Source organism: Streptomyces sp. NPDC054796, assembly GCF_053611545.1.
Map to the genome: position 1 here is coordinate 1 of NZ_JBSHAO010000058.1, position 53,054 is coordinate 53,054.

Sequence of the window (53,054 nt, forward strand, 5' to 3'; positions counted from 1 at the left end):
TGCCCCCCCCCGCCGCGCCCCGGGCCCCCCCTGGTGGGGGGGGCGGGGGGGGGTGGGGGGGGGGCCCGCGGGGCGGGCCCCCCCGCCCCTCCCCTTCGCGCTCCGAAGCGCCTATGGCAGCAGTTCCTCCAGGAACGCCTTGGTCCTGGCGGGCGGCTCGGCCATGGCGCACAGCCGGTCCATGACCGCCATGTAGTTCTCCACCTCTTCGCGCTTCTCCAGATAGAGCGAGGAGGTGAGCTGTTCCAGATAGACGACGTCCGGGAGATCGGGCTCCAGAAACCTCATTATGGTGACGGGCCCACCGGCGGCCGCGAGGCCGCCGATCCGGAACGGGGCGATCTGGACCGTGATGTTGCGCTGCTCGGCGGCCCACAGCAAGTGCCGGATCTGACCTTCCATCACGGCACTGCCGCCGAGCGGCCGTCGGAGCGCCGCCTCGTCGACCACGGCCCAGAGCCGGGGCGCGTGCGGCTGCTTGAGCATGTCCTGGCGCTCGACCCGCAGCCTGGCCCGCCGCTCGACCTCGCGGGCCGAGGCGCGCGGATGGCCCAGCCGCACGACCTCGTGCGCGTACTCCGGCGTCTGGAGGAGACCGGGGATGAACTGCACCTCGTACGTGCGGATCACCGAGGCCGCCTCTTCCAGGCCGATGAGGCGGTCGAACCAGGGCGACATGACGTCGCTGTACTTCTGCCACCAGCCCGGCGTGCTCGCCTGACGGGCCACGGAGAGGTACTCCTCGCGCTCCGCGGCGTCCGTGACGCCGTAGAGCGTGAGCAGGTCCTCGACGTCCCGCTCCTTGCAGCCCACCCGGCCCAGTTCCAAGCGGCTGATCTTGGCGTGCGAACCCCGGATCGCGTCCCCCGCGGCTTCCCGGGAGATGTTGCGCTGCTCGCGCAGCCGCCGCAACTGCGTGCCCAGCACGATGCGCAGGATCGTCGGCCCGCCGCGCGGCTGTTCGAGGATGCGCCTGACCGACTTCGCGCGTTCCGCCTCTGCTGACATCCCGCCTGTCCTTGCTCCCCTGAGTGACCGTTCGAGTGCTCAGTGTCCCACCACTCACCCACCCCGTACAGCCATGCAGGACGCACGTACCGATGCCATGTGTCGCTGCCATGTGCGACGTGGGTACGCGCGTCCCTGTGGCCTGGTCCGGTGGCCTGGTGGGACCGCGCGCCGACGCTCGCGCGGTCCCGTGAATCTCAGCCGTCAGAGTGGATTTCAGCCGTCGGAGGGGACCAGATCGTCGAAGTCCCCGTCCTTGGCTCCCTGGATGAACGCGGCCATTTCCGCGGCGGTGTAGATGAGCGCGGGACCCGAGGGGTGGCGGGAGTTGCGGACGGCGACGCCGCCGTCGCCGAGCCCCGCCAGCTCGACGCAGTTCCCGTTGGGGTTGCTGCGCGCGCTCTTCCGCCAGGTGACGTCCTGCAACCGGGTGGCCTCGATGCCGTTGTCGATGTGCATAAAGCGCCTCTCCATCAGTGCCGCGAACGGATCGCGGGAGTGCTGGAACCTGATGGCTGAACACCTTCCCACACCGGAGCGTTCTTACATCTGTAATTGCAGATGTACTTGCATCCGTAAGAACGTGTCCGCGAGAATGACCCGCGCAGAACGACTGACGTCAACTGAGCTCAAGATCACGAGAGTTGACGGTCATCACTCGCACTCTGGAGTCCCATTGACCTCACAAGGCTTTGAACGACCCGCTGTCGCAGGGCCGGTGGACGATCAGGCCGAGCCCGAGTGGGACGACCCCCTCACACGTCTGCTGCTCCTGCTGGAGATCGCCGACGAGCCGCCGTGGCTGCGCCAGATCGAGCGCTCGCCGCGGAGCGAGGAGGGCCGGCTCGGACACAGAGCGGGCTGACCCGGGCACAGCGCAGGCTGAGGGGTCCCGCTCCTGGGATCACCGTGCTCCACGGGGGTGGGTACGGACGGTCGAGGGCGCGGTCATGCCGGTGAGGGCGGCCGGGAGCGGGGCCGTGTGCAGGATGTCGAGCCGGGAGACCGCGCGGGTCAGCACCACGTACAGCCGGTGCGCGCCGCGCGGTTCGGCCGCGACGACGGCCGAGGGTTCGAGCAGGATCACGTGGTCGTACTCCAGGCCCTTCGCCGCGCTCGCGGGCAGCACCGTCACCCGCGCCTCGCCGCCGATCTCCTCCGCCGACGCGGTGCGGACACCCGCGCGCGTCAGCGCCGTGCGGGCCGCCTCCGCCTGTTCGTCGGCGGCGATGACGGCGACAGAGCCCTCGCGGGCCAGCGCCTCCCCTACCGCCTCGGCCGTCGCGCGCGCCAGGTCCGGGACCTCGCGTACGCGCAGTTCGCCGTCGCCGCGCAGTGAGCGCGCCGGCGGCACCGGCACGTCCAGCGAGTCCAGCAGCGCGTTGGCCGCCGCCACGATGGCGCGCGGCACCCGGAACCCCGTGGTCAGCGGCACGACCCGCGCCTCGGGCCGCCCCAGGTGCGCGAGCTGCTCCGGCCACCGCGCCGCGGCCCAGGGCGTGGTGCCCTGCGCGAGGTCGCCCAGCACGGTCAGCGAGCCGTACTCGCTGCGGCGGGCTATCACGCGGCACTCCATGGGGGAGAGGTCCTGCGCCTCGTCCACGACCACGTGCCCGTAGCTCTCCTCGGGGCGCCCGATCAGCCCGGCCACCTCGTCCAGCAGCACCAGATCGGCACGCGACCACCGCGCGCCGCGGAACGTGCGAGGGGCCCGCTCCCACAGCAGCGCCCGCTGCTCGGGTTCGGTGAGCAGGCCGTCGGCGCTACGGCTCAACTCCCCGGCGTTGCCCAGGAGTTGAGCCAGCACTTCCTCGGGGCGCGCCTTGGGCCACACCGCGTCCAGGAAGGCCGTGACGGCGCGGGCCCTGCCCATGCGGCGCAGCCACTCGGCGCCCGGCGGGCCCGCCCTGCGCTCCGCCCTGTCGCGCAGCAGCGCCACGACCCGGGCCCGCACCCGCTCCCTGCCCACCTCGTACGGCGGATCCTCGCGCCCGACCAGTTCGACGAGCCGTGCCAGCTCCCCGGCGTCGACGCGCCAGCGGTAGGAGCCGTCGGGCACGACGAGGGGTTCCTCCGGGGCCCGCACCCGTCCGTAGAGGGCGCGCCGGAGCACGGCCGCCATCCGGGGGTCGTGCTTGACGCGGGCCGCGGCCTCGCCGTCCTCGGTGACGGCGGGGTGCCGGGCGACGAGATCGCCGACCGTGCACTGCCGCACGCCGACCTCGCCGAGCGAGGGCAGCACCTGCGAGATGTAGCGCAGGAACGCCTCGTTGGGGCCGAGGACGAGCAGCCCGCCGCGCGCGATGCGCCGGGGGTGGGTGTAGAGGAGATAGGCGGCGCGGTGCAGTCCGACGGCGGTCTTGCCGGTGCCGGGTGCGCCCTGGACGCAGAAGGACTCGTCCAGGCCGCCGCGTACGAGGTCGTCCTGCTCCGGCTGGATGGTGGCGACGATGTCGCGCATCGGGCCGACGCGGGGGCGCTCGATCTCCCCGGCGACGATCGCGCTGGCGGGGGCTTCGCCTGTGCCTGTGCCGGTGCCTGTGCGGGTGCCGTCTCCGTCGTGTGCGGTGAGGTGTTCGTCCTCCAGGCCCGTGAGGTCCTCGGGCGCGCCCCGGCTGCCTGGCGCCCAGCCGAAGCGGCGGCGCACGGCGACACCTCGGGGCTGTGCGGCGGTTGCCTGGTAGAAGGCGCGCGAGACGGGGGCGCGCCAGTCGAGGACGAGGGGCGGCGCGGCCGGGTGCTCGGCGACGCGGCGGCGGCCGATGTAGTAGCGCTGCGCCTCGTGGGCGGCGTCCGTGCGGGTTCCCGGGCCGCTTTCGGGGCCGGTTTCCGGGTTGGTGTCCCGGTCGGAGAAGTCGAGGCGGCCGAAGAAGAGGGGCGCTTCGGGCTCCTCGCGCAGTTCCTTGGCCCAACTGCGCAGCGCGCGCCCGAGAGCCTCCGCGCTGGCCCCGTCACCGGAGACGCCCTCCTCCCGCACGACACCGGCGCCGCTCGTCACCCGCTCCTGCGCGTCGGCGACGGTCCGCGCCATGGCGTCCCGGCATACCCGTGCGTACGCGCGCTCCCTGGTCAGTTCGTCGGCGTCGGCCGCTCCGTCCCCGGCCGCTCCGTCCTCGGTCGGTGTGCCCCCGTCCCGCTCACCGTGCGGACGCATCGCCCGTGCCCTCTCCGTTCGGTGCTCCGTCCGGGTCCGGGAGGCCGGCGCGCAGCAGCGCGAAGGCGTGCTCGGCTGCCTCGATCGCGCCCTCGTACACCTCGTCGGCCGGGGTGCCGTCGGCGATGCGGCGCCAGTTGTCGAGCGCGAGGATGCGCTGGACCGCGACGATCTGGCCCGCCGCGAGCCGCGCCGTCAGGCCGGGCCCGGACTCGGGCTCCTCGGCGCCCCGCGCCGCTCCGCCTCCGCCTCCGCTTCCGCTTGCGTGCGCGGCCTCGTGCAGCGCCGTCGCGAGGGCGTGTTCGGAGCGCGAGGTGTACGCGTGCAGCCGCGCCACCAGGCTGGGTGTGCCGTAGAGGAGCCGGTGGAAGGCCAGCACGGCCTCGTGGTCGCACAGCCCCGTGACGGGGTCGCGTTCGGCGAGTCCGTGCAGGAAGTGCGCGTGCAGCGCGGCCAGCGGCGAGGTGTCAGGGGCGCGCCCGCGCACGACGCGGGCGGCCTCGTCCTCGTGGTCGCCGAAGCGGTAGAGGGCCATGTCCTCCTTCGCCGGGAAGTAGCGGAAGAGGGTCGGCTTCGAGACCTCGGCGGCCTCCGCGATCTCGGCCACGGAGACCTGGTCGAAGCCGCGTTCCAGGAAGAGGGCGATGGCCGCTTCCGAGATCGCCTCGTATGTGCGCTGTCGCTTGCGCTCCCGCAAGCCCTGCTGCTGCTCGGTCATGGGGCGAGCGTAACAGAAAATGTAACTCGGTTAAATTTATTACCGAGTATCCAAGGTTGGAGGGGGTGCCGGGCCGCGGTCCCGGGCCGTTTCCGTACGCGGGCGCACTGTTGACGCTGTACGCGCGTGCCCGGAGAATCCGAGAAGGCCCGCGCGTCCGCGCACACGGCGCGAGCGGCGGGCAGGATCGGTGGGGTGCCATGAGTGGTGGAGAGCCGGAGGCCGACTGCTCCGCCACCCCCGCGCCCAGCCTCACTTCCCCCTCCGCCCCCGCGCCCTCGGCGCGCGCCGGATGGCTGCTCACCTCCCGCCGCCACATCGATCTGCTGCGAGTGTGCAGCGCGAGGTAAGGCCCGCCTGGAGGGAAGCCCTTCGTGGCCCGTCCGGCTCGGCGCCCGTCCTTCGCGGGTCCGGGGCGCCGCTCAGGACGCCCGCCGCCCGGCCCCTCCGGGACCCCGCTGACGTGCCGTAGACCCGTCATGCCGCGACCCGTAGCGCACCATCGCCCGCTCGCCAGCCACGCCCGAGGGAGAGCCATGTCCGCGACCCTGTCCACGTCCGCGCCCACGTCCGCGTCCGCGTCCACGTCCATGACTGCCGAAACCGTGCCGTCGGAGGGAACCGGCGGCCGGGGAGTCTTCCGGGGGCGGATCGGGTGCCGCGACGGGAGCGGCTTCCACGCCGTGCCCCACCGCTACCGCCTCCACCTCGTGCCGTCCTGTCCGTCGTCCCTGCGCATAGCCGTCACGCGCCGGCTGATGGGGCTGCACGCGACGCTGCCCGTCACCGTGCTGCCCCCGGCGCCCGACGCCGGGCACGGCTACGCCTCGCTCGGCGGCCTGTACGAGGCCACCCGGCACCGCTACCAGGGCACCCTCTCGGCGCCCGTGCTCAGCGACGGGTGGACGGGCCGGATCGTCAGCAACCACGCCCCCGACATCGTCCGTGACCTGGCCGGACGCTTCGAGCGCGGCGCGGAGGCGCCCGAGCTGTACCCCGTCGAGCGGGCCCGTGGCATCGGCGCGTTCGAGGAACTGGCCGAGGAGCGCCCCGACGAGGCGCTGGTCGAGGCGGAGGACCGTCTCACGGCGGCGGGCGGCGACGGTGCCTTCCTGCTGGGCGGTGCGCTGACCGCCGCTGACGTGCAGTTGTGGGCGGTGGTCACCGTACGCCGCTACGGGCCGCGGGGCGCGGCGGGCCCTCGCGTGACGGAGCACGTGGCGCGGCTCGGCGCACTGCCCGCTTTCCGGGAGGCGGCGCGGGGCCTGGCGCACCTCGGGGACTGAGGTGCGGACGCCGCCTCGCGGCGCGGACTCCGGCCATCCGCCCGGAATGCTCCTTTTGCGGGATATTTCCGGTGCTGCTGTAGTGGGCGGGGAGGCGTGCTGGTCGCCTCACTCCACCTCACCGCAAAGGACCGGGCCATGGCCGACTTCCTCACCGACGTGCAGACCCTGCGGGACAAGGCCCGCGACGACATCATGAGCGGCCCGGTGACCTCCTCGTACGGAACCGACGTCGGGAAGGTCATCGAGCTGCTGAACGTCGCGCTCGCCACCGAGCTGATCTGCGTGCTGCGCTACCGGCAGCATCACTTCACCGCCTCGGGGCTGGACTCCGAGCCGGTGGCGGCGGAGTTCCTGGAGCACTCCAACGAGGAACAGGACCACGCCGACCAGCTCGCCGACCGCATCGTCCAGCTCGGCGGCGATCCCCTCTTCGACCCCTCGGCGCTCGCGGGCCGCGCCCACTCGGAGTACGTCACCGCCACCGACCTGAGCGAGATGGTGCGCGAGAACCTCGTCGCCGAACGGGTCGCCATCGCCTCGTACACCGAGATGATCAACTGGATCGGCTCGGCCGACCCCACCACGCGCCGGGTACTGGAAGGGATCCTCGCCAAGGAGGAGGAGCACGCCGACGACATGCTCACCTTCCTCGAACCCCAGCACTGAACACCCCGCAGCACCGAGCGCCCCGCGCGTGGGTCCGGCGCAGGGTCCGGCGCAGGGCCCGGTGCCGGTGCGCAGGGGACTCGTCCCGCACCTCTGGAGTTGTCTCCCATGACCATGCCGCCCTTCGGTTCCCCCGGGCCGTCCTCCGGTTCCGGCTCGTCCTCCTCCGACCCGTTCTCCGACCTCCTCAACAGGTTCTTCGGCATGTCCCCCGTCTCGTCGCCGCCCGCCGTGCAGCGGGTGCCGATCGGGCGGCTGCTGACGGACTCGGCGCGCGAGCTGATCGCGCGCGCCTCGGCCCGCGCCCAGGAGGACGGCAGCCCGGACCTGGACACCGAGCACCTGCTGTGGGCCTGCACCCAGGTCGAGCCCGCGCGGTCGCTGCTCGAACGCGCGGGCGCCGACGCCGACGCGCTCGCCGGTGCCGTGGCGGAGGCGCTGCCGGGGGAGAGCGGCACACCGTCGGCGGAGCCGGGGCTGACCCCGGCAGCCAAGCGGGTGCTGATCGCCGCGCACGCGCTCTCGCAGGCAGCGGGCGTCTCCTATATCGGCCCCGAGCACGTCCTCGCGGCCCTGCTGGACGACCGTGACTCCGGCGCGGGCCGCTTCCTGGCGGGCAACGGCCCCGACAACCGGCGGCTGGCCCGCGCTGTCGAGGGCGCCGCGCGCGGCGAGGGCACCGGGCCGGGCCCTGAACGCGGCGGACAGGGCGGCAGTTCGACGCCGACCCTGGACGAGTACGGGCGCGACATGACCGAGGAGGCGAGGGCCGGGAAGCTGGACGTGGTCGTCGGGCGCGGCGAAGAGGTCGAGCAGACGGTGGAGATCCTCTCCCGGCGCACGAAGAACAACCCCGTCCTCATCGGCGAACCCGGCGTCGGCAAGACCGCCATCGTCGAGGGCCTGGCCCAGCGCATCGTGGCCGGTGACGTGCCGCAGACCCTCAAGGACAAGCGCGTCGTCGCCCTCGACCTGACCGGTCTTGTGGCGGGCTCCAAGTACCGGGGCGAGTTCGAGGAGCGGCTGAAGAACGTCATCGACGAGGTCGGCCGGGCCTCCGACTCCATGATCCTGTTCATCGACGAACTGCACACCGTCGTGGGCGCGGGCTCCGGAGGGGAGGGCTCGATGGACGCGGGCAACATCCTCAAGCCCGCGCTCGCCCGCGGCGAACTGCACGTCATCGGCGCCACCACACTGGACGAGTACCGCAGGAACATCGAGAAGGACGCCGCGCTGGAGCGCCGCTTCCAGCCCGTCATGATCCCCGAGCCCTCCGTCGAGGAGACCGTCGAGATCCTGGACGGCCTGCGCGACTCCTACGAAGCACACCACCAGGTCCGCTTCACCGACGAGGCACTGCGCGCCGCGGCCGAGCTGTCCGACCGCTATCTCACCGACCGCTTCCTGCCCGACAAGGCCATCGACCTGATGGACACGGCGGGCGCGCGCGTGCGGCTGCGCTCGCTGGGGCGCTCGACGGAGGTCGTCTCGCGCGAGGACCGGCTGGCCAAGCTCAGGCGCGAGAAGGAACAGGCCGTCGCCGCCGAGGACTTCCGCCGCGCCGACGAGATCAAGCGCGAGACCGCCGAGGTGGAGGCGGAGCTGGCGGGGGTCGAGGAGCGGCGCGAGGGCGTCATGTCCGTCACCGCCGACGACATCGCCGAGGTGCTGTCCCGGCGCACCGGCATCCCCGTCGCACAGCTCACCGAGACCGAGCGGGAGAGGCTGCTGAAGCTGGAGAGCGCCCTGCACGAGCGCGTCGTCGGCCAGGAAGAGGCGGTCACCGCCGTGGCCGAGGCCGTGCGCCGCAACCGCGCGGGCATGGGCGACCGCAACCGGCCCGTCGGCTCCTTCCTCTTCCTTGGCCCTACGGGGGTGGGCAAGACCGAACTCGCCAAGGCGCTGGCCGAGCTGCTCTTCGGCGACGAGAACAGGCTGGTCCGCTTCGACATGAGCGAGTACCAGGAGAAGCACACCGTCTCGCGCCTCGTCGGAGCGCCGCCCGGCTATGTCGGCCATGAGGAGGCCGGGCAGTTGACGGAGCAGGTCAGGCGGCGGCCGTACAGCGTGCTCCTCTTCGACGAGGTGGAGAAGGCACACCCCGACGTCTTCAACTCGCTGCTCCAGGTGCTGGACGACGGGCGCCTCACCGACGCGCAGGGGCGCACCGTGGACTTCCGGAACACGGTCGTCATCATGACCAGCAACATCGGGGCCCAGCGCATCCTGGCCCACCAGGGCAGGACGGACGAGATCCGCGACCAGCTCATGGGGGACCTCGGCGGCCGTTTCCCGCCCGAGTTCCTCAACCGCATCGACGAGATCATCATCTTCCACGGACTCGGCGAGGACGACCTCGGCGGCGTCTTCGACCGGCTGCTGGAGCGCAGCGTGCGCAAGCTGCGGGCCCAGGACATCGGCCTGGAGGTCACCGAGGCGGCGAAGAAGCTGCTCATCGCGCACGGCCACCAGCCGGAGTACGGGGCACGCCCGCTGCGGCGCACGATCCAGACGGAGCTGGACAACCGCATCGCCTCGCTGCTGCTCGGCGAGGAGGTGGGGCCCGGCGACACGGTGGTCGCCGACGTCCAGGACGACTCCCTGGTCTGCTCGGTCCGCCACGGGGGCGGGCAGCCCGGCACGTCGGACTCCGGCACGTCGTCCGGACCCGGCACCTCCGGCCCGGACACCACTCCCGGCCCGGACGCCGCCCCCGGCACCGACACCAGGACGGAACCCCGCTCATGAAGGCTCTCCAGTACCCGAGCATCGGCGCGGCGCCCGCCGTCGTCACCGTGCCCGATCCCGAACCTGGCCCCGGGCAGGTGCTGTTGAAGGTCACGGCGGCCGGCGCCTGCCATTCGGACATCGCCGTCATGGGCTTCAGCGCAGAGCAGATCGCCTTCCCCCTCCCGCTCACCCTCGGGCACGAGGGCGCGGGAACCGTCGCCGCGCTCGGTCCTGGCGCCACGGGGGTGGAGGTCGGCCAGGCGGTCGTCGTCTACGGGCCCTGGGGCTGCGGGGTGTGCCGGATGTGCGCGCGGGGCGAGGAGAACTACTGCCTGCGCGCCCAGCAGGAGGGCATCTTCCCGCCGGGGCTGGGCGAACCGGGCGCCATGGCCGAGTACCTCCTCGTGGACGACCCCCGCCACCTCGTGCCCATCGGCGACCTGGACCCCGTGCGGACCGTGCCGCTGACCGACGCCGGGCTCACCCCGTACCACGCCATCAAGCTCTCGCTGCCCAAGCTGGTCGCCGGCAGCACGGCCGTCGTCATCGGCACCGGCGGCCTCGGGCACGTCGCCATCCAGTTGCTGCGCGCCATGACCGCGACCCGCGTCGTCGCCCTCGACATCAACGACGACAAACTCGCGCTCGCCCGCAGCGTCGGCGCACACGAGGTGCTGCTCTCCGACGAGCGCGCCGCAGGCCGCATCCGCGAGCTGACCGGCGGCGAAGGAGCCACCGTCGTCCTCGACTTCGTGGGGGCGCCCGCCACCCTCGCCCTCGCGGGCGGGAGCGTCGGTGTCGAGGGCGACGTCACCATCGTCGGCATCGGCGGCGGCACACTCCCCGTCGGCTTCGGTGTGCTGCCCTACGAGGTGACGGCGCGCTCCCCGTACTGGGGCAGCCGCTCCGAGCTGATCGAGGTGCTCGACCTGGCGCGGCAGGGGGCACTCGACGTCCACGTCGAGACCTTCTCCCTGGACGAGGCACCCCACGCCTACCGACTGCTGCACGACGGAAAGGTCAACGGCCGCGCAGTCGTGGTCCCTTGAGCTGTTGAACCGTTGAGCTGTCTCCTGGCGCGCACAGCACGCACACTGGAGGGAAAGCGGAGGAGCGAGACAAGGGAGAGTTGACCCAGATGACCGACCAGTCCGCAGTTCCCACCGCCAAGGGCCGTGTCGTCGTCGGCGTCGACGGGTCGGGCGCTTCCCTGCGCGCGCTCGACCGCGCCGCCGACGAGGCCGAACGGCGCGGCGCCGAGCTGGAGATCCTGTGCGGAGGGCTGTGGCCCCGACGCGCGGCCGTGCCCGTCACCCAGAGCGACACCGAACGCTTCCTCAAGGCCGCAGCCGAGATCGTCGACGAGGCGGTCCAGCGGGTGGCGGAACGCGCGCCCGGGCTCAGGGCCGTGCCGTCCACGCCGGTCGAGACCCCGGCAGCCGACGCGCTCGTGCGCGCCAGCCGCACCGCCGCGCTCACCGTCGTCGGCACCCGGGGCAGGGGCGGCTTCGCCGGGCTGCTGCTCGGCTCGGTCAGCCTCCGCGTCGCCGCGCACTGCGAGGGCCCGCTGATGGTCGTACGCGGCGACACCCCCGCCGAGACCGCGCCGCGCGGCACCACGCTGGTGGGGCTCGGCTCGGACGCTGACAAGGAGGCGCTGCGCTTCGGCTTCGAGGAGGCCACCCGCCGCGAGTCCACGCTGCGCGTCCTGCACGTGTGGCCCTCGCCCCGGATGCCCGGACGGCTCCAACTGCCGCCCAAGGAGGTCGAGGAGCAGCGCGCCGCGGCGCTCGCCGTGGTGCGTGAGGCGGTGGCGCCCTTCCGGGAGCGGTATCCGCAGGTGCGGGTGAAGGAGGAGGAGCAGACCGGGGCGCCCGCCGGGCCGCTCATCGAGGCCAGCCGCGCCGCCGACGTGCTCGTGCTCTCCACGCACGCCCGCCAGCGCCGCCGCCTCGGCCTCCAGCTCGGCCCCGCGGCGCACGCGGTGCTGCACCACGCGCACTGCCCGGTGGTGCTCGTCCCGGCACAGTGACCCGAGGCTGACCGTCCGGCCACGGGCGCGGCGCGGTGCGGCGCGGTGCGGTGCGTGCCGTCGGGCTGGGGAGGCAGGCCGTCTTGACAAGGTGACATGCCCGCAACAGGCAGTTCCTGGACTCACCCCACCACGCGGACCACGCGGACCATGAGGAAAGGGACCTCGGATGCGAAGGATGCGAAGAGCCTTACGCGGCGGCCTGCACCCCCTCCTGCCCCTGCTGCTGCTCGCCGCGCTCCCCGCGAGCCTCCTGGCCGCCCCGCCCGCCGCGGCGGGGCGCGCCCACGACCCGGCCGCGGAACGCCCGCACGGCCCCGTGCCGGTGGTCGGGCGCGACCTCGGCGAACTGCGCCGCGCGCTGGAGCGGGGTGAGGTCACCTCCGTCCAGCTCGTCGACGCCTATCTGCGGCGCGTCGACGCGTACGAGGACGCCTACGCGGACCAGCCCGGGATCAACGCCGTGATCTCCGTGGACCGGCGCGCGGCGCGGGCCGGTGCGGCGCGCCTGGACGCCGAGCGCGCCGCAGGACGGGTGCGCGGGCCGCTGCACGGAATCCCCCTCGTGCTCAAGGACAACTACGACACCGCCGACGCGCCGACCACCAGCGGCTCCGTCGCCCTGCGCGAACTGCGCCCGCGCCGCGACGCCACCCAGGTGCGCAGACTGCGCGAGGCGGGCGCGATCGTTCTCGCGAAGACGAACATGCACGAGTTCGCGATGAGCGTCACCACCCTCAGCTCGCTCGGCGGCCAGACCCGCAACCCGTACGACCAGACCCGCCACCCCGGCGGCTCCAGCGGCGGCACGGCAGCAGCCGTCGCCGCCGCCTTCGCGCCCGCCGGGATGGGCACGGACACCTGCGGCTCCATCCGCATCCCCGCCTCGCACAACAACCTCGTCGGACTGCGCCCCACCCTCGGCCTCTCCAGCCGCGCCGGGATCGCCCCGCTCGCGGGCACGCAGGACACCGCGGGCCCGATGACCGTCTCCGTACGGGACGCGGCGCTGCTCCTCGACGCCACCGCCGGGCACGACCCCAGGGACCCGGTCACCGAGGCCGCCAGGGGGAAGGTCCCGCGCAGCTATCTCGACGGCCTCTCCCGCGACGCACTGCGCGGCAAGCGCGTCGGCGTCTTCACCGACTACTTCGGCACGGAGGACGAGGCGGCGCCCACCAACGCCGTCGTACGCGAGGCCGTCGCCGACATGGCCAGGAGCGGGGCCACCCCCGTCGAGCTGGGCGCCCAGCCCGGCATCATGGAGGCGGCGGCCGGGGCCAACCGGGTCAGGGACGAGTTCGAGCGCGACCTCAACGCCTACCTCGCCGAGTCCGCCGACGGACACCCCCGCTCCCTCGCCCGCCTCGAACCCCCGCGCGACGAGATCACCCTCGCCGACATCGCCACCTCCGGCCAGGTCACCCCGAGCGTCCTGGAGACACTGCGCGCGTGGGTGCACAGCCCGCCCCTGCCCAACCCGGCGTACGAGGAGAAGCTGCGCCAGCGCGACGTGCTGCGCACCCTGCTGACGGAGCTGATGCGCGAGCACCGGCTCGACGCACTCGTCTACCCCTCCGTCAGCCAACCGCCCACCCCCGTCGGCACCACCCAGCCGTACGCCAACTGCCGCCTGTCCGGATACAGCGGCTTCCCCGCCCTCAGCGTCCCGGCCGGATTCACCGGGGAGGGGCTGCCCGTCGGCGTGGAACTGCTGGGCCGCCCCTTCGACGAGCCCGGGCTGCTGGCCATGGGCTACGCCTACGAGCAGGCCACCCGCCACCGCACCCCTCCGACGAGCACCCCGCCGCTGGTTGACTGAGCAGGACGCGGCGGCCGACTGAGGGAAAGATGGACCCCAGCGCCCCACATGACCCGGAGGTCGAGATGAGCAGCCCCGAGCAAACCCCCGACACCGACACCTACGACGTGATCGTGATCGGCGCGGGCCCCGTCGGCGAGAACGTCGCCGACCGCGCACACGCGGCGGGACTCAGCGCCGTGATCGTGGAACGGGAACTGGTCGGAGGAGAGTGCTCGTACTGGGCCTGCATGCCCAGCAAGGCCCTGCTGCGCCCGGTCGCCGCCGTCGCCGACGCGCGCCGCGTCGCGGGCGCGGCCCAGGCCGCCACGGGGAAGCTCGACGCGGCGGCCGTGCTGAAGCGGCGCGACGGCTTCGCGTCGGACTGGAAGGACGACGGGCAGGTCGGCTGGCTGGAGTCGGCCGGCATCGACCTGGTACGCGGCCACGGACGGCTTGACGGACCACGCCGCGTCACCGTGGAACGCCCCGACGGCACCACCACGGCCCTGACGGCCCGGCACGCCGTCGCCGTCTGCACCGGCAGCCGCGCCGCGCTGCCCGGACTGCCGGGCATCGAGGCGGCCAAGCCCTGGACCAGCAGGGAGGCGACCTCGGCCAAGGAGGTGCCGGGGCGGCTCGCGGTCGTCGGCGGGGGAGTGGTCGGGGTGGAGATGGCCACCGCCTGGCGCGCCCTCGGCTCCGCCGTCACCGTCCTCGTGCGCGGCGAGCGGCTGCTGCCGAAGATGGAACCATTCGCGGGAGAACTGGTCGCGGAGTCGCTGGCCGAGGCGGGCGCGAGCGTGCGCACCGGTGTCTCCGTCGAGAAGCTGGCCCGCCCGGCGCCGGACGGGCCGGTGACCCTGACGCTCGACGACGGCGGGGAACTCGTCGTCGACGAGGTCCTGTTCGCGACGGGGCGGGCGCCGCGCACCGAGGACATCGGCCTGGACACGGTGGGGTTGAAGCCCGGCAACTGGCTTGCCGTGGACGACAGTTGCCGCGTCGAGGGGGTCGAGGGCGGCTGGCTGTACGCGGTCGGTGACGCCAACGGGCGCGCGTTGCTGACGCACCAGGGCAAGTACCAGGCCCGTATCGCGGGCGCGGCTCTGGCTGCCCGCGCCACGGGTGCGTCCGGGCCGGAGACCGGTGCCTGGGGTGCGCACGCGGCCACCGCCGACCACGCGGCGGTGCCCCAAGTGGTGTTCAGCGACCCCGAGGCCACCTCGGCGGGCCTCACCGCCGAGGAGGCGGCCGCGCGCGGCCTGCGGGTGCGTGCGGTGGACGTCGACCTGGGCGGCGTGGCGGGCGCGGCCCTCTTCGCGGACGGCTACCGTGGCCGCGCCCGCATGGTCGTCGACCTCGACACCGAGACCGTCGTCGGCGCGACCTTCGTGGGCCCCGGCGTCAGCGAACTCCTCCACTCCGCGACGACGGCCATCGTCGGCGAAATCCCCCTGCACCGGCTCTGGCACGCGGTGCCCGCGTATCCGACGATCAGCGAGGTGTGGCTGCGGCTTCTGGAGGAGTACCGGGGGTAGGGGGAAACGCAGGGTTGCCCCTTCACGCTGGTGTGCCCCTTCACGGGGTGCGGGGTGAAGGCCGCACGGGGTGCCCGGTTCTTGTTGGGGTGCGCCCTGCCTGGGTGCCCCTTTGGGGGTTCGTTCGCGTGCTGCGGGCCGGTGGCACGGGTTGTGCCCACCCTCCCCCAGCTACCGCTGGGAGGTGCCCCCTCGCCAGCGGGACGATTGCCCACAACATTTGGCGTGCCGTCGCCCGGCGGGAGCGGGCCCGGTGCGGGTGGGTGGCTTCGGCGCGGCGTGTGGTTGCGGTGCGTTGCGGCTTGCGCCGCGTGGTTCTTGGTTTGTGCCGGTGGCCGTGTGGGGTGTGTGGGTGGGGGGTGTCCGGTGCCGCGGTGGGGTGTCTCCTCGGCGTGAAGGTCTCGTTTTCGGCTTTCGGCCGGTGACTTTCTCGACCTGCGGGGACACCCCACCGCGTCCCCGTCCCGCCGGTGGCCCGCTACCACTCCGGGTCGGCTGAGCCCGGCCACATCCCCGGCGCGGGACCTACGGTCCCCACTTCACGGGCCAACCATCCCGCGCAACTCCCCCGGAGCAGGGTGCGCCTACCCGAGTGCCCCTCGGGGTCTCGTTCGCGTGTTGCGGGCCGGTGGCACGGGTTGTGCTCACCCTCCCCCAGCTACCGCTGGGGGAGCGCCCCCTCGCCGAGCGGGACGCTTGCCCACAACAAGGGTGGTGGGCCGCCGCCGTCGGCTTCCCCGACAGGGGCGGAGGCCCTCCGGCACGGTGCCGGTCCACAGCATGGGAACAAGCGGAGGGGCCACCGGCCGATAGTTGGCCACCGGGTGGGAGGGGACGCGGTGGGGTGTCCCCGCAGGTCGAGACGAACGACGGCGGAAAGCCGAACACGAAAGCTTCACGCCGAGGAGACACCCCGGCGCGGCGCCGACCCCCACCACACAGCAATCCCACACGGCCACCGGCACAAGCCATGAATCACGCGGCGCCAGCCGCGAACTACAGGTCCACACGCCGCGCCGAAGCCACCGGCCCGCACCCGGAATACGGCGAACCGCCCAGCGCAGCGCCCCGCACCACGTGCCGCGGCACAAAAATCGGCGCGGGACCCTACGGCACCCACCACACCGGACAACCGTCCCGCGCAACACCCCCGACGAACCGGCACAACCCCCCGTTTCCTTCCGCACCCCGCGAAGGGGACCCGCGCAGCACCCCCACCAGTCAGTGCGGGGTGCCCGATGTGTCGACGACCCCCGTCGCGTCGCGGCGGATCCGCTCGACACCCCACGCGCCCAGCGGCCCGAGCGCCTGGTTGAGGGTGTGGCCGTGCTCGGTCAGGGAGTATTCGACACGGGGTGGGACCTCCGCGTAGACCTCCCGCCGCACGAGGCCGTCCTCCTCCATCTCGCGCAGATGCTGCGTCAGCATCTTCTCGCTCACGCCCACCAGACCACGCCGGAGCTGCGCGAAGCGCCGTACCCCGTGCGCGTCGAGTTCCCAGAGGATCAGGCCCTTCCACTTGCCGCTCACGACGTCGAGCGCCGCGTCGATACCGCAGATGTAGGGCCCGTTCCTCGGCGCCTTGGCCACCGTTGACCTCCTCGCTCACCAAAAGGTAAGTACCGCAGTAATAAGTGGGTACTTCCGAGGTTAGCCGTGCGCTCCGAGCATGGAGGGGTGAACGGACAACACACCACAGCCTCCCGTCAGCAGAGACCTGTCACCGTCATCGGGCTCGGCCCCATGGGTCAGGCGATGACCCGCACGTTCCTGGCCGCGGGGCACCCTGTCACGGTCTGGAACCGCACCCCTTCCCGCGCGGACGGAGTCGTCGCCGAGGGAGCGACGCGCGCGGCCTCACCCGCCGAGGCGGTCGCGTCGAGCGATCTGCTGCTTCTCAGCCTCACCGACTACCGGGCCATGTACGACATCCTGGGCGGCGTCACGGGGCCGCTCACCGGCCGCACCCTCGTCAACCTCAGCTCGGACACGCCCGACCGGACCCGCGAGGCGGCCACCTGGGCGGCGGGCCACGGCGCCACCTTCCTCACCGGCGGTGTCATGGCGCCGGCGCCGATGGTCGGCACGGAGGCGTCCCTCGTCTACTACAGCGGCCCCTCCGAGGTGATGGAGCGTCACCGGGAGGCGCTGGCGCTGCTCGGCTCCCCCAGGTATCTGGGCGAGGACCACGGGCTGGCCCAGATGATGTACCAGGCGCAGCTCGCGGTGTTCCTCACCACGCTGTCCGGGCTGATGCACGCGACCGCGATGCTGGGCAGCACGGGCATGAAGGCCCAGGAGGCGCTGCCGGAGCTGCTCTCCCTCACCGATTCGATCGGCGCCATGATGAGGGCGGGGGAGGAGGCACCCGGTGCGGCCATGGACGCCGGGGAGCATCCGGGCGACCTCAGCACCGTCACGATGATGGGCGCGACCTCCGACCACATCGTGGAGACCAGTGCCGCGCTCGGTCTCGATCTCGCACTCGCGGAGGCCGTCCAGGCGCACTACCGGCGGGCGATCGAGGACGGGCACGGCGGCGACAACTGGACCCGCATCATCGACGGCATGCGCGCCCCACGCTGACCCCGGGCCCCTGACCCGTACCCCGACAACTCCCCGGTGGGGAGCGCCCGTCGGCCCCGAGAAAGGCCAGGGTAGGGAAGCGTTCGCAGGGATGACGGGGTGGGCGGGCGGGGGTCGCAGAGTGGAGGCGGTCGTACTGCCTTCCCTTCTGGAGCAACGATGCCCGCACGTCCCCGTACCGCCCTCGCCGCCGCGTTCGTCGCCGTCCTCGTCCTCGGACCCGCCGCACCGGCGCTGGCCGCACCCGGAACCGGAACCCGAGACGCGGGGGCGGCGTCCACCCAGGCGTACCCGGCGCCCGACGCCGCCGCGCTGCGCGCCGCCATCGCCGGGCTGCCGGACGAGGAGGCGACGGCCGCGCTGGTACGGGTCGGGGGCGCGGGCGGCGACTGGCGCGGGAGCAGCGGCGTCGCGGCGCTCGGCTCCCAGAGACCGGCCCTGGAACACGGCAGGTTCAGGGTGGGCAGCACCACCAAGGTCTTCACCGCGGCCGTCGTCCTCCAGCTCGCGGCGGAGCGCAGGATCGACCTCGACCGGCCCGTACAGACCTATCTGCCGCACCTGCTGCCGCGCACCTTCGAGCCCGTCACCGTGCGGCAGTTGCTCAACCACACCAGCGGCATCCAGCCGGCCGACGGACCCGGCGACACCTTCGAGGACGCCTACGCCCATCGCTTCGACACCGTCACACCGCGGGAGACCGTCGCCTCCGCGGTCGCCAAGGGGCCGGAGTTCGCACCCGGTGCCGAGCAGCACTACCTCAACATCAACTACACCGTGCTGGGCCTCCTCATCGAGGAGCGCACGGGCCACACGTACGCGGACGAGGTCGCACGTCGCGTGCTGCGCCCCCTCGGCCTGCGGCACACCTCCGTCCCCGGCACCGACCCGCGTATCCACGGGCCGCACAACCGCGGCTATCAGTCCGTCGCCACCGACGGCGGTGGCACGGAGCTGAGGGACGTCACCGAGTGGAACTCCTCCAGCAGCTGGGCGGCGGGCGACATCATCTCGACCACGGCCGATCTGGAGCGCTTCCTCACGGCGCTCTTCCGCGGCCGGGTGGTCCCGGAGCCGCAACTGCGCGAGATGTTCACGGTCCCGGAGGGCGTGAGGACGCACGGCAGCGGCGAGCCCGCCGCATACAGCGCGGGCCTGACGCGCCTGGAACTGTCCGACGGGAGCGTGGTGTGGGGCAAGTCCGGCGGACGGTACGGCTACAACACCGTGATCGCCGCCACCCGCGAGCTGTCCCGCACCCTCGTCGCCTCCGTCAACGGCACCGACGCGAAGGGCCAGAACATGAACCGGGTGATCGGCGACCTCACCTTCGCCGCGTTCGGCCGCTGACCAGCACCGTTCAGGCCCTGGCCAGTGCCGCGTTGTGCTGGATCAGGGCCTCGGCCATGCCGTTGACGTTGGGGTAGTCCATGGGGACGATGCCCAGACCGCTCCAGCCGCCGCCCTCGTCGCCGGACAGCAGCGCCTTGACGCGCGGGTTCAGCGTGTCCGAGGTGGAGCGGGGCGGGAGCAGCGCGGCCGTGCTGACGTAGTTGGTGAACAGCTTGCCGGGGGAGTCGACGGCCTTCCGGAAGTGGGCCGCCACCAGTTCGTACTTGCGGCCCGGCTCGGCCATGTACTCGTCCTGGATGTCGAACAGCTCCGCGCTCCCGTACCGCACTCCCGGCAGCCCGTCGGAGTCCCCGAGCAGCACCACCTTGCCCCGTGCCTCCCCGAGCGCGGGCAGGGTGGAGTCCAGGCGGAACAGGGAACGCCAGCCCTTGCCGTCGAGATAGCCGTCGAAGAGCCCGCGGAACTCCTCGGCGCTCTCCTCCGAATACTCCTGCTTCACCCGCATCAGCACCGTCTCGGAAGGGTGCTGGGACAGGAAGTCGCGGCAGGAGCCGAGGACGTCGTCGAAGTTGAGGTGCTGGTAGTAGGCGCCGTGGTGAATGGCGAAGGAGCCCTCGAAGGCACGGCAGCGGATGTCGAGGAAGCGGATGCCGCTCTCCAACTGCGTGCCGATGGAGGTGTTCTGGCACTCGGTCCAGGGGCCTCCGTGCCGCGCGCCGGAGTTGTGCGTGCCCGGCAGCGTCAGCCGCTGTACGGGGGTGTCGTCGGGGAGGCCCGAGAGCCACTCCGGGGGTGCGGGCAGCGCCGCGGGGGCCGCCTCCGCCGTCGCCGTACCGGCCGCTCCCACAGCGCCGGCCGCTCCCACCGCGCCCGCCGACAGCACTCCGGCGGCCGGAACGGCGACCGCCCCTCGCAGAAAACTCCGCCGTTCGATCGTCATGGGAACGCATCGAAGCACGCTTGGCCTTCACTGACCAGACGCCCTCCCGCCCGCGCGCCGCGCCGGCCGTCGCTCCCGCTTCCGCCTCCGGCTCGTCACATACGGGCCCGCAAGCGGCGGTCGGCGGCGCGAAGCGAGCGACCACGCACATGCGAACGCGCCCACGGATCGGCGCCCTTCAGCCGCTCCTCCAGGTTCCGCACCGTCCAGCGGCCGGGGGTGAGATCCGGGTCGTTCAGCTCGTCCCAGCCGATGGGCACGGCCACCGGGGCGCCCGGCTTCGCGCGTACGGAATAGGGGGCGACGGCGGTCTGCGCGTAGGCGTTGCGCTGGATGTCCAGATAGACGCGGTCGCCGCGCTTGGCCTTGCGGGGCTCGTCGGTGAGCCGGTCCGGGTTGCGCTGGACGAGGAGCGCCGAGACGCGGCGGGCGAAGTCCCGCACCGCGTCGAAGTCCGCGTTCCGGTCCAGCGGGGCGAGCACGTGCAGGCCGCGGGAGCCCGTGGTCATCAGGAGGGTGGGCAGCTCCACCTCCTCCAGTACGCCGCTCACACAGCGCGCCGACCACCGTACGTCCTCGAACCCGGCCTTGCCGCTGGGGTCCAGGTCGAAGACGAGGACGTCGGGGTGGTGCGGGCGGTCCTCCCTGGACAGCCAGCGGTGGAGCGTGACGCACGCCTGCCCGGCGAGGTACACGAGCGTGTCGGCGTTGTCGCACACCACGTGGCGCACCTCGCCGTCCTCCTTGGGGAGCACGGCGGTGTGGACCCAGTCGGGGAAGTAGTCCGGCGCGTTCTTCTGCATCAGCGGCTTGCCGCCGATGCCGTCCGGGTGCCGCTCCATCATCACCGGGCGGCCCCGCAGCCGGGGCACGGCCCTGCGCGCCACTCGTCGGTAGTGCTCCGCCAGCTCGCTCTTGGTGATCCCGTCGTCGGGGAACAGCACCTTGTCCGGCCTGGTGATCTCCACGTCGTTCACGCCGCCACGGGTTGCCGCGACGGGCGCCGGTAAACGGGGCCTGACGGATCGTTCCGGCCGCACGGGAACGTTCGCGCGAGGGCGGCCCCGAGACGGACCCGTAGGCGGATTCGTGGGAAGCTACAAGAGGTATCGGGTGTTCGCTGGAGCAATGTACGATGGAGCGGTCCCGCGCAACGCGCGTAGAGTCCCTCGCGTTCCTGATCAGGGCGTTGCAACGACGCACTATCGCGCCTGACCCACCGCACGGAGCCCATCCTCATGGCAGACGCCCCCGACGCGACCACACCGGCCACCACCACAGCGGCCACCACCGCGACGGCCGAGACCGACGAGACCATCGAGACCCGCGGCATCGAGCCGGTGCCGGAGAACGAGCGCCGCGGCAGGGTCCGCGAACTCTTCCCGACGTGGGTCGCCGCCAACATCAGTGTGCTGCTGCTGACCATGGGCGCGGGGCTCGTCGTCTTCAACGGCCTCAACTTCTGGCAGGTCCTGCTCGCGGCCGTGGTCGCGGTGACGGTCTCCTTCGGCCTCTGCGGCCTGCTCTCCCTCTCCGGCAAGTGGGGCGGCGCGCCGGGCGCCATGCTCTCGCGCGCGACGTTCGGCGTCCGCGGCAACTACTTCCCCGGCATGATCCTGTGGGTCGCCCGCTTCGGCTGGGAGACGATCAACGCGGTCACCGGCGCGTACGCCGTCCTGACCGTCCTGGACCTGCTGTTCGGCATCCGGAGCAGCACCCCGCTGATCGTCGTGACCCTGCTGCTCTTCGTCGGCGCGACGTTCGTGGTCAGCGGCATGGGCCGCAAGGTGCTGAACCTCTGCAACACCTGGTCGACGTACCTCTTCGGGCTGTTCAGCGTGCTGGTCCTCGGCTATCTCGTCAGCACCGTGGACTGGGGCGCCGTCTTCGACCGGCCCGCCGGGAGCACCGCGCTCATGATCGCGGGCATCGGCACCATCGCGGCGGGCGGCATCAGCTGGATCCCGACCGGCCCGGACTTCGCGCGCTACCTCCCGCGCACCGCGCCCGGCGGGAGGATCGTCACCACCACCGTCTCCGGCGCCGCGCTCGTGTTCGTGCCGATGGTGCTGATGGGCGGGGTGATGGCGGTGGCCACGCCGGGCCTTGCCAAGACCAGCGACCCCGTCTCCTTCCTCGGCGACGTGCTCCCGATGTGGCTCTCGGTGCCGTATCTGGTCACCGCGGTCGTCGGCATGCTGCTGATCAACAGCCTCTCGATGTACTCGGCGGGTTTCACCGCGCAGACCATGGGCGTCAAGCTGCCCCGCGCGTGGGCCGTCAGCGTCAACGCGGTGATCAGCCTCGTCGGCGGGCTGCTGCTGATGCTGGTGGCCAAGAGCTTCTACGGCTCCTTCATCACCTTCCTCACCCTCCTCGCGGTCTCCTTCTCCGCCTGGGTCGGCGTGTACGGGGTGGACATGCTGCGACGCCGCACGATGGCGGTGCCGTACGAGGCCGAGGGGCTGATGGACACGGGCCGCACGAGCCGTTACTGGTACGCGGGCGGCTTCTGCTGGCAGGCCATGACCGCCTGGGCCGTGGCGCTGGCGGCGGGGATCGGCTTCACGAAGGTCGACTGGTTCACCGGGCCGCTCGCCACCACCTGGGTCGGCGAGAACGGGCTGGGCTGGGCCGCGACGATCGTCATCGCGGCGGCCGTCTTCGCGCTGCTGCCGAGGCCCCGCGAGGGCGCGGCGGCGGACTCGTCGGCGGGTGCGGCTGCGGGCGTGGGTGCGTCGGCGGGCGGTTCCGCGCCCGCGCCCGTGCCCGCGCGGGGGGAGGAGCCCGCGGCCGTCTCCGATCCGGCCGCCCGGACCGCCTCGCCGTCCTCCTCGGACTGAGCGTCCTCGGGCCGGACCGGGCCTCCTCGGACCGGGCCCGTGGGCAGGCCCATCGCGATGCCCCGGACCGCGCCCCGCCGCGCCCGTGTGCCGGTCACCACCACGGTGACCGGCACACACGTGCCGGGCCGCCACTCTCGCGCGCCTGAGCGGCCCCCGCGCGGCCCCCACGCATGGGCACCGCCCCCCGGGGGAACCCCGCACCGTCACCGCGCCCGCCGCTCGGGGATCCCCCTCGGGGGCGGTCTTGCGCGGAGGCGGGGGGCGCCACCAAGCTCTTGGGGTGCCCGATCCCGGGGGAGGGATGACGCGCCCGCCGCCCCTGGGGAAACCCCGCGGAGGACGGCCGCGCGACATGCGAGAGGAGGCGCGCCATGGAAGCCACACTGGACGAGGCGGAGGCGGAAGCCTACGTCGGCGGGATCTGTTTCAAGACGGGCCCGCCGCGCCGGGTGGGAGTGGAACTGGAATGGCTCGTCCGTGACCGCTCCGACCCCACCAGTCCCGTACCGCTCGCCCGGCTCACCGGCGCACTCGCGCCCCTGTGGCCGTCCGGGGGTCTGCCAGGCGGCAGCAGGCTGACCCGAGAACCCGGCGGGCAGTTGGAGCTGAGCACTCCACCAGGTGACACGCTCGCCGAGTGCGTCACCGCGGCGGCGGCCGACGTCGCCGTGCTGCGTGAGCGCGTCGGACAGGCGGGAGCCCTGCTCTACGGGTGCGGACTGCACCCGTATCTCACTCCGCCCCGCGTGCTGGAGCATCCCCGTTACCGCGCCATGGAGGCGCACTTCGACCGCCGTGGCCCCTCGGGCCGCACCATGATGCGGGCGACTGCCGCCGTCCAGGTCAGCCTGGACGCGGGCGACGACTCCGGCGGCACCACCGGCTACCGCCACCGCTGGCGGCTGGCCCACCGGCTGGGCCCGGTCCTCGTCGCCGCGTTCGCCAACTCCCCTGTACGGCAGTCGCGCCCCACCGGCTGGGTCTCCACCCGGCAGAGCGTCTGGGCGCAGACCGATCCGGGCCGTACACATCCGCCACGCGCGGACGGGGACCCCCGCGAGAGATGGGCGCGCTACGCGCTCGACGCGGACCTGATGTGCCTGCGCAGGGAACCGCCCGCCGACTGGACGGCGCCGACGGGGCTGACGTTCCGCTCCTGGCTGCGCGGCGGGGGCGGCGAACGCCCGCCCACCCGCGACGATCTGGACTACCACCTGGGCACCCTGTTCCCGCCCGTGCGCCCGCGCGGCTGGCTGGAACTGCGGATGATCGACGCACAGGACAGCGACGACTGGATCGTGGCGACCGCCGTACCGGCCACGCTGCTCAACGACCCGCGTGCCGCCGAGGCCGCCTGGGCTGCGACGGAACACCTTGAGGACGCCGACCAACTGTGGCTGCGCGCGGCCCGGCTCGGGCCAGCGGACCCGCTGCTGGGACCCGCCGTGCGCGACTGCGTCGCCGCGTCGGCCGAGGCACTGGCCAGGACCGACCCCGGCAGCGCGCTGCACCGTGCCGTCACCGGCTTCGCCGAGAGGTACTCCGAACGCGGCCGCTGCCCCGCCCACGACCGACTGGACGCCCTGAGCCGGTGACGGGCCCCGGCCGGTGCGGTGCCGTACGCGCGCCGAGCGCGCGCCGTACGTGCCGTACCGGCCGGGTACGCGGAGCCGTCACGTCGTCCACCGACCCCGGACCCCTCCCGAGCGCCAGCGAGGCGCGCGCCGACCGACGATCCGAGGAGCACACCCGATGGCCGAGCACACCTCTGCCCAGGGCAGCGCACCGCTCACCGCAGCGTCCCCCGCCCAGTCCGTCCAGTCCGCCCAGTCCGGCGAGTTCGGTGAGGGGGCCCGCGAGCGGGCCAGGGCCGCGCTGGAGCGGGCGCGCGAGCGCACCCTCGCGCTCACCGACTGCCTGGACGAGGACGGGCTGATGGCGCAGCACTCCCCGCTGATGTCCCCGCTCGTCTGGGACCTGGCACACATCGGCAACCAGGAGGACATCTGGCTGCTGCGCGAAGCGGGCGGCGGCCCCGGGCTGCGCCCCGCACTCGACCCCGTCTACGACGCCTTCCGCACCCCGCGCGCCGACCGCCCGACGCTCCCGATGCTCCCGCCCGACGAGGCGCGCGCCTTCGTCGCCGAGGTGCGCGCGGGCGTCCTGGAGGTGCTGGAGCGGGCACCGGCCGACGGCGGCCCGCTCCTCGCGGGCGGCTTCGTCTTCGGCATGGTCGCCCAGCACGAGCAGCAGCACGACGAGACCATGCTCGCCACCCACCAGCTGCGCCGTGGCCCCGCCGTGCTGACGGGCGAGGAGCCGCCACGCCCCGAGCCCGCCGACGTGGCCGCGCTGCCCCGCGAAGTGCTCGTCCCCGGCGGCGTGTTCACCATGGGCACCAGCACCGACCCGTGGGCGCTCGACAACGAACGCCCGGCCCACCCCGTCGACGTGCCCGCCTTCTGGCTGGACACCGTCCCCGTCACCAACGGCGCCTACCAGGAGTTCATCGACGACGGCGGCTACCGCGACCCGCGCTGGTGGTCGCCCGAGGGCTGGGAGTACGCGCGCAGAGTGGGCCTGGAGGCCCCGCTGTTCTGGAAGCGCGAGGGCGGCACGGGTGGCCCCGGCGGAACGGGCGGCACGGGTGGCACCTGGACGCGCCGCCGCTTCGGGCACACCGAACCCGTACCGGCCGGTGAACCGGTGGTGCACGTGTGCTGGTACGAGGCCGACGCGTACGCGCGCTGGGCGGGGCGGCGGCTGCCGACCGAGGCCGAGTGGGAGAAGGCCGCCCGCCACGATCCCGCGACCGGCGCGTCGCTGCGCCACCCCTGGGGCGAGCGGGACCCGGAGCCCCGGCACGCCAACCTGGGCCAGCGCTCCCTGCGCCCGGCCCCCGCCGGTGCCTACCCCGAAGGGGCCGCGCCGTGCGGGGCGCGGCAGTTGCTCGGGGACGTGTGGGAGTGGACCGCTTCGGAGTTCACCGGCTATCCGGGCTTCACGGCGTTCCCCTACCGCGAGTATTCGGAGGTCTTCCTCGGCGACGGCTACAAGGTGCTGCGCGGCGGCTCGTTCGGCACGGACGCGGTCGCGTGCAGGGGCACGTTCCGCAACTGGGACCACGCCGTGCGGCGCCAGATCTTCGCGGGCTTCCGCACGGCGCGTTCCGTCGGGGAGGCGGGCTGATGTGCCGTCACCTCGCCTACCTCGGGCCGCCCGTCTCGCTGGCCTCCCTCGTCACCGAACCGGCGCGAGGGCTGTACGAGCAGTCGTGGGCGCCCCGGAGACAGCGCCACGGCACCGTCAACGCGGACGGCTTCGGCCTCGGCTGGTATCCGCAGCGCGGCCCGGCGCAGGGCCCGGACGGTGACGGCGCCGCCCCGCCGGCGCGCTACCGTCGCGCCGTCCCCATCTGGGCCGACCCGAACCTGCCGGACCTGGCCCGCGCCCTGCACAGCACGGCAGTCGTCGCCGCCGTCCGCGACGCGACGGCGGGCACGGCGCAGGACGAGACGGCAGCGGCGCCGTACGCGAACGGGCCCTGGCTGTTCAGCCACAACGGCGCCGTCCCTGACTGGCAGCGGCTCCCCGATGACCTCGGCATCCGCCTGGACGCGGCCACCCTCCTCGGCCTCGAGTCGCGCTGCGACTCCGCGCTGCTGTGGGCGCTGCTGCACGCGCGGCTCGTCGCGGGAGAGCCGCCGGGCGAGGCGCTGGCCCATCTGACGCGGCGCGTGCGCGCCGTACGTCCTGGGGCCCGGCTCAACTTCCTGCTGTCCGACGGGCACACCGTGGCGGCCACCCGCTGCGGCGACACCCTCTTCCACCGCTCGGGCCCCGGCAGCGTGCTCGTCGCCTCCGAGCCCGACGCCGCCGACGGCTGGCGGGAGGTCCGGGCCGACTCCGTCCTGCTGGCCACCCGCTCCGACATCACCGTCACCTCCCTCGCCCTCCCCACCGAGAGGAACGCCGCCGTATGACGGGCCGATTCGCCCTCACCCGCCGCCTGCCGCCCGGCTACTTCGCGCAGGCACTGCACGACGACGCGCTCAAGGGGCTCACCGCCGAGCCCAAGACACTGCCGCCCAAGTGGTTCTACGACGGCCGGGGCAGCGAGCTGTTCGAGCGGATCACCGAGCTGCCCGAGTACTACCCGACCCGCGCCGAGCACGCGATCCTGCGCAGCCGGGCCACCGAGATCGCCGCACGGACCGGCGCGGGCACCCTCGTCGAGCTGGGCTCCGGCTCCTCGCGCAAGACACGGCTGCTCCTGGACGCGCTCTCGGAGCACGGCACGCTGCGCCGTTACGCGGCGCTCGACGTGAGCGCGGAAGCCCTCCAGGAGGCGGGCGACGCGCTGTGCGCCGACTACCCGGAGCTGCGCATCGACGCCGTCGTCACCGACCTCGACACCGACCCCTTCCTGCCGCCGTCCGACGGCTCGCCCCGCCTGGCCGCCTTCCTCGGCGGCACCCTCGGCAACTACGACACCGAGGCCAGGCCCGCCTTCTACGCGGCCCTGCGCGAACGTCTCGACGCGGGCGACGCGCTGCTGCTGGGAGCGGACCTGGTGAAGGACCCCGGGGTGCTCGTGCGGGCGTACGACGACGAGAGCGGCGTCACCGCCGAGTTCAACAAGAACGTGCTGCGCGTGCTCAACCGCGAGCTGGGCGCCGACTTCGACCCGGCGGCCTTCGACCACCGCGCCGTGTGGAACGCGGAGGAGGAACGCATCGAGATGCGCCTGCGCTCCCGCCGCGCCCAGACCGTCGCGCTGCCCGCGCTCAACCTGAGCACCGGCTTCGAGGAGGGGGAGGAGCTGCTGACGGAGATCTCCTGCAAGTTCCGCCGAGGTTCGCTCGTCGCGGAGCTGGAGCGCGGCGGGTTCGGCGTGCGGCGCTGGTGGACGGATCCCGCGGGCGACTTCGCGCTGCTGCTGGCCGTCCCGGTCTGAGCGATTCCCTGGACGGGCCCCGGGGCGAGGGGCCCGCTGAGACCGGCGGCCCCGCGGGCACGGCCCGGTGACCAGGGCGCCGCCCTGCCCGACGGCCTGGGCCGATCACCGGTCCGGCCACCGGGCCCGTGGCCGGACCGGTGCGGGCTGACGGGCCGTCACGACGGCCGGGGCGGTGTGGTCCGCGCACCGGACCGGCCCCGCGCTCCGCTCGGGGCGCGGGCGAGGCAGGATGGAGTACGGCCGCACACGTGGCCGCATCACCGTTCTGGGGGAAACGCCGTGACCGCTGACACCACCGCTGCCGCCGCCGGGCCCGACCCGTCCGGGAGACCCGACCCGTCCGGGGCGCAGGGGCCGGAGCCGGAACCGGAGCCGGAACCGGAGGCTCCGGCGGGGGAGTCCGCCGCCCCGGCCCCGGCGACCGAAGCCCCGTCCGACGAGAAGGCACCCGCCGAGGGCCCGCCCGCCTGGCGGGTCCTGCTCGGATACGTCCGCCCGTACCGCGGCGCCCTCCTCGTCGGAGCGCTGCTCTCGCTCGTCACCGGAGGCACCGGGCTGGCGCTCCCCCTCGTGGCGCGGCAGCTCATCGACGACCTCTCCCACGACCGCGCCCTCGCGCCCACCCTGCTGGCGATGACCGGGCTCGTGCTCGCCAACGCCGCGCTCGGCGCGACGGGCGGCTATGTGCTGCGCCGTACCGCGGAGTCCGTGGTGCTCGGCGCACGGCGCGCCCTCGCCTCGTATCTGCTGCGCCTGCGCGTCAGCGCCCTCGACCGCAGCGAACCCGGCGACCTCATGGCCCGGATCACCTCCGACACCACCCTGCTGCGCGAGGTGACCACCGACTCGCTCGTCGGCGTCGGCACGGGCGGGCTCACGCTGCTCGCCACGCTCGTGATGATGGCGGTCGTGGACCTGCCGCTGCTCGGCGTGACCTGCGGCGTCATCCTGCTCGCCGGAACCGTCATCGGCGTGATCATGCCCCGCATCAACAGGGCCAGCAAGCGCGCCCAGGAGTCGGTAGGGCTGATGGGCGCTGCGCTGGAGCGCGTCCTCGGCGCCCTGCGCACGGTGAAGGCGTCGGGCGCCGAGCACCGCGAGCGGGACAACGTGCACGCGGCGGCCCAGGAGTCCTGGCGGCAGAGTGTGCGGGCCGCCAAGTGGAACGCGATCGCGGGCAACACGGCGGGCCTGTCCATGCAGATCGCGTTCCTCACGGTGCTGGGCTTCGGCGGCGCGCGGGTCGCCACGGGCGCCATCGACGTCGGGACGCTCGTTGCGTTCCTGATGTACGTCTTCTATCTGATGTCGCCCATCCAGTCGGTGGTGGGCGCCGTGACGCAGTATCAGGTGGGCGCGGCGGCCATCGCCCGCATCCAGGAGGTCGAGCGGCTCCCCGCCGAACCCGAGAGCGAGGCCGCGCCGCTGCCCGCGCCGGGGTCCCCGCCCGCCGCGCTCGCCTTCGAGGACGTCCGCTTCCGCTACGCGCCAGGGCTGCCCCCGGTGCACCACGGCGTCACCTTCACCGTGCCGCCGCGCGGGATGACGGCCTTCGTCGGCCCGTCGGGTGCGGGCAAGACCACCGTCTTCTCGCTGATCGAGCGCTTCTACGACCCGACAGGCGGGCGCGTACTCCTCGACGGCCGTGACGTCCAGGAGTGGGACATCCCCGAACTGCGCGCCGCCATCGGCTATGTGGAGCAGGACGCGCCCGTGCTCTCCGGCTCGCTGCGCGAGAACCTGCTGCTGGGCACGTCCGTCGCGAACGAGGAGGAGGTGCGCGAGGTACTGCGCACCACCCGGCTCGACGGCCTCGTGGCACGCCTGCCCGAAGGCCTCGACACCCTGGTGGGCCACCGGGGCACCAAGCTGTCCGGCGGCGAGCGCCAGCGCGTCGCGATAGCCCGCGCCCTGCTGCGCCGCCCCCGGCTGCTGCTGCTCGACGAGGCGACGTCGCAGCTCGACGCGGTGAACGAGGCGGCGCTGCGGGACACCGTCGCCGAGGTCGCGCGGACCACGACCGTCCTCGTCGTGGCGCACCGGCTGTCCACGGTGACGATGGCCGACCGGATCGTGGTGATGGACGCGGGCGCGGTACGGGCCGTGGGCAGCCACGCGGAACTCGTGGCCGCCGACCCGCTGTACGCGGAGCTGGCGGCCACGCAGTTCCTCGCGTCGGCGCCCTCCGGCCCTGAAGGCACGGAGGGCGCTCAGGACGCGGAGGGCACGACGGTCTGAGCCGTCAGCCGCCGATGCTCCAGGAGACGGTGGAGTCGGCGCCGGCGACCGTCGCGAGGACGATCAGATCGGCGACGCCGAGACCCAGCCCGAACAGGGCGCGTCCACGGCGTGCGGTGCCGCGCAGCAGCGCGAGACCGGCCAGCACGATGGCGATGGGACCCAGGACGACGTTGAAGACGAGCAGCCCCGTCAGCCCCAGGGCGAAGGAGGCGACGGCCATGCTGTCGGGCTCGCGCGTGCCGCTGCCGCTGCCGCGCTCCATGGAGCCGGTGCCGGTGCCGGCGTCGGCCTCGCGGGGCGGCTCCTGCGGGCCGTCGTGCTCCCGCCCGCGCCCCTCGGGGCGCCGGGTGTCCTGGCGGTCGTCCGGAAACACGTCCTCGTCGGGACGGGGCCGGGGACGGATCAGGGTGTTCGTGGCGTTCATGTCCTGTCAGCTCCCTTGACGGCGCTTGCGCTCACGGAAGGCGAAGACCAGCAGCCAGCAGCCGATGACCGTCGCCGCGACGACGGTGGCCGTGACCGGAATGTGTGCCGCGGTGCCCACCAGGAGTCCCAGCAGGAGGAACGCGGCGACCAGGAAGATCATGTGCGGCCTTTCTCCGAGTTGTGGTCGAGGGGCCAATGATCACGCTTCAGTGAACAACTGGCGTGACAACTGTTCACTGAGTTCCAGCCTACATTGCGTGGGGTGGGCGTACGACTGTTTACTGAATGATATGAGCCACACCCCCACCCTCCGTGACGTCCAGAAGGCCAAGACCCGCCGCGCCCTCCTCGACGCGGCGCTGGAACTGCTGGAGGACCAGAGCCTGAGCAGCCTCGGCCTGCGGGAGGTGACGCGCGCCGTGGGGGTGGCGCCCGCGGCCTTCTACCGGCACTTCAGGGACACCGCCGATCTCGGTGTCGCCCTCGTCGAGGAGTCCCTCGGCAGCCTGCACGAGGTGATCAGCGCGGTGCTGGAGGAGCGCCACGACGAGGGCGAGCGCATAGGGACCACCGTCGCCACCATCGCGCGCTACGTGCGCGAGCACCCCGGCCATATCCGCTTCGTGGCCCGCGAGCGCCACGGCGGCGTCCAGGCCGTGCGCGCCGCCATCGGCGCCGAACTGGACAGGTTCGCCGACGAGGTGGCCGTCGTGCTCGGCACCGACGAGGTCTCGGCGGGCTGGAGTCCGGAGGACATGCGCATGCTCGGCGAGATGTACGTGGACCACATGGTGATGACCGCCTCGGCCTTCCTGGAGGCGGCGCAGGGCGAGGGCCCCGACGAGGCCAGCGTCTCCCGCACGGCCCGCAACCAGCTCCGGCTCATCAGCCTGGGCCGCCGTCACTGGCGCGACGCGTAGCGGCGGCCCCGGGGTTACGTGCCGTACGGGTCAGGCGGTACGGATGCGGAAGAACAGCCTGCTCAGGGGCACCGCGAGCGCCAGCAGCCCGGCGCACCAGGCCAGCGCCTGCCAGGGTGCCGTGCCCGTGGGGCCCGCCAGTAGCAGCGCCCGCAGGGACTCGATCACGGGTGTGACCGGCTGGTGCTCGGCGAAGCCGTGCAGCCAGCTCGGCATCGTCCCTACCGGCACGAAGGCGCTGCTGGGGTACGGCAGGAAGAGGATGAAGAAGGTGAACCCGCTCGCGGCCTCGGGGGAGCGTGCGAGCAGCCCCACCGCGGCGGCCAGCCACGACAGCGTGACCACGTAGACCGCCAGGATTCCCACGGCCGCCGCCCACTCCAGCGCGTCGGCCCGGGGCCGGAAGCCGATGGCGAAGGCGACGCCGAGCACCGCCGCCGTGGCGGCGGCGTTGCGCGCCAGGCTCGCGGCCACGTGCCCCGACAGCACCGCGAACCCGCCGACGTCCATCGAGCGGAAGCGGTCGATGATGCCCTCGGTCATGTCCCGGGAGACGCTGACGGCGGTCATCGAGGCCCCGTACCCGGCGCACAGGATCAGCACGCCGGGCGCGACGTAGGTGACGTAGGTGCTGGTCCCCGAGCGGATCGCGCCGCCGAAGAAGTAGACGAAGACCAGCATCAGCAGGACGGGCAGGAGGAGCGAGACGACGGCCGCGTCGGGGTTGCGCGTGCTCAGCCGCACGCAGCGCGCCGCCATGGTCCGCGCGTCCCTGAGGGTGTGCGACGCCGTGCGGGGTGTGGCTCCGGGCGGGGTGCGGAGTGCGGTGGACTCAGACATCGGCGTGCTCCGTCTTCCGGTGCGGCCCGCGGTGCTGATCGCGGTCGGCTGCGCCCTCGTGCGGGCTTGGTGCGGTGGCGCGGCCCGTCAGGCTGAGGAACACGTCGTCGAGCGTGGCGCCGTGCACGGCGAAGCGGTCCACGGCCACGCGCTCCGGGTCGAGTTCGTCCAGCAGCGCCCGTACGTGCGCCGCGTGCCCGTCCGTTGCCACGCCCAGCGTCAGCGCCTCCCTGTCCGCGCCGAGCGCGCGGGTGCCGAGGCGCGCTGCGACGGTCTCGTAGGCCGCGGCGTCGGTCAGCGTCAGCTCCAGCCGCTGTCCCGCGACCCGTCGCTTCAGCTCGGCGGGTGTGCCCTCGGCGACCACCCGGCCCTCGTCGAGCAGGGCCACCCGGTGGGCGAGCCGGTCGGCCTCCTCCAGGTACTGCGTGGTGAGGAAGACCGTCACGCCGTCGTCCACGAGGCCGGAGACGGTGTCCCACATCGTGCGGCGGCTGCGCGGGTCGAGCCCGGTGGTCGGCTCGTCCAGGAAGACCACCTGGGGGCTGCCGGTGAGACCGGCGGCGAGGTCGAGGCGGCGGCGCATGCCGCCGGAGTACGTGGCGACCCTGCGCCCGGCGGCCTGGCCGAGTCCGAACCGCTCCAACAGGGCGCGTGCGCGCTCGCGGGCGTGGCGCGTGGACAGCCCGTTGAGCCGTGCCATCATGCGCACGTTCTCCTCGCCGGTCTGCGCCTCGTCCAGCGCCGCGTACTGCCCCGTCAGACTGATCGCGCGTCGTACGCGACCGCGCTCCCGTACGACGTCGAAGCCCGCGACCCGGACGCTGCCCGCGTCGGCGCGGGTGAGCGTCGTGAGGACGCGTACGGCGGTGGTCTTGCCCGCGCCGTTGGGTCCGAGCAGTGCGAAGACGCTGCCGCGCGCCACCCGCAGGCCGACCCCGTCCAGCACCTTCGCCGTCCCGTAGGACTTCGTCATCCCCTCGGCCTCGACGGCCGGTCGTTCCCCCATGCCGGTTCCCCCTGTGTGGTCGGGCTGGGCGCGTTCCGCGCCCGGCACTGTGTATGTAGTACGCACTACTGCGTATGTTATACACAGATCGGAGAGGGAGACCAGCCCCTCCCACGGGGCACGACGCGGGCGGGAGCGGGACGGCGGCGATGGCGAAGGCGAAGCAGGCCGGGGGGACGGACGGTTCCGGCAGCTCAGGCGGTTCGGGCGGTTCGGGAAGTGGCACCGGGCTGCCGCCCGGCATCGAGGCGGCCTGGGGGCTGCGGGAGCGCCCCACGAAGGGCCCGGCACGCGGGCTCACCGTCGAGTCGATCGTCGCCGCCGCGACGGACATCGCCTCGTCCGAGGGGCTCGCCGCCGTCTCCATGAGCAGGGTCGCCTCGGCGGTCGGGGTCTCCACCATGGCGCTGTACCGCTATGTGTCCTCGAAGGACGACCTCGTCGTCCTGATGACGGACGCCGCCTACGGGACGCCTCCGGACGGGCCGCCGCCGGGCGAGGGATGGCGCCGGGGGATCGAGCACTGGGCGCGGGCACAGCGCGCGATGCTGCACGGCTGCCTCTGGACGATCCACGTCCCCGTCACCATGCCGCCCGCCACCCCGAACTCGGTGGCGTGGATGGAACGCGGCCTGGCCTGCCTGCGCGGCACGGGCCTCGACGAGGGCGAGAAGCTGGGGGTGCTCTCACTGCTGGGCGGCTACGTACGCAGCGAGGCGGTCCTCATGGCCTCCCTCGTGGAGGCGGCCCGCGCCTCCGGAAGGACCATGGAGGAGGCCACGGCCTCCTACGCCCACCTGCTGCGCCGGCTCACGGACCCCGAGCGGTTCCCCGCGATCACGTCGGTCCTCGCGTCGGGGGTCCTCGAACCGTGGCGCGACGCGGAAGGGGGCGCAGGGCAGGACTCCGAGCCGGACCCGGAGCAGGACCCCGACGGGGACTTCGCCTTCGGCCTGGACCGCATCCTCGACGGCGTCGAGGCACTCGTCCGCTCCCGCACGGGAGAGGGCGGCGACGGCGACGGCGATGGCGAGGACGGCACGCGCACGCGTGCCCCCCTCACTCCGTGACGCGGAAGCTCTGGGCCGCCACGTCGAAGTACGGCTTGGCCGCGTCCCATTCGGCGTCCGGCGCCGAGAGGTAGATGGCGTACTGGGTCTCGCCGACCTTGCCGAAGCCCAGGTCGACCACGTGGTAAGGCCGCACCCGCCCCTGCCAGGTGTACTCCCAGATCGCGGCGGGCTCGCCCTGGTACGCGGTGGCGTTCATGCGCAGCCGCTCGTAGCCGGGGGACTTCGCCCGCACCTCGGGCTCCAGTTGCCGCCAGTGGTGCAGCGGGCTGGTGTCGGCGAAGTCCAGGACGCTGAACTTCAGCCCCGTACGGCCCGAGGGCGCGATGTAGTCGGCCTGTTCGCCCGACGTCGCCTGACGGTGCCAGCCGTCGGGCACGTCCACCGAGAAGCCGAGCGGGTCCTGAACGCGGTGGTAACCCTCCGGTGTGGCGGGGCGCGTGGGCGACGGGCTCGCGCTCTCGGACGGTGCCGCGGAGGGAGAGGCGGTGGACGTGGCGGGCGTCGCCGTGCTGTCCCGCGCGAACCACCAGCCCCCGGTCGCCGCGGCGCAGCCGACGACCGCGACCGTGACGGCCCACGCCACCGCGCGGCCCCGGCGGCGCGGGTGGCGCCCCGTGGCCAGCGTGGGTTCGGCGCCGTCGCCGCCGCCGACGGTGGTGCGGCGCTGCGCGCCGGTCGTCGCTGTCGCCGGTTCGGCGGGCCCGGCCGCCAGGACCTCGGCACCCGCAGGAGCGCCGGACCCGGTGCCACCCGGCCGCGCCACCGCCGCCGCGCCGCCGGAGGCCACCGTCGCCGTGCTGCCGGACAGCATGGCCTCGGCCTCTTCCAGCGTGGGGCGTTCGCCGGGGTCCTTCTCCAGCAGCCGCTCGATCAGCGGCGCCAGCGCTCCCGCCCGCTCCATCGGACGCGGGGGCTCGCTGGCCGTGGCGTAGGCGGTCTCCACCCAGGTGTCCCTGCGGAAGGGCGGCTTCCCCTCGACCGCCTCGTACAGCGTGGCGCCCAGCGCCCACACATCGGCGGCCGGGCCCGAGACGCCGCCCTGCATCCGCTCGGGCGCCGCGTAGTCGATGGAGCCGACGAACTCGCCGGTACGGGTGAGGGTCGAGGTCCCGGAGGCCGCCGCGATGCCGAAGTCGGTGAGGACGGTGCGTCCGCCGTGGGCGCCGTGTGCCGAGTGGGGAGCCGAGAGCAGGACGTTGGCGGGCTTCACGTCCCGGTGCAGCACGCCCGCGCCGTGCGCCGCGCGCAGGGCCGACGCCATCGCCAGCCCGGCGCCCGCCACCCGCTCGGGGGAGAGCGGCCCGTCCTCCTTGAGCACCTGGCTCAGCGAGCGCGAGGGCACGTACTCCATGACGATGCACGGCAGCCCGTCGTCCTCGACCACGTCGTGCACGATGATGACGCTGGGATGGCTGATACGGGCCGCGCTGCGCGCCTCACGGCGCGTGCGCTCGTACAGCCGCGCCCGGTCGTCGTCCTCCAAGTGGGCCGGGACACGCAGTTTCTTGACCGCGACCTGACGGTCGAGGAGCGCGTCGGAGGCCAGCCACACGGTGCCCATGCCGCCCCGCCCCAGCTGCCGCGTCAGCCGGTACCTTCCGGCCACCAGCCGGTCCTGGTCGCTCACGCCGCACACTCTCCGCTTCCCCCTGGGGCACACATGTTCCTCCAGGCACCCTAACGGGGTGATCCCCCGGCACCGGTGGGGGAGGTGTGCAAGGAGCCCGGGGGTGTCAGGGAGACGTCCGGGGTTGTCCGGGGATGACGGGTTCGCCGACGCACACGGCGACGGGTTCCCCATGGCCCCCATGGGCCCCACGGGTCCCCCACAGGTTCGGCGACGCGTCAGACGGCGCCGGGGCGGCCCCGGTTCTCGCCGGGCGGGCCGGCGCGGTCCGCTTCCGGCGGGTCCTCCGGGGCGCCGAAGCGCAGGTACGGGGCCGAGGCGCGCTCCAGTTCCAGCACCCACACCTCGTTCGCCCCCTCCCTCAGCACCGGGCCCGGCACATAGAGGGTGCGCTGCGGTCCCGTCGCCCAGTAGCGGCCCAGACAGAAGCCGTTGACCCACACATAGCCCCGTGTGAAGCCCTCCGGCGCGCAGACCGCGTCGCCCGCGCCCCGTACCTCGACGGAGCCGCTGAACAATCCGCGCCCCGCGTCGGGCAGTTCCCCCTCGCCCCCGCGTGCCACGTCCAGGGGCCCGGCCAGGGGCACGAACGGCACCCGGTCCAGTGCGCCGGGCTCCTCCAGCGCGTCCAGGCGCAGGCCCCGCGCCCGCACCCCGTGCACGTACTGCCGCTCGTGCAGCACCCCGCCCGTGATGCCCTTGGGCTCGCCCAGCCGGGGCCCGTAGTTGACGCGGCCCAGCGACTCCATCCACAGCTCCACGGCGGCCGGTCCCGCCACCTCGCCGACGACCGCCGACTCCGCGTCCCCGCCCCCGTTCCCGTCCTCGCCCCCGGCGTCCGCGCCCGCGTACGTCCCGAGCACGCCGACCCGCCGCCCGTCCACGTAGGCCACGGCCAGGTCCCGCAGCCCCGTGACGCGCAGCGGGTACGGGCGGCGCGGGCCCGGCACGTCGAGCCGGTAGCGCACCAGGCCCCTGTCCACGTCCAGGTCCTCGAAGCTGGGCGGGAGCGCGGTCTCCGTCTCCTCGCCGCCCAGCGCGTCCATGACCGCGCCCAGCGGCGCCCACCGCACCGGCCGTGCCCCGGCGGGCGCGCCGAGCGCGGGCGGGGGCGGGGGCAGCGGGGGGAGCGGGCCCTCGGCGTAGGGGGCGAGGACGTCGCGGAAGCGCCGGAACTTCTCCGTCGGCCGCCCGTACTCGTCGACGGGCGCGTCGTAGTCGTAGGAGGTCAGCGTCGGCTGGAGCGCTCCGTCGTGCAGCTCGCCCGCGCGGTTGGCGCCCGCCCAGCCGCCGAAGCTGGTGCCGCCGTGCGCCATGTAGACGTTGACCGAGGCCCCGGACTCCAGGATCTCCCGCAGGGCTTCGGCCGCCTCGGCGGGCGAGCGCACGACGGGCTCCGCGCCGCCCCAGTGTCCGAACCAGCCGCACCAGAACTCCATGCACATCAGCGGCCCGTGCGGTCTGTGCCGCCGCAGCGCAGCGAACGCGTCGCGGGCGTCCGAGCCGAAGTTCGCCGTGGCCAGGACACCGGGCACGGAGCCGCCCGTCAGCATGTGGTCCTCGGGCCCGTCCGAGGTGAACAGCGGTACCGTCACGCCCGCGCCCCGCAGCGTTCGGGCGAGGCGTTGCAGGTACGGCAGGTCCGAGCCGTAGGACCCGTACTCGTTCTCCACCTGCACCATCAGCACGGGCCCGCCCCTGTCCGCCTGACGCGGCACCACCTCGCGCAGCACGCGCCGCAGCCAGCCGTCGGCGAGGTCCAGGTACGCGGGGTCGCGCGTGCGCGCCCGCCGCCCCAGCCGCCCCGTCAGCCACGAGGGCAGCCCGCCGTTCTCCCACTCGGCGCAGATGTACGGGCCGGGGCGCACCAGCGCCCACAGCCCCGCCTCCCGCGCGGCGTCCAGGAACCGGCCCAGCGCCGCCACGTCGCGGTACCGTCCCTCGCGCGGCTCGTGCAGGTTCCACGGCACATACGTCTCGACGCAGTTGAGGCCCATCGCGCGCAGCGTGCGCAGCCGGTGCGGCCACTGGGCCTCGTGCACCCGGAAGTAGTGCAGCGCCCCCGAGAGGAGGCGTACGGGCCGCCCGTCGAGCAGGAAGTCAGCTTCGCCCACCGTGAACTCGGCCACGCCCCCAGGCCCCCGCTCTCTCCGTCGTCCACCCGCTCGCCGTGCACCGGGCCTTCGTCCACGGTGACGCGCGTGCGGGGGCCGGTCCATGGACAAAGCCCGTGACCGGTTGGACTGATCGCGTCAGCCCCTTGCCTCAGCCCTTCGCGTCAGCCCTTCGCGTCCGGCTTCCAGTCCTGGGCGAGGAGCCCGAGCAGCACCTCGTCCATGAACTCGCCCAGCACCCAGGCCGAGGAGCGCAGCACCCCCTCGCGGACGAAGCCGTTGCGCTCGGCGGAGCGCAGCATCGCGGCGTTGTCCGACAGCGTCTCTATCTGAAGCCTTTGCAGGCCGCGCACGACGAAACCGTAGTGGCACAGCACCGCGACCACGTCGGTGCCGTAGCCCTTGCCGCGCGAGGAGGGCAGCAGCCCCAGGCCGATGTGCGCGGACCGGTTGTGGTTGTCGATGCCCCACAGCGTCGCGGTGCCGATCAGCGTGCCGCCGGCCAGCTCCACCACCGAGAACGCGACGACCCCCTGCTGCGTGTCGTCCACCACGAGCCGCGGGTCCTTCGTATCCGGCTTGAGCGGCCGCCACGGCCCGCCTTCGGCGCGCGAGGCGTTGACCACGTCGTCGTACAACTCGGTCCGCAGAACCGGAATGTCGTCCTCGTGCCGGGCCCTCAGCCCGACCTTGCTGCCCGTTAGCATGCGGGCTTCCTAACCGACGGGCCTGGCCTGCGGCAAACGAATAAGAAGCCGGGGCTACGCGCCCCTCGCACCGTCCTTCGCGTCCCGCGCCCTGCTGGGCTGGACCCGCTTCGGCTCGCCCTTCATCTTCGGGTGCTCGGGCGGATAGGGGAGGTCGCCGAGGCCGTGTTCGCGCTCGTCGCGGTCCGCGAGTTCCAGCGCGGCGTCGAGACGGCAAGGCCGCGCGTCCATCCCGGCGTGTACGTCGCCGAGTTCCGCGTAGCGCGCGGGCATCGTCACCAGGTCGAAGTCCTCCGGACGTGCCGCTTCCACCTCGTCCCAGCGCAGCGGCGCCGACACGGGCGCGTGCGGGCGCGGTCGGACGGAGTAGGCGCCGGCGATGGTGCGGTCGCGGGCCGTCTGGTTGTAGTCCACGAAGATCTTCTCGCCGCGCTCCTCCTTCCACCAGGCGGTGGTGACCCGCGCGGGCGCCCGCCGCTCCAGCTCCCTCGCGACGGCGATGGCGGCCCTGCGCACCTGCGTGAACGTCCACTCCGGCACGAGGGGCACGAAGACGTGCAGACCGCGCCCTCCGGAGGTCTTCGGCCAGCCGCCGTCGAGCCCGAGTTCCTGGAGCAGCGGGCGCAGCTCCAGGGCCGCGCGTACCGCGTCCGCGTAGTCCGTGCCGGGCTGCGGATCGAGGTCGATGCGCAGCTCGTCGGGCCGGTCGGTGTCCGCGCGCCGCACGGGCCAGGGGTGGAAGGTGAGGCAGCCCAGGTTCGCCGCCCACAGCACGGCCGCGGTGCTGTCCGGGCAGATCTCGTCGGCGTACCGGCCGCTGGGGAAGCTGATGCGCGCGGTGGGGATCCACTCGGGGAGGTTCTTCGGTGCCCGCTTCTGGAAGAACGACTCGCCCTCCACCCCGTCGGGGTAGCGCTCCAGTGTGGTGGGCCGGTCGCGCAGCGCCCGCAGCACGCCGTCGCCGACGGCGAGGTAGTAGCGGGCGACGTCCAGCTTGGTGAGGCCCCGTCGCGGAAAGTAGACCTTGTCCGGGTGGGACACGCGCACCGTACGGCCGCCGGCCGTCAGCTCCACCGCCTCTGCCATACGGTCACGCTAAGCCGCGCGGCCGGGACCCGCCTCCCGGCAGGGGCCGCCCGTAGGGGGCCGGGCCCGACAGGCGAGGCGCCCAGGGCCGCCGCACAATCGCGACCATGGACCTTCCGGTGATGCCGCCCGTGAAACCCATGCTCGCCAAGCCGGCCGCGCGCATCCCGTCGGGTATGCACTACGAGGCCAAGTGGGACGGCTTCCGCGCCCTCGTCTTCCGCGACGGCGACGAGATCCGGATCGACAGCCGTACGACCAAGCCGCTCACCCGCTACTTCCCCGAACTCGCCGACGCGCTGCGCGCACGCCTCCCCGAGCGGTGCGTGCTCGACGGCGAGATCGTCATCGCGCGCGACGGACGGCTCGACTTCGAGGCCCTGCTGGAACGCATCCACCCGGCCGACTCACGCGTGCGGCTCCTCGCCCAGGAGACCCCGGCGAGCCTCGTCGCCTTCGACCTGCTGGCGCTGGGCGACGACTCGCTGCTGGGCGCGCCGCTCAGCGAGCGCCGCGCGGCGCTGACCGGGGCACTGTCCGGCGCGCTGAGCGGGGCGCGGGGCGGGGCGCGGGGCGAGGGAGCGTCGGGGCCGCTGTTCGTCGCGCCCGCTACGGACGACGTCGAGGTGGCACGAAAGTGGTTCGAGCAGTTCGAGGGCGCGGGGCTCGACGGCGTGATCGCCAAGCGCCCGTCGCTGCCGTACCGCCCCGACGAGCGCGTCATGGTCAAGGTCAAGCACGAGCGCACCGCCGACTGCGTCCTCGCGGGCTTCCGCGTCCACAAGAGCGGCGAGGGCGTGGGCTCGCTGCTGCTGGGCCTGTACGACGACTCCGGCACCCTCCAGCACGTCGGCGTCAGCTCCGCCTTCACGGCGTCGCGGCGCCGCGAGCTGCTGGCGGAGCTGGAACCGCTGCGCATGGAGTCGGCCGACGGGCACCCCTGGGCCGAGTGGGAGAGCGAGGAGGCGCAGGCGGCGTCCCGGCTCCCCGGCGGCCAGAGCCGCTGGTCGGGCGGCAAGGACCTGTCGTGGGTGCCGCTGCGCCCGGAGCGGGTCTGCGAGGTCGCCTACGACCATATGCAGGGGGCCCGCTTCCGGCACACCACCCAGTTCCGCCGCTGGCGCCCCGACCGTGAGCCGCGCGAGTGCACGTACGCGCAACTGGAGGAGCCCGTCACGTACGACCTGACGGAGGCGCTGACGGGCCACCCCGGCACCGGAGCCGGAGCCGGCACCGGAACCGGCTGACAGCACCGGCGAGAGAGGGGGCCGTCACCCGTACGGCCCAGCCCGCCGGGTGGCGCGGGAGGCCGCCGCCAAGACTGGGGGAGGAGACACCGAGGCCGCGCGGGACGCCGGGAAGCCCCAGGAGCCGGGCCCGCCCAGGAGGGACACCCATATGACGCACAGGCACCCGCACGCGCACCCGTGCCCGCACGCGCGGGGCACCCGCGCCGAGTGGCACCAGAAGAGGAAGGACCTCGGACTGCTCGCGCTCAGGGCCGGGACGGGCGGTGTGCTGTTCGCGCACGGCGCGCAGAAGCTGTTCGGCTGGTTCGGCGGCCACGGTCTGGAGGCCACAGCGGGGGCCATGGAGCACATGGGCTTCCACCCGGGCAAGCAGAGCGCCCTCGCCGCGGGCGCCGGTGAGGCGGGCGGCGGTGCGCTGCTCGCGCTCGGCCTCGGGACACCGGCCGCGGGCGCCGCGGCTGCCGGTGCCATGGCGGGCGCCGTCGCCGTGCACGCGCCCGCGGGCTTCTTCGCCACCTCGGGCGGCTACGAGTACCCGGCGCTGCTCGGCTTCGTCGCGGCCGGGCTGGCCCTGACGGGCCCGGGCCGGTACTCACTGGACCGGCTCACCGGGCACCGCCTCGATCAGCCGTGGACGATGGCGCTGGCCTTCACCGGAACGGCCGTCGCAGCGGCGACCGTGCTGTCCCGGCGGAACCGCGCTCAGGCGGCGGAACCGGCGGAGGACCCTGACCCGGACTCCGACGCGGCGGCTTCCTCCGCCTCCACCTGACGGCGCACCTCGTCCATGTCCAGGGCGCGCGCCTGCCCGATGACGTCCTCAAGGGCCGCCTCGGGCAGTGCTCCGGGCTGGGAGAAGATCACCGTGCGGTCCCTGACGATCATCAGGGTCGGGATCGACTGGATCTCGAAGGCCGCGGCCAGCTCCTGCTGCGCCTCGGTGTCGACCTTCGAGAAGACCAGATCCGGGTGCCGCTCGGCCGCGGCCTCGTAGACCGGCGCGAAGGAACGGCACGGCCCGCACCAACTCGCCCAGAAGTCGATCAGGACGAAGTCGTTGCCGGAGACAACCTCGTCGAAGTTGTCCTTGGTGAGCTCTAGCGTGCCCGTGCTCATGTCTCTCTCCTGCGGTGGGGACTCTCGGTCTCGTCCGGTCTCGTCCGCTGTGCGGGCGTGGGGAAACCTGCCCGTGGAACGATGTCGTACGGCCCCGCATTCCCTGCGACGGCACGAAGATGCACGAGAGGTGCGGAAGACATGAGCAATCTCGATCTGCGGCCGGCCCCGTCCTCCTGCGGTGGCCGCGAGGAGGTGTCGGCCCGCCCCGTGCGTGAACTGCTGGAGCCGCGCACGGGGCCGCTGGGCGAGAGCACCGAGGTACGCAGGCTGCTGCCCAACCTGGGGCGCCGGATGGTGGGCGCGTGGTGCTTCGTCGACCACTACGGGCCCGACGACATCGCCGACGAGCCCGGCATGCAGGTGCCGCCGCACCCCCACATGGGACTCCAGACCGTGAGCTGGCTGCACGAGGGCGAGGTGCTGCACCGCGACAGCCTCGGCAGCCTCCAGACGGTAGGGCCGCGCGAGCTGGGCCTGATGACCTCGGGCCGCGCCATCTCGCACTCCGAGGAGTCACCGCGCGAGCACGCGCGGCTGCTGCACGGGGCACAGCTGTGGGTGGCGCTGCCCGAGGAGCACCGGCACCGGGAGCCCGCCTTCGAGCACCACGCGGGGCTGCCCCGGGTTACCGGCTCTGCGGGGGCGGCGAGCGAGGGGCTGGACGCGACCGTCATCCTCGGCGACCTGGACGGTGCCACCTCACCGGGCACCGTCCACACCCCCCTGGTCGGCGCCGACCTGACCCTGACCGAGGGCACCCACGCCCGCCTGCCCCTGGAACCGGACTTCGAGTACGCGGTGCTCACCATGTCCGGGACCACCGAGGTGGACGGCGTGCGGCTGGCGCCCGGCTCGATGCTCTACCTCGGCTGCGGACGCGACTCCCTGCCCCTGCGCGCCGACACGGACAGCGGGCTGCTGCTGTTGGGCGGGGAGCCCTTCGAGGAGAAGCTGGTGATGTTCTGGAACTTCATCGGCCGTACGGGGGAGGAGATCGCCCAGGCCCGCGAGGACTGGACGTCGGGGACACGCTTCGGCGAAGTGAAGGGGTACGACGGGGCTCGGCTGCCCGCGCCGGAGCTGCCTTCTGTGCCGCTGAAACCGCGGGGGAGGGTGCGCTGAACAGGTATTTCGTGGAACGGCAGGCGGTGGGCGACGTAAGGGGTACGACTCTTGGTTCGCCGCTCATTGTCTGCTCATGCAAAGATCCTTCATGTTGCGCTCGCGGCTGATCTTGAAGTGCGCGTCTCGTCGGGTGTGGTCATCTCTGGTCGGACTCATGCTGACCTCATGCTGACTTTACTGACGAATAATCAGGTCTTGGTCGGTGCCTGCGCCGATGCTTCCTGTAGCCGGTTCGCCAGCGGGTCCTCAAGACGGCCTGCGGCTGTTGAGGACGCGGTGGCCTGAGCCCGTACGAAGCTGGGTGCAGCCGTCCTCGGAACGATGCTGACCGAAGCGTCGGCCGGGTTCCGTTTGCAGGGTTCCCACAAGCCTTGCGTGACGCGTTCCGCTGTACGGCTTGGATCTGAGCATCAGGGGCCGGGGGCTTGCCTGCGGTGCCGACGCAGGTCGTGCCCGGTCGGCGTGCGGTTGTCGGACAGGCGTGGTCAGGTGCTGTGATCGGCGGTTTGTCTGTGTGCGAGAAGGCGTTGCGCCGTTGTGGCGCTGCGCTCCGCGGCGTGCAGGAGGTCTTGTTCCAGGAACGTCGGAATGTACCCCTGGCCGAGCCCCGAGGACGAGAGGGTCGTGCGCAGGGCTCTTTGTGTGGCTCGCTCCAGCCGCTCTCGGCAGGTGGGGTGGGCCAGTACCTCTCGGGCGATGTAGCCATTGCGACCGCCTGCTGCCTCTGGCAGGAGCCGGTCGGTGATGGCGGAGGTGTGGGCGGGGTCCAGTTCGGACAGATCGAGAGCGGAGAGCCCGACTCGGGTGCGGAAGAAGTCCAGTTCCGCTGGGGTGTCCAGACTGAGGTAGTCCTGCACCATGGTGGCGAGCGTGGTCTGCTCGACCTCTCCGGCCTGGCGTTGGCAGAGGACAGCCAGGCATGAGGCGACGGGGCGTTCCCACGGTTCGGCTGTGACACTGCTGTTCAAGAGAGCGTGGGCGTCTGCTGGATCTCCGGCAGGGCAGCGGCCCACTATTTCCACTTGGCGGCCGTCGAGGAGGCGGGTGCCGATTCCGCGGTGCTGCCGGGCTTGAGCGCGGGCCCGTTCCCATTCTCCCGCTGCGACCAAGGCGCGGATTCCGTCTGCGAGGAGGACCGTCCATAACCATCTGTGGAGCTGGTGGTGGTCTTCTTGCGTGGCGGTCAGGTTCCCGAAACACACGGTGTGACCGTCTACTTCCGCACGACCACCAGACCTGGCTGCGTGCGTCAGGTCTTCGAGTACGCGATAGGCGCCGCTCCCGTCTCCGTCGCGGATGAGGAGCCGGGCGAGGTTGACGACGGGTTCGAGGGCGTACCGGGCCTCCTGGGCGCTCAGGGGTTGTGCGCCCAGGAAGACCTCGGCGTGACGCCAGCACAGCGTGCGGGCCAGATCGGGTACGCCGCAGTCGCTGGCGATCAGGGCCGCCTTGTTCTGCGCGAGTGCCGCCAGGCTCAGCTTCGCCGTCCGCTCAGCGGAGCGAGCCAACTCGACTACCTCCTCGACGCGTTCGTCGAGTGGCGGGCAGGCGGGGCGTGGGCGGGCGACCAACGGGAAGCGCCTCGCTATCCGGCCGATCTCCATCTCACTGCCACTCGATGATGATGCGGTTCAGGGGGTTGTCGAAGGCGAACTGGCCGGGCTTGTACTCGGGGGCGGGGGCGTCGAGCGGCTGGATCTCGAAGACCACCTCCCGGTTGCGGAAGTCTGCGTCCCACGTGCGTGCCGCGTCGGCGACGCGCTTGGTGAGCTGTTCGGCCTCGGGCCCGTGGCCGATCACCCCGAACTCGTACAGCGAGGCGCCGTCCGCAGCGGTGTGGTCGGCCTTGCGCCGCGTGAGGTAGGTGAGCGTCCCCTTGTCGAAGGTCGCGGTGGCGCTGGGGTAGGGGTTGGTGAGCAGGCCGCTGTCGATGGCTTTCCGTATCGCGGGCATGTGGCTGAGCCCCTCGGGGAGCGTGCAGGTGAGCCATAGCTCCAGCCACTCAGGCGATTCAGGTCCACGGAGGGTGACGCCTGTCCATGCTTCGGCCCGCGGCTGGGACAGCACGTTGGCGAGCGCGTCGGCGTCCGGGTGCTGGTCGCCATTGGCCACCAGGGTCACGCTGCCGTCTTCGGAGAGCGGGATGTAAGCCCGGGGGTCGTCGGCGATTCCGCGCCGCAGCGGCATGAACGTGTTCATCTCGGAGCCGACGCTGCGCCAGCGCCCCTGGGCGTCGCGCTCGAAGGCGATGGAGCGGGAGACGCTGCCGCGCAGCCGCAGGGGGGAGAGCAGGCGCCCGCCGGGGGCTAGCTGGTCGAGCCAGGCGTGGGGGACCGCGTGGGCGCCGACGGTCGCCTCGATCCGGTCGTAGGGGGCGTTGGCGGGGTCTCCCTGGGCGCCGTCGCCCAGGAGGACGGTGACGTTTTCCAGTCCGGCGGCTTCCAGTCCGGAACGGGCACCTTCGACGATGTCCTTGTCCACGTCGATGGTGATGACGTGCCCCTTCTCGCCGACAAGGTGGGCCAGGAGTCCGGCGTTGAAGCCGGTGCCGGCGCCCAGCTCCAGTACCTTCATGCCGGGCTCGACCTGGAGCTGTTCCAGCATCATGGTCACGATGCTGGGCTGGGAGGCACAACTGATCGGCCGACCTGCGCTGTCGAGCTTGGTGTCCACGGTGGAGTTGGAGTACGCCTTCTCCAATGGTGCTTGTGGCACGAAGAGATGCCGGGGTACGGATCGCATCGCTTCTTCGACGTGCGGGGTGCAGATGCTGCCGTTGCCGACCAGTTGGTCTACGAAGCGGGCCCGCAGAGCATCGGGACTGGTCTCGGTCGAGTCGCTGTTCACACCGGCGACAGTAGCCGTCGCGTTGCCCTTGCCTGGTGTGGACGCGGCATCTTTGCCCGTACCCATGACTGCCTCTTTCGCCAGCGTTGACAAGGCGCTTTGGTCCTCGCGCGGGAGGCCCAGACGGTTCCAGTGGAAAATCAGATGGTGTGCGAGTACGGCTCGCAGCCCTCTCTCCAGCCGTCCGTGGCGATTCAGGCGTGCGAGCTGCTGGCCTGCCCACTCGAAGGTGGAGATCCAGTCGGCGAGGGGCGCCAGTCGGCCGTCGGTCATCGAGCTGCTGAGCCGTCCGGCATCCACCGTCATCAGCCGCCGTACAGCGGCACGGTGCCGTTGCGGCAGAGGGCGAGGGGGCGGGGGCGCTCGGCGGCGACCCTTGCCCACACATCGCCTTGCTCGTACCAGTCGAGTCCGGCGGCGCGCATGGACACACTGAATAGCATGACCGCCAGCTCCCTGCGGCCGAGGCCGGGCGGGGCGGGGCGGGGGACTGTTGCCAACGGGCGAGTTGGTCCAGGACATGGAGGCTGTCGCGGTGGAAGAGTTCGTGGGCGACGTCCATACCGGCTGGTCCCCCGAACGCGGTTGTCTCCGGCTCGTAGATGCCGGGCACCCATGCGCGGATCACACCGTCGGTGACCAAGATGCTCAGTGCCTGGTCCAGAGGCGCCGTGCCGCCGGGAGGGGTGCGGTAGCGCAGGCGCCAGGTCGGGGCCTTGCGGATGAAGGACCACTGGAGCAGTCCGTCACGGGTAGCTGCCGTCAGAAGGGGACGGAGGTGGGTGACGGCCACGCTTTCCGCGCGGGACCAGTTGGAGAACTCGATGATGCGTTGGGGCCACTCGGCGTCGCGCACAGGTGCCTTCTCCTTGGTCAGTTGATCAGGAAGCACGCGTTCCACGCGGCGGTGGCCGCTGTTCCTGTCCGGGCGCTGTGCAGGGCCAGGGCGACTCCTGCGGCCCCTTCGAGGATGCCGATGTCGACCGGACCGCTCCGGGGGGCCAGCAAGGACTCGGACAAGGACTCGGGCCGGGCGGGCAGGAGCCGTTGCACAAGGTTGGGCACCGCCTGCGGCAAGCCGGGGGAGATCGCGTCGGCTTCCATGAGCCGAGTGAGGTGGAGGAGACCGGCGAAGCCGTGGCACAACGAGGCATCGACGGTCTGGTCGAGTTGTCCCTGATCGGTCACCGCGCGAAGCAGCGCGTCCTCCGCCCTGCGCTGCCGTGCGGTGTCGTGCAGGGCCAGGGCGGCGAGCTGCTGGGCGCGGGCGAGTCCGGCGGTGCTGTAACACCACGATGGGCGGGATGGCCAGGCGCCCGGATCTCCGGTACGCAGGCGCTCGCAGGTAATCCGGGATGGTCATGAGTGCTCATGGCCTGGCTCGTTCGGTTGAGAACTCGCGTATTCGCTGTTTTGTGTTGGTTATGGCAAAAGACCATGAAATGGAATGGGTGGTATTGTTCCTCCTCCTTCCTTTGGATTGCCTGCTCATTCGGTATTGCTCCCACTACGCTGACGACGCTGACAACACGACCGCCGCGTGAATCAGTGGCATGTGCGCGGTCGAAGGGGGAGAACGGGGAGGGGGCCTTGCCATGGATGACCACGGAGCGGGTGTCGACGGTGCGGGTGACGGCAGAACCCGTGATGAGGGCGGAGGACCGGACGGAGCGGATCGCCCCACCTATCGGGTGACGGCGCGGGACGTCACCGGGCACACCACGGTGGGAGACGGCAACAGCGTCAGTGGCGACATCGGCGCTTCCGCCGGGGCGGCACGGCCGGTGACACAGGAAGACCTCGCGGAGTTGCGGGGCGCATTCGCGCGCGTGCACGAGCTGCTCGAAGGGCTCGACGGTATCGGCGAGCGGGACAAGGGCGCGGCGGCGGACCGTCTGGAGGAGTTGGAGGCGGCGGTCACGGACGGCGACCCCGATGTGCCGACGATGAAGAGGATCCGCACCTGGTTCGCCACGAAGCTGCCGGCCGCTCTCGGCGCGGTATCCGCCCTGCTGCTGCATCCCACTGCCGCGCTGCTGGTGGAGAACGCTGGCGGCGATACGGTTGCCGCGTTCGGTGATCTCCTGCGGTGCATGGCGCCGGGCGAGGCCGGGGACGGGAACGGGAACGGGAACTGATGGCCCCTCCGGCGGGCTCCATCGAAATCCGCGATGTGCGCGGGCACGTGACCATCGGTGACAACAACGTCGTCGTCTCCGGTGACCGTTCCTTCGTCCAGGTAGTCCGACCGGGAGAGCGCCCAGCGCCCGTGCTGCGTTCGTCCCGGGAGACGGCTCTCCTTCCCTGGCGCCCGCGCGGCCCTCTCGGGCGGGAAGCAGATCTGCGCACCGTGGTGGCGGGGCTGGCGGAAGGCGGCGCGTATCAGGTGCACGGGCCGCCCGGCATGGGGAAGAGCACCTTGCTGCGTCTTGCCGCACACCGGCTGGCGCACGAGGGCGGCGGCCCGGTGGTGTTCGTGGACGCCGCCGGACGCACGGTGGGCGATGTGCTCCAGGACGTCTTCGAAGCGTGCTACGAGGCACCCGGCTACCGCCCGGGGCCGACGGAACTGCGTCGGCTGATGGCACAGGTCCGCATCCGGGTCGTACTCGACGACTTGGAGGTCGACGCACAGAAACTGGACACCGTCCTCGATGCCGTCCCGGCCTCGGTGCTGCTGTACGCGGGGGTCCGGCGCACACTGCTCGGCAGGGGCGGAACCCTGGCACTGGCCGGTCTGGGGCACGCCGACGCACTCACCCTGTTGTCCCAAGGCCTGGGCCGCCCGCTGGAGGCGGCCGAACAGACCGTCGCTGAAGAACTGTGGCGCGCCACTGCCGGGGCACCGCTGCGTCTGCTGCACGCTACGGCCACCGGTGGACTCACGCCCGCCGCCGGACTCGACGGGCTGCTGGCGGGGCTGTTGGAATCCCTCGGCGGTGCCGAGCGCGAGGTCGCCGCGATCCTCGCCATCGCCCGGGGCGGAGCGGTGAGCACCGCTCTGTTGTCCCGGCTCCTCGGCGGTGTGGGAGAGCTTCCCATGGTGTGCGAACGGCTGGCCGCGCAGGGGATCGTCGTGGCCACCGAGCGGGGCCACCGGCTCTCGCCCGCTATCGGCGCGGACGAGCTGGCCTCCCTGCGGCCGGGCTCCGGGGCGTTGGTGGACCTGGCCGACCGGCTGACGCAGTGGGTCGATGCGGACGGTACGGAGCCCGCCGCCGTGGCGCAGGACGCGGAACTGCTCACCGCCGTCATCGACGCGACCGCGCAGGCGCGCCGCCCGGAAGTGGCGGCACGACTCGCGCGGGCGGCCTCGCCGGCGCTCGCCTGCTCCTTGCGGACGGGCGCCTGGGGCAGCCTCCTCGACCGCGGCATCGAAGCCGCCCAGGGGGCAGGACTGCGGGACATCGCCGCTTACCTGACCCACGAGAACGGAATCCGCAAGCTCGTCTCCGGCAAGCGCGTCGCGGCGGCCACGGCCTTCGCCGCGGCCGCCGCGCTCTGGCGGGAGTTGGGCAGTGACGGGCACGCCGAGGCTGCGGACGCCGCAGCGCAGTCGTGCGGCAGCGGACCGCCCCAAGGCGCGCACCTCCCCGACGCGCCGGACGGCGGTGCGTCCGGGGCCGACGCGCTGGGACACCCCGACACCTCCTCGCTTCCGCCGGACAGCGCCACGGGCGGCGACCCGGTCTCCGGCCCGGACACGGCCGGTGACGCGGTGCACGAGACCACGTCCCATCTGCTGTCCTCCACGCCGCCTGCGGACCCCGGTGCGGTGGCGGTGGCCGCGAAGACCGGCGCGGGGCTCACCGCGAAAGTCGTCGTCGGCGGTGGTATCGCGGCGGCGGTGACGGCGGGTGGTGTCGTCATCGCCCAGCAGGCCGGTGCGGACACCGTGCCGGTGAAAGTGACCGTGACGACACATGCCGTCGAGGCCCGTATGCCGGGGAAGCGCGAGAGCGGCTGCTCCGTGGGAGACGGCTCGACGGACTGCACGACCGTTGTCCCCTCCAAGAAGGGGGAGTCAGGGCCGGTCTCGGTGGACCCCACGCAGCCGCTGCCCCCCGGCATCAGCCTGCTGTACTGGGGCTGCAACGGCGCTCCGGAAGCGGAGTCGTGCACGGTGACGGCTGACCGGCCCCGCCATGTGTGCGTGACCACGACCAGTCCCGCGGACGAGTCGGCCCGGCGCCGGTGCGCGGAACTCACCGGGTCACCGGAGCCCTCGGCGGTGTTCAGGCCGCTGGCCTGGACAACGAAGACACAGATCAAGGTCCTCACCGAGCCCGACGGCCGTCCACGGGCGCTGGCCACGACGGGCGAACGGACCGCGCCGGGGCAGGTCGTGTGGTCGGAAGACGGCAGCCGGGTCGCGTGGACGGAGGTCTCCACCGCTCCTGCGGAGGACGGCCTTCCGGAGAACGACGTCGTGAAGATGGCCGACCTGACCAGCGGGCAGAAGCACTCCTGGGAGTGCTTCTCCTGCACCCTCGCCTTCGTGGAGGGGGAACTCGTCTCAAGCGGTGCGGACGTCACCCGGTACCCCGCCGACGGCGGAAAAGCGAAGGACGTGGACCTTCCGCAGATACCCTCGGGGCCCGCTCACGACGGCCCGCCCAACACCACGCTCGTCAACTCCTGGGACGGTGGTGAACTGCGCGCCTACGCACTCTCCGCGGTCCAGAACCAGGGAGACGGCCAGGCGGCCACTGCCCAGTTCCTCCTCACGCGACTGGAGACCCCTCAAAAAGCCCGGCGGATCGTGGAAATACCCCGGTTGGACCGGCCCGGCCTCTGGGCTGTCGCCCCGGACGGCGAACGGGCCGTTGTCGACCTGCCGACAGGACAGCCCCCGTACGGCTCGTGCGGTGAGTCCTTCTACCCGGTGGGCTCGATCAGCGTCGGCTCCACCACCGTGCCTGTGGGCGAACTGGGCCTGGGCTGGCGGCTCGACGAGGCGTGGTATGACACCGACGGTACTGCGCACGCGGTCTACCGCAGGGAGACCGGGCCGGACGCCGACCACTGCGAGACCGACACGAGCAGGGCACCCGCCCACTTCGCACTCGCCCCCGGCGCCGACGCCTGGAAACGGCTCACCAAAGAGCCCAGACGTACTCTCACCGTCATCGACGGACGACCGGTCGTCCGCACACCCGTCGACGGTACCTTCTCGCTGACGGTCACCGGTGCGGGACAGCGACGCACCCTCGACACCGGAGTGGAAGCGGTCTTCCCGTCCGCCGCGTACTGACGGCTGGTCAGCAGGCCGCATGCATCGAAGACCGTCTGCCAGACCTCCATAACCTCCGTACCAGCAATTGGGCAACACAGCGATCCCCGCCCGGCAGGAGCGAATGACCACGGCCCCAGGCTGGGGTTCCTGCCAAGGCGGCTTCCCTCCTCGATCAGGCGCAGGTCCTCGCCCGCCTGATGCGGTGCGTTCCCCGAGCCACCGCTGCCGGTGGCCAGTAGTCAGCTCTCCCGGTAGCGAAGGAGCAGCATGGCCGCGTCGTCGTGCAGCGGCGCTTCCACATGCTCTACGAGATCGTTGCGGAGCGCGGCGAGAGCTTCGTCGGGGTCGGGTTCCTTGAAGAGGAACCCCCGCTCCCCGAGCGGGTAGAAGTGACCCGCTCGGTCTCGGGCTTCGCCGACGCCGTCGGTGTAGAGCAGCATCTGGTCACCAGGGGCGAACTCCACCTGGAAGGGGCTCGGGCTCTGCTCGGCCAGGAGTCCGAGGCCCAGGGGCAGGGCTGGTTCGGGTGGTTCGGCGAAGCAGGTGGTGCCGTCCGGCCGGATGGTCATCGGCGCGGGGTGGCCGTAGTTGAGCATTGTGACGCTGTGGTCGGTGCTCACTTCAGCCAGGACCGCAGTGCAGAACTTCTCTCCGGACAGTTTCCGGTTCGCGGCCCGCTCCAGACGCATGCTCACCGCCGTCAGATCCGGTTCATCGTGCGCGGCTTCGCGGAAGGCCCCAAGGATGTCGGCCACGGTTTCGACCGCTTCAAGCCCCTTGCCCTGCACATCGCCGACGATGACCCTGACCCCGCCGGGGGAGGCGACGACCTCGTACAGGTCTCCGCCGATCCGGGCCTCAGCGGCTGCCGAGGTGTAGGACACTGCGACACGCAGGTTCTCCGCGTGCCGTGGCACGGGACGCAACAGGACCCGTTGAGCGACCTCCGCCACGGAGCGAACACTGGCCAGTTCGGCTTTGCGGCGCTGCCGAGAGACCGCCACGATCACGCCAGCGGCTGTCACACCGGCTACCGAAGCGAGCGCTGTGAAGCCTCTACGCTCGCCCAACAGGTCGTTCTGTACGGCGAGTTCGGTGCACAGGGCAAGCCCCAGAATGCCGACAAGAGCAGTGCGCCGCCAACTGCCCGACAGGGCGGCGAAAGCGGGGCCGAGGGAGACCAGCGGGAGGAAGCCCACCCCGGGACCAGCGGTGAAGTCGATCACAGCAACGACTGTCATCACGACGTACGGCAGAGCGGACAGCAGAGGGGAGCCGCGCTCCTTCTTTCCAGCCAAGGCGCTCTCCGGCGGTGTGAGCATGTTCAGGCGACGGTCACGTGCCCACAGCTTGGCAGTGTGCGTGAACAGCCCCTGGAGAATAGGTGATTTCGCTGACACCGCGAGAGCTGTTGGGATAATTGGTATGCCTCCGACGTGTGCCGGACGCGGGGCGTGGCGCAAGACCGTCCGGGAAAATGTCGCGTACAAGCTCCCCTGACCACTCCCGCAGACACAGCGTCCGCGACAGGCGGAACTCAGAGCGTCGGGGAACTACTGAGACCCGCCATGTATTCGCACAACCATTCTTCACTGTGGGGTGTCTCCTTCTTGCTGTCCCAAGGTGATCTAGGTGCTCACCTGCGGTGCAGCCCCCGTTGGCCGGGGGTTTCCTTCATTCGATCGAGGGCTGTTCCTGTTGCCGGCTGGGGGGGCGGGGGCGGCCCCGCACCTGGAGCGAAAGGCACCATGCACCAACTCTCTCGCACGGCCTCTGTCCTCGTCGCGGCCCTCGCCGCCGGGCTGCTCAC

43 protein-coding genes and 1 pseudogene are annotated in these 53,054 nt (G+C 72.7%); 24 read left to right on the forward strand and 20 right to left on the reverse strand.

Translation table 11 applies throughout. The features are described from left to right. Window positions 1–111 precede the first annotated feature (111 nt). Window positions 112–1,008 (reverse strand): helix-turn-helix domain-containing protein, encoded by an 897-nt coding sequence (locus ACWGJ2_RS33195; protein WP_453350033.1) that lies wholly within the window; start codon window positions 1,006–1,008, stop codon window positions 112–114. 216 nt (window positions 1,009–1,224) lie between these two features. Next, window positions 1,225–1,467, reverse strand: coding sequence for a DUF397 domain-containing protein (locus ACWGJ2_RS33200; protein WP_453350034.1), 243 nt, complete (start codon window positions 1,465–1,467; stop codon window positions 1,225–1,227). 217 nt (window positions 1,468–1,684) lie between these two features. Here ACWGJ2_RS33200 and ACWGJ2_RS33205 point away from each other — a divergent pair, with 217 nt between their 5' ends. Continuing rightward, a complete protein-coding gene (locus ACWGJ2_RS33205) occupies window positions 1,685–1,873 on the forward strand; it encodes a hypothetical protein (protein ID WP_453350035.1) in 189 nt (62 codons plus the stop codon). Between the two features lie 39 nt (window positions 1,874–1,912). Here ACWGJ2_RS33205 and ACWGJ2_RS33210 read toward each other — a convergent pair whose 3' ends face one another. Both ACWGJ2_RS33210 and ACWGJ2_RS33215 read right to left on the reverse strand, forming a co-directional pair. Next, on the reverse strand, window positions 1,913–4,039 hold the full coding sequence (locus tag ACWGJ2_RS33210) for a HelD family protein (RefSeq protein ID WP_453350070.1): 2,127 nt from the start codon (window positions 4,037–4,039) through the stop codon (window positions 1,913–1,915). A gap of 106 nt (window positions 4,040–4,145) precedes the next feature. Continuing rightward, window positions 4,146–4,880, reverse strand: a complete 735-nt coding sequence (locus ACWGJ2_RS33215; protein WP_453350036.1) for a TetR/AcrR family transcriptional regulator — start codon at window positions 4,878–4,880, stop codon at window positions 4,146–4,148. Between the two features lie 200 nt (window positions 4,881–5,080). On the opposite strand from ACWGJ2_RS33215, the gene ACWGJ2_RS33220 reads away from it, so the two are divergent. From ACWGJ2_RS33220 to ACWGJ2_RS33255, 8 genes are all read left to right on the forward strand, one after another. Then, on the forward strand, window positions 5,081–5,230 hold the full coding sequence (locus ACWGJ2_RS33220) for a hypothetical protein (RefSeq protein WP_453350037.1): 150 nt from the start codon (window positions 5,081–5,083) through the stop codon (window positions 5,228–5,230). A gap of 186 nt (window positions 5,231–5,416) precedes the next feature. Further along, window positions 5,417–6,166, forward strand: coding sequence for a glutathione S-transferase family protein (locus ACWGJ2_RS33225; protein WP_453350038.1), 750 nt, complete (start codon window positions 5,417–5,419; stop codon window positions 6,164–6,166). A gap of 138 nt (window positions 6,167–6,304) precedes the next feature. Continuing rightward, on the forward strand, window positions 6,305–6,835 hold the full coding sequence (locus ACWGJ2_RS33230; protein WP_453350039.1) for a ferritin-like domain-containing protein: 531 nt from the start codon (window positions 6,305–6,307) through the stop codon (window positions 6,833–6,835). A gap of 108 nt (window positions 6,836–6,943) precedes the next feature. Continuing rightward, window positions 6,944–9,586, forward strand: coding sequence for an ATP-dependent Clp protease ATP-binding subunit (locus ACWGJ2_RS33235; RefSeq protein WP_453350040.1), 2,643 nt, complete (start codon window positions 6,944–6,946; stop codon window positions 9,584–9,586). Further along, the gene (locus ACWGJ2_RS33240) at window positions 9,583–10,617 is read left to right on the forward strand and encodes an NAD(P)-dependent alcohol dehydrogenase (protein ID WP_453350041.1); all 1,035 of its coding nucleotides are present in this window, start codon (window positions 9,583–9,585) and stop codon (window positions 10,615–10,617) included. Before ACWGJ2_RS33235 ends, ACWGJ2_RS33240 begins: the two co-directional genes overlap by 4 nt. An 89-nt stretch (window positions 10,618–10,706) precedes the next feature. Then, window positions 10,707–11,600, forward strand: a complete 894-nt coding sequence (locus tag ACWGJ2_RS33245) for a universal stress protein (protein WP_453350042.1) — start codon at window positions 10,707–10,709, stop codon at window positions 11,598–11,600. 178 nt (window positions 11,601–11,778) lie between these two features. Further along, the gene (locus tag ACWGJ2_RS33250; protein WP_453350043.1) at window positions 11,779–13,422 is read left to right on the forward strand and encodes an amidase; all 1,644 of its coding nucleotides are present in this window, start codon (window positions 11,779–11,781) and stop codon (window positions 13,420–13,422) included. A gap of 65 nt (window positions 13,423–13,487) precedes the next feature. Then, window positions 13,488–14,942: a dihydrolipoyl dehydrogenase family protein gene (locus tag ACWGJ2_RS33255; protein ID WP_453350044.1), complete on the forward strand. Its 1,455-nt coding sequence runs from the start codon at window positions 13,488–13,490 to the stop codon at window positions 14,940–14,942. A gap of 1,221 nt (window positions 14,943–16,163) precedes the next feature. On the opposite strand, the gene ACWGJ2_RS33260 is transcribed toward ACWGJ2_RS33255, so the two are convergent. Further along, window positions 16,164–16,532 carry a winged helix-turn-helix transcriptional regulator gene (locus ACWGJ2_RS33260; protein WP_453350045.1) on the reverse strand — a complete coding sequence of 123 codons (369 nt, stop codon included), beginning with the start codon at window positions 16,530–16,532 and terminating at the stop codon, window positions 16,164–16,166. Between the two features lie 87 nt (window positions 16,533–16,619). Here ACWGJ2_RS33260 and ACWGJ2_RS33265 point away from each other — a divergent pair, with 87 nt between their 5' ends. Beyond that, window positions 16,620–17,528 (forward strand): NAD(P)-dependent oxidoreductase, encoded by a 909-nt coding sequence (locus ACWGJ2_RS33265; RefSeq protein WP_453350046.1) that lies wholly within the window; start codon window positions 16,620–16,622, stop codon window positions 17,526–17,528. 159 nt (window positions 17,529–17,687) lie between these two features. Continuing rightward, a complete protein-coding gene (locus ACWGJ2_RS33270; RefSeq protein WP_453350047.1) occupies window positions 17,688–18,878 on the forward strand; it encodes a serine hydrolase domain-containing protein in 1,191 nt (396 codons plus the stop codon). Window positions 18,879–18,888: 10 nt separating this feature from the next. On the opposite strand, the gene ACWGJ2_RS33275 is transcribed toward ACWGJ2_RS33270, so the two are convergent. Beyond that, window positions 18,889–19,821, reverse strand: coding sequence for a phosphatidylinositol-specific phospholipase C (locus ACWGJ2_RS33275; protein WP_453350048.1), 933 nt, complete (start codon window positions 19,819–19,821; stop codon window positions 18,889–18,891). Between the two features lie 95 nt (window positions 19,822–19,916). Further along, entirely contained in the window at window positions 19,917–20,798 is an 882-nt protein-coding gene (ligD, locus tag ACWGJ2_RS33280; protein WP_453350049.1) for a non-homologous end-joining DNA ligase, read from the reverse strand. Between the two features lie 261 nt (window positions 20,799–21,059). Here ligD (ACWGJ2_RS33280) and ACWGJ2_RS33285 point away from each other — a divergent pair, with 261 nt between their 5' ends. From ACWGJ2_RS33285 to ACWGJ2_RS33310, 6 genes are all read left to right on the forward strand, one after another. Then, window positions 21,060–22,664 carry a purine-cytosine permease family protein gene (locus ACWGJ2_RS33285; RefSeq protein ID WP_453350050.1) on the forward strand — a complete coding sequence of 535 codons (1,605 nt, stop codon included), beginning with the start codon at window positions 21,060–21,062 and terminating at the stop codon, window positions 22,662–22,664. 374 nt (window positions 22,665–23,038) lie between these two features. Then, window positions 23,039–24,262 (forward strand): ergothioneine biosynthesis glutamate--cysteine ligase EgtA, encoded by a 1,224-nt coding sequence (gene egtA / locus ACWGJ2_RS33290; protein ID WP_453350051.1) that lies wholly within the window; start codon window positions 23,039–23,041, stop codon window positions 24,260–24,262. A gap of 157 nt (window positions 24,263–24,419) precedes the next feature. Then, a complete protein-coding gene (gene egtB, locus ACWGJ2_RS33295) occupies window positions 24,420–25,856 on the forward strand; it encodes an ergothioneine biosynthesis protein EgtB (RefSeq protein ID WP_453350052.1) in 1,437 nt (478 codons plus the stop codon). Continuing rightward, window positions 25,856–26,650, forward strand: a complete 795-nt coding sequence (egtC, locus tag ACWGJ2_RS33300; RefSeq protein ID WP_453350053.1) for an ergothioneine biosynthesis protein EgtC — start codon at window positions 25,856–25,858, stop codon at window positions 26,648–26,650. The genes egtB and egtC overlap by 1 nt, the downstream gene beginning before the upstream one ends. Continuing rightward, complete coding sequence (egtD, locus tag ACWGJ2_RS33305; RefSeq protein ID WP_453350054.1) at window positions 26,647–27,624, forward strand: L-histidine N(alpha)-methyltransferase; 978 nt, start codon at window positions 26,647–26,649, stop codon at window positions 27,622–27,624. The genes egtC and egtD overlap by 4 nt, the downstream gene beginning before the upstream one ends. Window positions 27,625–28,104: 480 nt before the next feature. Beyond that, window positions 28,105–29,865: an ABC transporter ATP-binding protein gene (locus tag ACWGJ2_RS33310; RefSeq protein ID WP_453350071.1), complete on the forward strand. Its 1,761-nt coding sequence runs from the start codon at window positions 28,105–28,107 to the stop codon at window positions 29,863–29,865. Between the two features lie 4 nt (window positions 29,866–29,869). Here the strand turns inward: ACWGJ2_RS33310 and ACWGJ2_RS33315 are convergent, their stop codons facing one another. Then, the gene (locus ACWGJ2_RS33315) at window positions 29,870–30,130 is read right to left on the reverse strand and encodes a DUF4190 domain-containing protein (protein ID WP_453350072.1); all 261 of its coding nucleotides are present in this window, start codon (window positions 30,128–30,130) and stop codon (window positions 29,870–29,872) included. Between the two features lie 168 nt (window positions 30,131–30,298). Continuing rightward, complete coding sequence (locus ACWGJ2_RS33320) at window positions 30,299–30,454, reverse strand: hypothetical protein (protein ID WP_453350055.1); 156 nt, start codon at window positions 30,452–30,454, stop codon at window positions 30,299–30,301. A 130-nt stretch (window positions 30,455–30,584) separates the two neighbouring features. On the opposite strand from ACWGJ2_RS33320, the gene ACWGJ2_RS33325 reads away from it, so the two are divergent. Further along, window positions 30,585–31,214, forward strand: coding sequence for a TetR family transcriptional regulator (locus tag ACWGJ2_RS33325; RefSeq protein WP_453350056.1), 630 nt, complete (start codon window positions 30,585–30,587; stop codon window positions 31,212–31,214). A gap of 30 nt (window positions 31,215–31,244) precedes the next feature. Here ACWGJ2_RS33325 and ACWGJ2_RS33330 read toward each other — a convergent pair whose 3' ends face one another. Both ACWGJ2_RS33330 and ACWGJ2_RS33335 read right to left on the reverse strand, forming a co-directional pair. Next, window positions 31,245–31,973: an ABC transporter permease gene (locus tag ACWGJ2_RS33330; protein WP_453350073.1), complete on the reverse strand. Its 729-nt coding sequence runs from the start codon at window positions 31,971–31,973 to the stop codon at window positions 31,245–31,247. Between the two features lie 73 nt (window positions 31,974–32,046). Then, a complete protein-coding gene (locus tag ACWGJ2_RS33335) occupies window positions 32,047–33,060 on the reverse strand; it encodes an ATP-binding cassette domain-containing protein (protein WP_453350057.1) in 1,014 nt (337 codons plus the stop codon). A gap of 149 nt (window positions 33,061–33,209) precedes the next feature. On the opposite strand from ACWGJ2_RS33335, the gene ACWGJ2_RS33340 reads away from it, so the two are divergent. Continuing rightward, window positions 33,210–34,130, forward strand: coding sequence for a TetR/AcrR family transcriptional regulator (locus ACWGJ2_RS33340; RefSeq protein WP_453350058.1), 921 nt, complete (start codon window positions 33,210–33,212; stop codon window positions 34,128–34,130). Here the strand turns inward: ACWGJ2_RS33340 and ACWGJ2_RS33345 are convergent. The 4 genes from ACWGJ2_RS33345 to ligD (ACWGJ2_RS33360) form a co-directional block, all read right to left on the reverse strand. Next, window positions 34,120–35,760 (reverse strand): protein kinase domain-containing protein, encoded by a 1,641-nt coding sequence (locus ACWGJ2_RS33345; protein ID WP_453350059.1) that lies wholly within the window; start codon window positions 35,758–35,760, stop codon window positions 34,120–34,122. The two genes, ACWGJ2_RS33340 and ACWGJ2_RS33345, sit on opposite strands and share 11 nt — an antisense overlap. Before the next feature lie 218 nt (window positions 35,761–35,978). Next, window positions 35,979–37,889: a glycoside hydrolase family 35 protein gene (locus tag ACWGJ2_RS33350; protein ID WP_453350060.1), complete on the reverse strand. Its 1,911-nt coding sequence runs from the start codon at window positions 37,887–37,889 to the stop codon at window positions 35,979–35,981. 149 nt (window positions 37,890–38,038) lie between these two features. Beyond that, window positions 38,039–38,581, reverse strand: coding sequence for a GNAT family N-acetyltransferase (locus tag ACWGJ2_RS33355; RefSeq protein ID WP_453350061.1), 543 nt, complete (start codon window positions 38,579–38,581; stop codon window positions 38,039–38,041). Window positions 38,582–38,635: 54 nt separating this feature from the next. Next, a complete protein-coding gene (ligD, locus tag ACWGJ2_RS33360) occupies window positions 38,636–39,667 on the reverse strand; it encodes a non-homologous end-joining DNA ligase (RefSeq protein WP_453350062.1) in 1,032 nt (343 codons plus the stop codon). 107 nt (window positions 39,668–39,774) lie between these two features. Here ligD (ACWGJ2_RS33360) and ACWGJ2_RS33365 point away from each other — a divergent pair, with 107 nt between their 5' ends. Both ACWGJ2_RS33365 and ACWGJ2_RS33370 read left to right on the forward strand, forming a co-directional pair. After that, window positions 39,775–40,914, forward strand: coding sequence for an ATP-dependent DNA ligase (locus ACWGJ2_RS33365; protein ID WP_453350063.1), 1,140 nt, complete (start codon window positions 39,775–39,777; stop codon window positions 40,912–40,914). A 151-nt stretch (window positions 40,915–41,065) separates the two neighbouring features. After that, window positions 41,066–41,689, forward strand: coding sequence for a DoxX family protein (locus ACWGJ2_RS33370; protein WP_453350064.1), 624 nt, complete (start codon window positions 41,066–41,068; stop codon window positions 41,687–41,689). Here the strand turns inward: ACWGJ2_RS33370 and trxA are convergent. Beyond that, a complete protein-coding gene (gene trxA / locus ACWGJ2_RS33375) occupies window positions 41,620–42,033 on the reverse strand; it encodes a thioredoxin (RefSeq protein ID WP_453350065.1) in 414 nt (137 codons plus the stop codon). The genes ACWGJ2_RS33370 and trxA overlap by 70 nt on opposite strands. A gap of 141 nt (window positions 42,034–42,174) precedes the next feature. On the opposite strand from trxA, the gene ACWGJ2_RS33380 reads away from it, so the two are divergent. Further along, window positions 42,175–43,158 (forward strand): pirin family protein, encoded by a 984-nt coding sequence (locus ACWGJ2_RS33380; RefSeq protein ID WP_453350066.1) that lies wholly within the window; start codon window positions 42,175–42,177, stop codon window positions 43,156–43,158. Window positions 43,159–43,646: 488 nt separating this feature from the next. Here ACWGJ2_RS33380 and ACWGJ2_RS33385 read toward each other — a convergent pair whose 3' ends face one another. The 3 genes and pseudogenes from ACWGJ2_RS33385 to ACWGJ2_RS33395 all read right to left on the reverse strand — a co-directional run bounded on the left by ACWGJ2_RS33385 (window position 43,647) and on the right by ACWGJ2_RS33395 (window position 47,358). After that, on the reverse strand, window positions 43,647–44,669 hold the full coding sequence (locus tag ACWGJ2_RS33385) for a hypothetical protein (protein ID WP_453350067.1): 1,023 nt from the start codon (window positions 44,667–44,669) through the stop codon (window positions 43,647–43,649). 97 nt (window positions 44,670–44,766) lie between these two features. Next, a pseudogene (gene fxlM / locus ACWGJ2_RS33390) lies at window positions 44,767–46,864 on the reverse strand (methyltransferase, FxLD system). Between the two features lie 17 nt (window positions 46,865–46,881). After that, window positions 46,882–47,358, reverse strand: coding sequence for a lanthionine synthetase LanC family protein (locus ACWGJ2_RS33395; protein ID WP_453350074.1), 477 nt, complete (start codon window positions 47,356–47,358; stop codon window positions 46,882–46,884). A gap of 245 nt (window positions 47,359–47,603) precedes the next feature. Between ACWGJ2_RS33395 and ACWGJ2_RS33400 the strand changes: the two genes are divergently transcribed. Next, on the forward strand, window positions 47,604–48,146 hold the full coding sequence (locus tag ACWGJ2_RS33400; protein ID WP_453350068.1) for a hypothetical protein: 543 nt from the start codon (window positions 47,604–47,606) through the stop codon (window positions 48,144–48,146). After that, window positions 48,146–51,262, forward strand: a complete 3,117-nt coding sequence (locus tag ACWGJ2_RS33405) for a hypothetical protein (RefSeq protein ID WP_453350069.1) — start codon at window positions 48,146–48,148, stop codon at window positions 51,260–51,262. The genes ACWGJ2_RS33400 and ACWGJ2_RS33405 overlap by 1 nt, the downstream gene beginning before the upstream one ends. Window positions 51,263–51,483: 221 nt before the next feature. On the opposite strand, the gene ACWGJ2_RS33410 is transcribed toward ACWGJ2_RS33405, so the two are convergent. Further along, window positions 51,484–52,566 (reverse strand): PP2C family protein-serine/threonine phosphatase, encoded by a 1,083-nt coding sequence (locus ACWGJ2_RS33410; protein WP_453350075.1) that lies wholly within the window; start codon window positions 52,564–52,566, stop codon window positions 51,484–51,486. Window positions 52,567–53,054: the final 488 nt, after the last annotated feature.

Excerpts from the sequence above, each read along its gene's own strand:
- ACWGJ2_RS33270 (WP_453350047.1), top strand. The coding sequence starts at position 17,688 with ATGCCCGCACGTCCCCGTACCGCCCTCGCCGCCGCGTTCGTCGCCGTC.
- ACWGJ2_RS33405 (WP_453350069.1), top strand. The coding sequence starts at position 48,146 with ATGGCCCCTCCGGCGGGCTCCATCGAAATCCGCGATGTGCGCGGGCAC.
- ACWGJ2_RS33365 (WP_453350063.1), top strand. The coding sequence starts at position 39,775 with ATGGACCTTCCGGTGATGCCGCCCGTGAAACCCATGCTCGCCAAGCCG.
- trxA (WP_453350065.1), bottom strand. The coding sequence starts at position 42,033 with ATGAGCACGGGCACGCTAGAGCTCACCAAGGACAACTTCGACGAGGTT.
- ACWGJ2_RS33235 (WP_453350040.1), top strand. The coding sequence starts at position 6,944 with ATGACCATGCCGCCCTTCGGTTCCCCCGGGCCGTCCTCCGGTTCCGGC.
- ACWGJ2_RS33240 (WP_453350041.1), top strand. The coding sequence starts at position 9,583 with ATGAAGGCTCTCCAGTACCCGAGCATCGGCGCGGCGCCCGCCGTCGTC.
- ACWGJ2_RS33210 (WP_453350070.1), bottom strand. The coding sequence starts at position 4,039 with ATGGCGCGGACCGTCGCCGACGCGCAGGAGCGGGTGACGAGCGGCGCC.
- ACWGJ2_RS33400 (WP_453350068.1), top strand. The coding sequence starts at position 47,604 with ATGGATGACCACGGAGCGGGTGTCGACGGTGCGGGTGACGGCAGAACC.
- ligD (WP_453350062.1), bottom strand. The coding sequence starts at position 39,667 with ATGGCAGAGGCGGTGGAGCTGACGGCCGGCGGCCGTACGGTGCGCGTG.
- ACWGJ2_RS33255 (WP_453350044.1), top strand. The coding sequence starts at position 13,488 with ATGAGCAGCCCCGAGCAAACCCCCGACACCGACACCTACGACGTGATC.
- ACWGJ2_RS33230 (WP_453350039.1), top strand. The coding sequence starts at position 6,305 with ATGGCCGACTTCCTCACCGACGTGCAGACCCTGCGGGACAAGGCCCGC.
- ACWGJ2_RS33330 (WP_453350073.1), bottom strand. The coding sequence starts at position 31,973 with ATGGCGGCGCGCTGCGTGCGGCTGAGCACGCGCAACCCCGACGCGGCC.
- egtD (WP_453350054.1), top strand. The coding sequence starts at position 26,647 with ATGACGGGCCGATTCGCCCTCACCCGCCGCCTGCCGCCCGGCTACTTC.
- egtA (WP_453350051.1), top strand. The coding sequence starts at position 23,039 with ATGGAAGCCACACTGGACGAGGCGGAGGCGGAAGCCTACGTCGGCGGG.
- ACWGJ2_RS33200 (WP_453350034.1), bottom strand. The coding sequence starts at position 1,467 with ATGCACATCGACAACGGCATCGAGGCCACCCGGTTGCAGGACGTCACC.
- ACWGJ2_RS33225 (WP_453350038.1), top strand. The coding sequence starts at position 5,417 with ATGTCCGCGACCCTGTCCACGTCCGCGCCCACGTCCGCGTCCGCGTCC.
- ACWGJ2_RS33335 (WP_453350057.1), bottom strand. The coding sequence starts at position 33,060 with ATGGGGGAACGACCGGCCGTCGAGGCCGAGGGGATGACGAAGTCCTAC.
- ACWGJ2_RS33220 (WP_453350037.1), top strand. The coding sequence starts at position 5,081 with ATGAGTGGTGGAGAGCCGGAGGCCGACTGCTCCGCCACCCCCGCGCCC.
- ACWGJ2_RS33285 (WP_453350050.1), top strand. The coding sequence starts at position 21,060 with ATGGCAGACGCCCCCGACGCGACCACACCGGCCACCACCACAGCGGCC.
- ACWGJ2_RS33245 (WP_453350042.1), top strand. The coding sequence starts at position 10,707 with ATGACCGACCAGTCCGCAGTTCCCACCGCCAAGGGCCGTGTCGTCGTC.
- ACWGJ2_RS33355 (WP_453350061.1), bottom strand. The coding sequence starts at position 38,581 with ATGCTAACGGGCAGCAAGGTCGGGCTGAGGGCCCGGCACGAGGACGAC.
- ACWGJ2_RS33215 (WP_453350036.1), bottom strand. The coding sequence starts at position 4,880 with ATGACCGAGCAGCAGCAGGGCTTGCGGGAGCGCAAGCGACAGCGCACA.
- egtB (WP_453350052.1), top strand. The coding sequence starts at position 24,420 with ATGGCCGAGCACACCTCTGCCCAGGGCAGCGCACCGCTCACCGCAGCG.
- ACWGJ2_RS33275 (WP_453350048.1), bottom strand. The coding sequence starts at position 19,821 with ATGACGATCGAACGGCGGAGTTTTCTGCGAGGGGCGGTCGCCGTTCCG.
- ACWGJ2_RS33250 (WP_453350043.1), top strand. The coding sequence starts at position 11,779 with ATGCGAAGAGCCTTACGCGGCGGCCTGCACCCCCTCCTGCCCCTGCTG.
- egtC (WP_453350053.1), top strand. The coding sequence starts at position 25,856 with ATGTGCCGTCACCTCGCCTACCTCGGGCCGCCCGTCTCGCTGGCCTCC.
- ACWGJ2_RS33320 (WP_453350055.1), bottom strand. The coding sequence starts at position 30,454 with ATGATCTTCCTGGTCGCCGCGTTCCTCCTGCTGGGACTCCTGGTGGGC.
- ACWGJ2_RS33340 (WP_453350058.1), top strand. The coding sequence starts at position 33,210 with ATGGCGAAGGCGAAGCAGGCCGGGGGGACGGACGGTTCCGGCAGCTCA.
- ACWGJ2_RS33370 (WP_453350064.1), top strand. The coding sequence starts at position 41,066 with ATGACGCACAGGCACCCGCACGCGCACCCGTGCCCGCACGCGCGGGGC.
- ACWGJ2_RS33410 (WP_453350075.1), bottom strand. The coding sequence starts at position 52,566 with ATGCTCACACCGCCGGAGAGCGCCTTGGCTGGAAAGAAGGAGCGCGGC.
- ACWGJ2_RS33380 (WP_453350066.1), top strand. The coding sequence starts at position 42,175 with ATGAGCAATCTCGATCTGCGGCCGGCCCCGTCCTCCTGCGGTGGCCGC.
- ACWGJ2_RS33325 (WP_453350056.1), top strand. The coding sequence starts at position 30,585 with ATGAGCCACACCCCCACCCTCCGTGACGTCCAGAAGGCCAAGACCCGC.
- ACWGJ2_RS33195 (WP_453350033.1), bottom strand. The coding sequence starts at position 1,008 with ATGTCAGCAGAGGCGGAACGCGCGAAGTCGGTCAGGCGCATCCTCGAA.
- ACWGJ2_RS33315 (WP_453350072.1), bottom strand. The coding sequence starts at position 30,130 with ATGGAGCGCGGCAGCGGCAGCGGCACGCGCGAGCCCGACAGCATGGCC.